Source organism: Paenibacillus spiritus (assembly GCF_008710135.1).
Classification (GTDB): domain Bacteria; phylum Bacillota; class Bacilli; order Paenibacillales; family Paenibacillaceae; genus Paenibacillus_AQ; species Paenibacillus_AQ glufosinatiresistens.
The window spans coordinates 1-57,671 of record NZ_VYKK01000027.1 but is presented as its reverse complement, the minus strand read 5'-3'; the positions used below and the strand labels follow the sequence as shown (position 1 = coordinate 57,671).

The following is a 57,671-nucleotide window of genomic DNA, read 5'->3' as shown; positions in this document are numbered from 1 at the left end:
GTGGTCGATTGCCCGCGCCTCCTCCTCATCTCCGGAGCGGAAAGAGTTCACGACCATATGTCCGCCGAGCAGAACCAGCAGACCGCCGGCGGCCGCGCCGGCCACCCGGCCCAGAAGATGGCCCACATACTCTCCCGTGAACAGGCCCAGCAGCGGCATCACGACATGAAACACAGCGATCAGCAGACTCATCTGCAGCACATGCAGCAGCCGGATGCCCCGCATCCCGATGCCGACACCGAGCGAAAAGGCGTCGAAGCCAAGCGCCACCGCCATCATCGCTACCGTCAGCACCTGCCCCCAGCCGGCATACACTTCTCCTACGCCCATCCCGAACCCTCCATACCCCACGAGTGTCTGTCTCTCCACGATATGCAGAGGAGCGGACAAACATGACGGGCAGGGGGAGAAGGCGGGCGGGCAGCGGAACGCAGAGATGCCGGGCAGTCAGCCTCCCGGGCAAAAAGCTACCGGCCGGCCTCGATCACGCGGCCGGCCGCCGCCTTCAGCAGCCGGTTCATGACGGCTGCCCCGAGCCCTTCCTCCGGGCAGGCCTCCGCAAGGATATAGGTGGCGCCCGCTTCATCGAAGCGGCGGAGCGCGGCGTACAGCGTGCGCGCCGCCGCTTCGAGCCCGGCCAGCGGGCCGAGGGACACGGTGCAGGCGGCTGCGCCGGCGGGATAGAGCGGGACATGCTCCTCGAAGAGAAGCAGTCCCGTCGTCTCGCCGCGCGCCGCCGCCTCGGCCAAGAGGCCCGCCGCCGCCTTCGCCGCGGCCTGCGGCGAAGACGCGCGCACGATGCGCAGCTCGCCCCGCGGCGCATAGTGCGCGTACTTCATGCCCGGCGCGCGCGGCGCCGGGCCGCTGCCGCCCGCATCCGTGCGGGCGGCGTCCGGTCCGGCGGCGTCATCGCCGGACGCGGGAGGCTTCACGGCATCCGCAGGCGCCGTGAAATCCACCGGCGGCGCGGGCGGCAGCACCGCGTCCGCGCCGACGACGGCCGCGAGCTGCTCGGCCGTAATGCCGCCGGGGCGGAGCACGGCGACCTTCCCGTCATCCAGCACCTGGATGACGGTGGACTCCAGGCCGACCCCGGCCGCTCCGCCGTCCAGCACTCCGCCGACCGCTCCGGCGAGGTCGTCCAGCACATGGGCGGCCGTCGTCGGACTCGGCCGCCCGGAGCGGTTGGCGCTCGGTGCCGCCACCGGGCAGCCGGCCGCTGTCAGCAGCGCCAGCGCCACCGGATGGTCCGGCATGCGGATGCCGACCGTATCGAGCCCGGCGCTGACCCGGGGCGACACGGCGCCGCCGCGCAGCGGCAGCACCACGGTCAGCGGGCCGGGCCAGTAAGCGTCCATCAGCGCCGCGGCCGCAGGCGGCACCTCGGTTACTAAGCCTTCCAGCGCCGAGCGGTCGGCGATATGGACAATCAGCGGATTGTCCGACGGCCGGCCTTTTGCCGCAAAGATCCGCTGCACCGCCTCCGTGCTTTGCGCATTGGCTCCCAAGCCGTAGACCGTCTCTGTCGGGAAGGCCACCGTCTCTCCGCGCCGCAGCAGCTCGGCCGCTTCGGCCAGCGCCTGGCGGTCGCTCGCGCTCACCGGCGCAAGCGCCGATTCCGGGTCTTCCAGCTTCCAGCAGACCGTATGGGGTTCTCGCAGTCTCTCGTTCATGGCCTTCCATCCTCTTTCTGTTCTTCGCTCCGGCATAAGCAAAAGACCCTCGCCATGCGGGGCCTTCGCTGCCATGCGCAACTATAATTACCGGCAAAGCGCCGCCGGTTCATCCGGCCGCAGCCGTCAAGATTCTCTCCAAATACTATCACAGATCGGCTCAAAACAGTAGCTTGCTTCTACTTCCAGAGCGAGGCGATCCATTGAAACACCTTCTCCAGCAGCTCCACGATGAAGAATTTCACCTGCGGCGCTTCCGCCTTGGCGGCCGTACTCCCTCCCGTTCCGGCTTGGCCGGTCCCGTCGGGGACGGCTCCCTTCACAGCGCCTTTCTGTCCGGCCGCTGCCGTCTTCCCGTTCTTCGCAGCGGAATCGGCTTGTGCTCCGTTCCCGTCCGTCGGGGCCGGCTTGGCGGCGGCATCGCCGGACCCGGCGTCGATGAAGCACAGCGGCGGGAACAGCACGCACCACCAGTTCTGTCCGCTGCCTGCGCCGAGCGTAATCCGCAGCGCTTCGTAGTCCCCGGCGGGATAGACGGTTCCGCCGTACATTTTGGTCGGGAACGGCACAATGCCCAGCTCCACCTTATGGCCGTAGGTCAAGCCGCGTTCCTTCAGCTCCCGGTCCACCAGCGCGTCCAGCTCCGGCAGGTGGCTGCGGATCAGCGTCCGGGCCTGCTCCAGACTCTGCGGATCTTCCAGACCCGCCACCCAGGTGTTCATCTGCTCCACGACCCGGTCGCGGAGCTGCCGCTTGACGAGCTGATCGCCTGCGGAATCGGAATTGGCCAGAATCCGCAGCCGGATCGACTGGGCCGGAATGGCCGCTTCTACGGCGGCGGCATCGCTTTTTTGACTTTCCCAAGCCATCATCAGAACCATAATTATCGTAATTAAAATAGCGGTATGCTTGACGGCCTTTCGCAGCCCGTCCCCGGATATCCATGGCGTATGCTTCATCATTCTTCTCGCCCCTCTCACTCTCTGAATCTCTTATGTAAGGCAGTATGTCCGAAAGAGAGAGAAACTAAACCCCGCCTTTTCAATCCTTTTATTTCAATAGAGTGCAGGTATTTCCTCGCGCATGCAGAACTCTTCCGGTACATGGCAGATGGCAGATTAGGTACGAGGTACGAGACAAAAGCTCCGCCTTGCTGCGGAATAGGGGGACACCACTCTGGATTCCATGTTGTATCTAGGCTTTCACCTGCTTTCGCACCTCCTGCTCGGAATGTCGACAGCCTGGCTTCTACTCCCGCGCCGTACCCCGAGAGAACGGCTTCTTACCTTAAGCGCGGGCGCGGTATCTGCCGTCCTTCCGGACCTGCTGGGCGGAAGGGCAACGAACTTGTGGTCTCACTCTCTTATCGCCGCTCCGCTCATCGTCCTGGTCGTAGCCATCCCCGCCTGCCGTCTGCTCGGAGACATCCGGTTCCGGCGAGTCTGGTGCGCCTGCATCCTGGCGGAATGGATCGGGCACCTCCTTTTGGATATAATGGATCACGAGGTGGTTCTGCTGTATCCGCTGAATTCGGCCGCATTCCGGGTAGGTACAATCACCCTGGGAGACCCGTTCATCTGGGTTCCGCTGCTGGCAGCAATACCGGCAGGCATCGTCATGAGATCCAGAAGGCGGCTGCCTGTGCTTCTCGGCGTGTGCGGAATTCTCTTCTATATGGCTCTGCGGATTACGGCAATGGAGCGAATTCTGCACCTTGCCGGAGAGGACATGCCGCAAGAAGAGACGGCTCATGTTACAGTAGAGCCGAATACGCATAACGAATACAAACTCTGGTCCAGAGACTGGCTGGAGTATCGGTTCAGCATTCTAAGCGCCCATCATTTAATGGGCGGATAAGCCGGGATGCAGGGCGAGGAACTGGGGCGTACGCAGTGGCACGTTTTTTATCCCGAAGGCCAACAAATCCGGTGAATTGACGGGCAGTGGCAGAGTCCGCCACGTTCGGGCAATTCTGCCGATTCCCTGTCTGTGACTGTTCTGAAAGAGTGGGAAGAAGGCGGCTATTCCTACCTAAAGGGAGAAGCGGCGGATCATCAGATCCATGTATTCAGGCACCAGGACGACGGGGATTGGGAGGAACAGCGGCAATAGGAGATCATCCTCTGCTTAAACTATGCAAAGGAGCTGAAGCGGCATGATTATTGTGACCAACCGGATCAGAGTGAAGAAAGGGATGGGCGAGGCGATGGCGCCGAGATTTGCTGCGCCGGGACCGCTCGATACCTTCGAGGGCTTCGTTAAGGTGGAGGTCTGGCTGACCCAGAACCTGACGGAGTATGACGAGCTAAACGTCAACATGTACTGGGATTCCATGGAGTCCTTTGGGGAATGGCGCAACAGCGATGCATTCAAGGCGGCCCACAAGCGTCCGGAGCCGGGCGCCGAAGCGGACCGCCAGGAATCTCCGGTTCTCGGCAGCGAACTGATCACCTACTCGGTGGCCGCGGTGAAAGAAAAGGCCTAATCTGGTTTTCACTGAACGATTGCATCAATAAAGGCTCTGCGGATATCGCAGGGCCGTTTATTTTAACCACGGAAGGTTGTTTCCAGCCCCCCCTTTCCCGCTCGGGTACCGCCTTTATTTCAGCAATCTCCCCTGCACGAGGATGTATGGCAAGGTTTGTATTGCTCCGTCAACAAGCGGGGGAGACAGCTTCCAGGTCGCTTCAACCATGCCGTCTTTTTTCACCAAGAAACGAGGCCTGGTCTTGCCCTCATATTGAACCGTCTGATTAAAGACCCAATAAGGGGTTACCCCTTCCTGTCCGGCGGGGATATCGGCTCCCGAAATTTGGTTAATTGTATTTTTTAATGCCTATAATCAAAGCGGCCGCCCAAGAAGAGTATTCTTGAACGACCGCTTGACTATAAAATCTCGATTGAGTTGTGTACACCCTCGGAACAGGCAAGACTGCGAACGCCGCCTGTCCCTCCCCCTCTCACGCCTGCTTCGCCGTCCTGGAAGTTCTGGCCGACTTACCGCCGGAGCCGCCCTTGGCAGGGCTGTTATACTCCAGTTCCGGCAAATCCTCTTCCTCTTCCCGCCCGTGCAGGCGCACGCTCATTACAAGCCCGATGCTCGCCATGTTGATCAGCAGCGAGGTGCCGCCATAGCTGATAAACGGCAGGGTGATGCCGGTCAGCGGCATGAGTCCGAGGAAAGCGCCGATATTCTCGAAGATCTGGTACAGCAGCATGGCGACGACGCCGACGATCAGCATCGGCCCGCCCCGGTCCCGGCACTCCAGCGCAATCAGAACCATCCGGTGAATCAGGATAAAATACAGCAGCAGCAGCACCGCCGAGCCGACGAAGCCGAATTCCTCGGCAATCTCGACGAAGATGGAATCGGAATACGTATACGGTACCCGCTCTGTCTGCACCGAGCTTCCCTTCATGTAGCCTTCTCCGCTCATGCCGCCCGAAGCGATGGCCAGCTTGGCATTCTTCGTATGATAGCTGGCCTTGGCCGTCGCTTTCTCGGGCGCGAGCCACGGATCGAACCGCTCGACGAGATGGGGCCGTCCCAAGGTGTCGGAGAGAAAATGCGTCACCTGGTCATGGTAATGCACATAAGAGAAAATTCCCCCGCCGATGGAACCGCCGAGGATCACGAGTCCGAGCAGCGCATGGGTGAACCGGATGTTGCCGATCCACAGCATCCCCATCAGGATCACGAGATAGCTGAGTCCGTTGCCCAGGTCGTTCTGCATAATGACAATGGCGAACGGCAGCAGCGTCACCAGCGCGAGCGGCACGACATCGCCCCAGAACCGGAGCCTCGCCCGGTTCTTGCGAAACAGCACCGCAGACAGGAACAGAATGAGAATCAGCTTGAACAGCTCTGCCGGCTGCAGGCTGAATCCGCCAAATTTGATCCAGCCCTGCGCCCCGTTCTCCACCTTGCCGATGAAGCTGACCAGCACGAGAATGCCGATGCCCAGGATGTAGATATAGAGCGCATATTTAACGAGCCAGCGGTAATCGAACAGCGACAAGCCGATGAAGGCCGCAAAGCCGAGCACATAGAATTTCAGCATCTTGATTTGGAAGCCGTCCTCGGCCCGGCCATGGGTCACGCTGTAGATCGCGAACAGGCTGATGACCATCAGCAGCAGCAGCACGACGACGATGCCGCCGTCGATTTTCTTGAATTTATGCAGCAACGCGGCTCCTCCTAAGATTGAATCTTCACGGCCAGGCCCGAACGCGGCGCAGCCGTGCTGGCCATATTGATAATAAACGATGTCACGCCCCGCTTCGTTCCCGCAGTGCGCGGATACAATCGTTCTTCCCTCATTGTACGGAGCGGGGGCAGGTATTTCAACCGCGCGCCATTCCCAATACATGGCGCGCAATGCCGGCCAGATCGTCAATGGTGACGATCTCGTCCCAATGGCCGGCCGCCCGCAGCAGATCCGCGACCGCCTCCGCCTGCCCGAGCCCGAGCTCGAAGCCGATCAGGCGCGGCGGGCGAGCGAGCAGCGGAAGCTGCTCCAGCATCCGGCGGTACGGGTCCAGCCCGTCCGTCCCGCCGTCCAGCGCGAGGTGCGGCTCATAGTCCCGCACCTCCGCCTGCAGCCCGGCGAGATCGCCGCCGGGAATGTAGGGCGGATTGGAGACGAGGATATCCGTCTCCAGCCCCCGGAACGGCTCCAGCAGATCGCCGAGCCGCAGCTCCACCGCCGCGCCGTGCCGGGAGGCGTTGCGCGCGGCGACGGCCAGCGCCGCCGGCGAGAGATCGCCGGCCAGCACGCGCCACGCCGGCGATTCGGCCGCCAGCGTAACGGCGATTGCGCCGCTGCCGGCGCCGATGTCGAGCGCCGTCAGCGGGCGGACGGCGGGCGGCGCCGGCAGCGGCTCGCTTGGGCCGTCTTCCGTTCCGGCCCCGCCATAACTGCCTTCCCCGCCTACCGTTCCAGCTCCCCCCTGACCGCCTTCTCCGCCGGAATCGCCTCGGCCGTCTTCCGCCGTCTGCCGGTCAGGCCCGGCGCTTCCGCTCCCGGCGCCCGCGCTCCCGGCCGGCAACAGCTCCGCCGCGTACCGCAGCACCGCCTCCACCAGCAGCTCCGTCTCCGGCCGCGGGATCAACACGTCCGGCGTCACCTCAAAGGGGCGGCCGTAGAATTCCTGCTCCCCGATAATATACTGCGCCGGTTCGCCCCGGCCCCGGCGGCTGACCGCCGCCTGCCACGCTTCGGCCCGTTCCGGCGGGAACGGCTCGGGCAGCGCCAGGTAGAACCCCGCGCCCGAGACGCCCAGCACATGCTCCAGCAGCAGCCGGGCGCTGCGCTGCGGCTCGTGGGCTCCGCTTGCCGCCAAAAAAGAAGAAGCCTCCGCAAAGGCTTCCCGGATGCTTTGCACCTGCGACATAACAAATGCGCCTTGTCTCAAAGCATTATTCTCCTTTTTCCATCAGTTCCGCCTGCTCGGCAATCGAGAGTGCGGAGATGATTTCTTCAATCTCGCCGTTCATAACCTGGTCCAGCCGGTGCAGCGTCAGTCCGATCCGGTGGTCCGTCACCCGGCTCTGCGGGAAGTTGTAGGTGCGGATGCGCTCGCTCCGGTCGCCTGTGCCCACCTTGGACTTGCGCTCTCCGGCATACTTCGCTTCCTCTTCCTGGCGCATCATATCGGAGATGCGGGCGCGCAGCACCTGCAGCGCCTTCTCCTTGTTGGAGTTCTGCGATTTGCCGTCCTGGCAGGTAGCCACGATGCCGGTTGGAATGTGCGTGACGCGCACCGCCGACTTGGTCGTGTTGACGGACTGGCCGCCCGCCCCGCTGGAGCAGAACGTATCGACCCGGATGTCCTTGTCGAGAATCTCGATGTCGATCTCTTCAGCTTCCGGCATGACCGCGACCGTAGAGGTCGAGGTGTGAATGCGTCCGCCCGATTCGGTCGTCGGGATGCGCTGTACGCGGTGCGCGCCGCTCTCGTATTTCATTTTGCTGTAAGCGCCCTTGCCGTTGATCAGGAAAATGACTTCCTTGAAGCCGCCGAGATCGTTCATGTTGGCGTCCATCAGTTCCACGCGCCAGCCCTGGTTGTCGGCATAACGGGTATACATCCGGTACAGGTCGGAAGCGAACAGCGCCGCTTCGTCGCCGCCGGCCGCGCCGCGGATTTCCACGATCACGTTCTTGTCGTCGTTCGGATCTTTGGGCAGCAGCAGAATGCGGATCTTCTCCTCCAGCTCGGTCTGGCGGGAAGACAGCTCGTCAATCTCCATCTTCACCATTTCGCGCATGTCGTCGTCCAGCTTCTCACCCTGCATCTGCTTGGCGGCGTCCAGCTCTTCCATGACGGTTCTATATTCAACGTAAGCCTCGTAAGCGGGCTGCAGATCGGATTGCTCTTTGGAATAGTCCCTCAGTTTCTTACTGTCGCTTGCAACATCCGGATCGCAAAGCAGTTCACTGAGTTTCTCATAGCGGTCCGCCAGAGATTGCAATCGGTCCAACAAGGGAATTCACCTCTCCTGATTCCATTCGGATAATTTGAAAAAAAGCGTCTACGCCCTTGCAAATAAACATGGCATACACGACTTTATATTATATCACGAAGAGCGGCGGTTGGCTACACCGCCGGTTACGGCCCTTCCCGCGCACCGGAACCGGTCCACCTCTCTTCGGAAGTTAATGGTCCGCTAACAAATCCGGTTTAGACTGGAAGAAAATACGATTCGGATGGCATGCACGATGCCAAGCCCGGAGGAAGGAAGATCCGCGATGGGAATCCACGCCTATTTTCAATCATTAACCGATCTGGAACGCATCATCCGCTGTCCCGGCCGGTTCAAATTCGAGGAGCACAGCGTATCGGCCCACTCGTGGAAGGTGGTGCAGTACGCCAAAACGCTCGCCGACATCGAGGAGACCCACGGCGTCGCCGTGGATTGGAAGAAGCTGTACGAGGTTACCAGCAGCCATGACTACGGGGAAATCTTTATCGGGGACATCAAAACGCCCGTGAAGCACTATTCGCTGGAGCTGCGCGCCATGCTGCAAAAGGTCGAAGAGGGCATGGTCGCCCATTTCATCGACGAGCATATTCCCGAGGAATTCAAGCCGATCTTCCGCAGGCAGCTGCGGGAAGGCAAGGATGACTCCCTGGAGGGCCGCATCCTCGAAGTGGCGGACAAGCTCGACCAGGTCTACGAGGCCTTCGGCGAACTCCAGCGCGGCAATACAGAGCCCGAATTTGTGGTCATGTACCGTCTGGCGCTCATCGCGATCAAGAAAGTTCCGCTGCATTGCGTCGATTATTTCCTGACCCATATTCTCCCCGACATGGTGGCAGAGGGCTCCCGCTGCCCGATCGACATCGAGCAGATTACGAAGGAGGCGCTGGCTTCCTAATGGGACCCGGTGGCGGTTCAGACAGGCTTATAAGGCTATGGCGGCGGCTATGGAGCAAAAAATAGCATCAAACGCATAAGAAACAAAATTTCCGCCAGATTGATTCCTGTCCCTATTAGCGCGACCTCCGCATCATACAAATAAGCCATAATATTTTGAACAGGTGTGAAGAGGTGCAATACAGCAGACGCCCATTTGAATCGAATGCCGAGTTATCCGACTCGGTCATCGGGTCCATTCGCAGATCTGCCAGAGCGCCGGATGTTCGCATAATCCCGGATTTCGGACCACAGAGTCCTTATTTGCTCTGTAAGCAGCCTTTTTTCGTTCTTCGCGGACCTAGGAGCTCTTATTGGGGTGATTCAGGCCATGATTAACGCTTACATTTCGATATAAGGTCTCTGGTGTCCGTTAATTCCGGACAATCAGAAGAATGAGCCAAATAAGGTCTTCTGGGTCCGAACCGGGCGGCGCTTGGAAGCGTATGCGAGTAGGGCGGCAGGCGGATATAGCGGGCAGGACAGCCGAAGGCCTATGAGCGGACAGCGATATGAGCAGACCGTGCAAGAGCCAGTGCTTCCCGGAGACGTGTACAAAAAACGCCCCGAACGGCGCAGCTCTGCGGTTCGGGGCGTTATGGTTCTGTTGCCGCCTGCGGACGGCTAACCCAGTAGACAGCTTCGCGCCGCCGGGAGACAGCGCGCATCCGGTTCTTCCGGTTACACGTTGAACCGGAAATGCATCACGTCGCCGTCCTGCACGACGTACTCCTTGCCTTCCAGCCGGAGCTGGCCGCGCTCCTTGGCCGCGTTCATTGAGCCGGCGGCGATCAGGTCGTCGTAGGCGACGACTTCCGCACGGATGAAGCCGCGCTCGAAGTCGGAGTGGATGACGCCGGCTGCGCCGGGCGCCTTCGTGCCCTTGCGGATCGTCCAGGCGCGCACTTCCTGCACGCCGGCCGTGAAGTAGGTGTACAGGCCGAGCAGCCGGTAAGCGGCCTTAATCAGCCGGTTGAGGCCTGATTCCGCCAGTCCCAGTTCCTCCAGGAACATGGCTTTGTCTTCGCCTTCCAGCTCGGCGATCTCGGCTTCCACCTTCGCGCTGATCGGCACGACTTCGGCGTTCTCGGCCGCCGCGAATTCCCGGACCTGCTTCACGTACGGATTCTCTTCGGCGCTGGCTACCTCGTCTTCGCCGACGTTGGCGGCGTACAGCACCGGCTTCATCGTCAGGAGGTGCAGATCGCGCACAATCTGCTTCTCCTCGTCCGACAGCTCCACACTTCGGGCCGGCATATCGTTGTAGAGCGCGTCCTTGATGCGCTCCAGCACTTCCACTTCCTGAGCGTATTGTTTGTTGCCGCCCTTCATGTTTTTGCGGGAACGGTCGATCCGTTTCTCTACGCTCTCCACATCGGCCAGGATCAGCTCCAGGTTGATCGTCTGGATGTCGCTGATCGGATTCACCTTGCCGTCAACATGCGTTACGTTCTCGTCCTCAAAGCAGCGCACGACATGCACAATGGCGTCCACTTCGCGGATATGCGCCAGGAACTTGTTCCCAAGACCCTCGCCCTTGCTCGCACCGCGCACCAGCCCCGCGATATCGACGAACTCGAACGCCGTCGGCACCGTCTTGTTCGGAACCACCAGCTCGGTCAGCTTGTCCAGCCGCTCGTCCGGGACCTCCACTACGCCCACATTGGGGTCGATGGTGCAGAAAGGATAATTGGCCGACTCCGCGCCCGCCTGCGTAATTGCGTTAAACAGCGTCGACTTGCCGACGTTCGGCAGTCCAACGATACCCGCTTTCAAAGCCATTTATATGACAACTCCCATTTATCGTGAAATTGATCTCATCCCGCTCTCGATCTCACCTATTATATATGAGAACAAAATGCGCGGCAACACCGCGAAAGATGCCGCTCTATACGCGGACCAGCCGCTTATGTCCCCGCAGCTTCCCGGCCGAAGAGACGCCGATTCCGAACATCGCCGTCTTCAGCTCCAGCTCAACCCGGGCCAGCGCCTCGTCCAGCGCCGCTTCCGATTCCACCGCCGGGCCGAGCAGCCCCCGGCCGAAGCCGGCCAGGTCCGCGCCCAAGGCCAGCGCCTTGGCGGCATCGACGCCGCCGGCAAGTCCGCCGCTGCCGATCAGCGGCGTCTCCGGCAGGGCGGCCCGCACCTCGGCGATGCAGTCCGCCGTCGGTATGCCCCAGTCGGCAAAAGCCTCCGCTGCGGCCCGGTGGACAGGCGAAGAGCTGCGCAGCTTCTCCACCTGGCTCCACGAGGTGCCCCCGGCCCCGGCGACATCAATAAAGGCCACGCCGGCCCGGCGGAGGCGGACCGCCGTCTCCCCGTCGATGCCCCAGCCGACTTCCTTGACGCCGACCGGCACCTCGAGGCTTCGGCACAGCGCCTCGATGCGCGGCAGCAGTCCCGCAAAGGCCGTCTGGCCTTCGGGCTGGAACACCTCTTGCAGCGTGTTCAGATGCAGGACCAGCCAGTCCGCCCCGGCAATGTCCACCGCCCGCCGGCATTCATCCGGCCCGAAGCCGAGCGCTAGCTGGACTGCGCCGAGATTCGCGATGACGGGAATGTCCGGCGCGCGGTCCCGGACGCGGAACGTCTCCGCCAGCTCCGCGCGTTCCACTGCGGCCCGGACGGAGCCGACGCCGAGCGCCCAGCCCCGCCGCTGCGCGGCTTCCGCGAGCCGGGCGTTGATCCGGCCGGTGGCTGCGCTGCCGCCCGTCATCGACGAGATCAGCAGCGGGGTGCGCAGCTCGCAGCCGAGAAAGGAGGCCTTCAATGAAATATCCGCGAAGTTGATCTCCGGGAGCGCATTATGCCGGAACCGGTAGCGCTCGAAGCCGGCGGTGACGCCGCGGGCGGCGACATCGCCGTTCAGGCAGAGCCGGACATGCTCGATTTTGCGCTCGCCCGTCCGGTGCTCGGGCAGCAGCGAGCCGGAAGCGGCGTCCGCCGTGCCGTTATTCCGGTTCGCATCCGGCGCGGCGTCTGCCGGTCCGTCCTGTGCGCCCGCTTCGTCAGCAGCGCCCGCCGGCCCGCTATTTTTGCACGCCTCTATAGCAGCGTCTCCCGGTCCGTCATTCCGGCCCGCTTCCGCCGGTCTGTTGTTCCTGCTCGCATCCATCGCGGCTTCCTCCTGCCGTACTGTAAGTTAGACGCGCCCTCATCGCGCGCCGATATCAGTGTCCTATTATACCATGTCCGAAGACGGGATGCCGCGCGGCATCCCGTCCCTTCAGCGGAGCGCCTCCTGCGCAATCCGTTCTCCCACCAGACGGCCCGAGAGCGAGACGATCGGCGTGCCGCCGCCGGGATGCACCGTTCCTCCGACATACCACAGATTCGGAAGCTCGGCCGAGCGGTTGCCCGGGCGGAAGAACGTCTGCCGCGCCGTATTGGATGAGATGCCGTAGATGGCTCCCTTGTGGGCCAGCGTGTCGCGCTCGATATCCTGCGGCGTCCAGCGGCGCAGCACTTCAGCGCCGTGCAGGCCGCCGATGCCCCGCGCTTCCAGCGTATCCAGCACGCGGCGGCCGTAGGCCTCCGCCTCGTGTTCCCAGTCGCAGGCCGGGCTGAGCGCGGGCGCATTGGCCAGGATGAACAGATTGCTGCCCCCTTCGGGCGCAAGTCCCGGCTCCGAATGTCCCGAGTGGCAGACATAGACGGCGGGATTGGCCGGAGGCGTGCGGGTATCGAACAGCGCCTCGAATTCAGGCCGGTAGTCCGCCGGAAAAAACACCGTGTGATGCAGCAGCTCTTCATAGGTGCGCCTCACCCCCGCCAGAATCGCCATGCCGGACAGCGACGGCTCCAGCGCCCCGATCTTCCGGTCGCTCAGCGACGGGCGGCTGCGTTCGGGCAGCAGCATTCTGCTGACGCTGAGCGCGTCCCCGCCGCAGATGACGGCGTCGGCCCCGTGGAAGCCTCCCGCGGTCTCGACGCCCGTGACCCGTCCGCCGCGCACGGCAAGCGACGACGCTTCCGTTCCGGTCAGCAGGGTCACGCCGAGGCGCTCCGCCAGGCCGGTCAGCGCCTCGATCAAGCGGTAAGTGCCGCCTCGGACCCCGAATACCCCCTCCCCCGCCTCGGTATAACCGAGCATGGCGAAGATGGAGGGCGCCCGGTAAGGAGAGGAACCGACATAGGTGGCATACCGCCCGAACATCGCCAGCGTATTCGGATGGCTGAAGTAGCGGCGGAGCAGTGTGTCCAGCCGCACCAGCGGGCGCACGCGCACCAGATCCCGGATCATTCCCGGCGACAGCTTGTCCCGAAGGCTGAGCGGCCCTCTGTTCAGGAAGCGCCGCTGGCTGAGCCGGGACAGCTTCTCCGCTTCCCGAAGAAAAGCGGGATAGCGCAGCGCATCCTGCGGGCTGTAGAGCGCAATCTGCGCCGCCGTCCGCTCCGGGTCGCGGCTGAGATCGACGACCGAGCCGTCCGCAAAGCAGTTGCGGGTGCGGGGCTCCAGCTCATACAGCTCCACATGGTCCTCCATCCGCTCGCCCGCCAGCTCATAGAGGGCGGCAAAAGCCTGCGGCATCGTAATGGTGCTCGGTCCCCGGTCGAACCGGTAGCCGTTCTCCTCCACGCGCCGCAGCTTCCCGCCCGGAGCGTCCTGGCGCTCCAGAACCGTCACGCGCCACCCCCGGGCGGCGAGCGTGACCGCGCAGGACAGGCCTCCGAAGCCCGCCCCGATCACCACCGCTGTCCGCTGTCTCATAAGTATCGCCTTCCTTTCCACCAATATCCGCGGCCGGCTCCCCGCCAGGAGGCGGCCGCGATGAACGCAAGGGCCAGCATTCCGGCCGGCAGCAGCAGCGCGTATCCCCCGGATTTCCGCCCTGCCGCATCGGCGACCCGCTTGATCGCCGCGCCGAGAAGCATGCAGGCACAAGCCCAGGCCGCTGGCCCGGGATCGCCGGCGAAGCCTGCTCCGAGAAGCACGGCCGGCGGAAGGACGTACCCGGTCAGGTACACCGCCATGACGCCCAGCAGCAGGAGCGGACGGCGGCCGAGGCCGTCGTACAGGTTTTTGCGGTAGCCCCGCCAGACTTCCCCCGCGTTCTCATACATGCGCATCCGGACATGGTCGGACAGATTTGCCAGGGTCACCGGCATTCCCGCCGATTTGACCGCCCGGGCCAGCGCCATGTCATCCACCAGCGCCGAAGCGACGGCCCTGTGTCCGCCGCAGGCGTCGTAGGCGTCACGGCGGATCAGCATGAAGCCGCCGTGCGCCGCCACGAACCGGGGATCGGCGGAGCCCCGGACCAGCGGGACCGGCAGGTGGCAGACTACGGTAAACAGCATAAGCGGCACGACCAGCCGCTCCAGCCACGTCCCCGTCTCCTGCCGGGGAAAGCCGGTAACGAGCCCGCCGACGGCCGCTTCTCCCGTTGCCAGCGCCGCCGCCAGCGCATCTGGCGCCAGCCGGACATCGGCGTCGAGAAAGAGCAGCCACTTGCCCCGGGCCGCTTCCGCGAGCTGGGCGCAGGCATGCGGCTTGCCGGCCCAGCCCTCCGGCAGCGGGCGGCCGGCCAGCACCGTCACCGCCGGGCCTCCGGCGCGCCTCGCGGCCTCTGCCGTCCCGTCCTCCGAGCCGTCGTCCAGAACGAGAATCTCGGCCGCCTCCGCCTCGCGGCAGGCGAGAACCGAGGCCAGACAGCCGCCGATCCGGTCCGCTTCATCGCGGGCCGGAATCAGAATCGACAGGACCGGCCGGGCCCCGGACGCCTCACCGCAGCTTTTCCGAGGGAAGCTTCCCGGCTTCGGGTTGACCGCCGTCTTATGCATCGTTCCTCCAGCCTCTTCAGCCCCGTCCTCCGGTTCAGTCCGCTCATTCGCTTCCGCTCCCGCTTCCCGGCTTCGTTCTCTCCCGGCCCGGCGGCCAGGGGCAGATCCTCCGCTCCCGAGCAGCGGCAGATGAACCGTATTCCAGCAGGCGAACAGCAGCTGAATCACCAGAGCTGCGGCAATCGCCTTCAAGAGCAGCGTCATGTCCGTCCCCTCCCGAATACGCCGTCGAAATGCTCCTGCACCGATTTCCTGCCCCGTACCAGCGGAACACAGCCCGGCGGCAGACGGCCGTCTCCGGCGATGGCCCGCTCCCGGTGCTCCTCCAGCTGGGCAGTCAGCGCAGCGGCCAGCCGGTTCCCGATCTCGCTGCGCTCCATGCCGCTCCAATCATCCAGCAGCGGCGGACCGGCGAGCAGCGTCGCTTCCGGCTTGGAATGGCGGAACAGGCCGTGGTAGAGGGTAACCGGAACGACGGCCGCCTCCGGACAGAGCCGGAGCAGCCCCGCAGCGCCGGGCTTCAGGCGGATCGGCCGCTGCTCCAGCGGGACGATCTCTCCCTGCGGATACATCCAGACGCTGCCGCCTCCCCGGAGGAGACGGACTGTATAGCGGAGCGAGACAGCGGCTGAAGCGGGGTCCCCGGGAGATACCGAGAACGCCCCCAGCTTGCGAAAGAAGCGGTACCGGCGAAGCTGCGCCTCTTCCATCATGAAGTAATGGTCGCCCCGGGTCAGAGTGCGGGCGGCGTGATAGGCCAACAGACCGTCCCACCAGGAGCTGTGATTCATGATATAGAGCAGCGGCCGCTGCCCGGCCGAAGCCGGCGCAAGCTCTCCGGCGGCGGCAAATCCGCGGAAATGCCGGGAGATCAGATATCCCTTGTTGTACCGGTAGAACAACCAGTCAAACCCGGGCCGCTTGTCGGCGCGAAGCATGGCGTACCCTCCCTTCGGCTAAGAGAATGCCCGCGGCGGCGATCAGCGCGCAGAGCGGCAGGCCGTCGCGAAGCGAGATCAGACCGAACATCAGCAGCATCGCCTGATAGAGCCGAACGCCCCGCCGAATGCCGGCGGGAGAGAAGCGGATTCGGCCCGGTGCGAAGGAGAGCAGCGCGGCGGCGGCGAACCAGCCGGCAAAATTGCTCCACGGCACGCCGTAGAACCCGGCGTCCGTCCCCCAATCCCAATAGCCCCGGGCCTGGGCCACCGGGTCCAGCACCAGATCCAGCAGCACCGCCCAGCACCCGGTCAGAACGGCCCGGAAGAGCAGCGGACGCCAGCCGAAGGCGGCTCCCTTCTTCCCGGAAGCCGCCGCCGCTCCCGGCGCCAGCAGCAGCGCGTTCAGCACAACGGCGATCCAGGCAAAGCCAAGGGTAACGGGCACGCCGAACATGAGCGGTCCAAGGGCGGAGGAATACCGGTAATCCCCGAACAGCAGTCCGGTATGAACGCCGATCCACTCGACCCCCATACCTGCCAGCCAGATGAGCGCAGCCGTCAGAACAGTCCGGGGAAGGCCATCTTTCCGGCCGGTTTGGCCGGTTTGGCCGGTTTGGCCGGTTTGGCTGACTTGGCTGACTTGGCTGGTTTGGCTGGTTTGGCCGAAATGACCGGTTCGGCGTACACGCCCCAATCTGCCCGGAGGGACGGCATAGGCGTCCGGCGGTGTTTTTTTAATGACTAACGAGTCATTTCCGGTTGTGCCGAGTCTCTCCCGAAGATGGAGCGAGCAGGCGTACAGCGCATAGAAGACCAGGAACAGACCGTTGGCAAATTCCAGGCTCTCCGGCAGACGCAGCAGCACCAGAAGCACCGTTCCCGCCGCATACCAGAACCAGAACAGCCGCGCCATCAGCCGGTGACCGGCCATCGTCCGGCTTCGCTGGCGGCATAGCGTCCCGCAATCTTGCGGAACATCCGCAGCTTCGCCTCATCCCCGACAATGGCTCTTCCGGCGAACACATCGTAACCGGCATCTTCAATGACATCCAGGATCGCTGCATAGAACGCCCCTGCCAGCTCAACGGCCATAGCGCTCTCGGGCGGGTAGGAGTCCACTTCGGCCAGACCGAGCCGGAACCAGCGGTGCGCATGGCTGCGCAGTTCCCGCATCAGGGCAATGAAGCGTTCATCCACAACGCCGCGCTCCAGCTCCTCCGCTCCGTAACCGTATTTCTCCAGCAGTTCAAGCGGCAGATAGCGGCGGCCCCGCTCCAGATCTTCGCCGACATCGCGCATGATGTTGACAATCTGCATGCCTATGCCCAGCGAAATTCCCGCGGATACGGCAGCTTCGCTGCGGTCGTCCCGAAGTACCGGCAGCAGCATCTCGCCCACCGTGCCCGCCACCAGGTAGCAGTAGGATTCCAGTTCATCCAGCGTCCGGTAATGGGTGAAGGTAAGGTCGCGCAGCTGTCCTTCCATCTGCAGCAGGAACGGATCACGGCCGATCTGCGGGAACGAATTGAACAGCCAGCGGAGCGCCGGCCAGATGAAATGGCCCTCGGCGGTATCGAGATCCGTGAACAGCCGCCGCAGCTCCCCAATGGTATACGGGGCATTCTCGGGTTCGTCCACGCTGTCGTCGATCAGCCGGCAGAACGCATAGATGACATGGACCGCCTCCCGGCGCGGACTCGGCAGTCCGGCAAATGCCCGGTAGAACGAAGACGAGCCCCTCTTCATCATTTCCTCACACTGTCGAATAATCTCGCCGTTCATTGGCTCTCAGCTCCTCTGCAATTTGGTGGGCGGCCATCCGGGCCCCCTGCATGACAATCGGCACGCCGCCGCCGGGATGCACCGAAGCCCCGGCGGCGTACAATCCTGCAATTCCTCCGGGCTTCGGCTGCGGCCGGAAGACGCCCGACTGGGAGAGCACCGGCGCAATGCCGAAGCTTCCTCCCCCGTACAGACCTTCCCGCTCGGCATCCGCGGGCGTCCGTATCCGCTTCCACCGGATATGGGCGGCAAGTCCCGGGAAACCCCGCGTCTCCGCATCGGCCAGCACCCGCTCGGCCAGCGGTCCGGCCGCTTCCTCCCAGTCCATTCCGTTTCCCGAGGGAACCGGCACCAGGAAATACAGCACGCTCTCCCCCTCGGGAGCCGCCGCACTGTCCAGCGCGACCGGATTGAAGACATAATAGGACGGGTCTGCGGGGACGACGCCCCGCCCGAACAGCTCGCGAAGGCTTGCATCCAGCGAGGCGGGCAGGAAGAATTGATGCACTTCCGTCTCCGCCCAGCGCTTCGCCACGCCCAGATAGATCAGCAGACAGCCCGAGGAAGGCTGATACCGGGAATCCGCTCTTTCATCCGGCTCCGGCCCGTGCGGCCGAGATCCGCCGCCCTGCGGCAGACGGCCTTCCTCTTCCCGAATCCGGGCGGCGCGGGCATGAATTCCCTGCGGTCCGTCTGCGGCCGCGCTGGCTTCGGCCCGGACTGCGCCCGCCTTGCCGCGCCGCTTCCCTCCGGGCAGAAGCCGGACCGCTTCCGGCGGAAGAAGACCGCGCAGATACGGGAACTCGCCGTTGAACAGCACGGCGTCGAAGGAGAAAGCTGCGCCTTCGGCAACTACGCCGGTGCAGACGCCGTCTTCTACCGTCAGCTCTGTGACTTCGGCGTTCATCCGAAAATGCACGCCGCGCCGCCGCAGCTCGGAGGCGATCAGACCCGGAAGCGCGCCGTAGCCGCCGCGCAGCATCCAGACGCCGAAGGCATGCTCCGCATAGGGAAGCATCGTGTACAGACCCGGCGTCCGGAACGGAGCGCCTCCGATATAGAGGCTCTGCAGCGAGAAGGCGTCCCGCAGCTCCTCGCTGCGGAAATAGCGGCCGACCGCTGCCCGGAGACTCTGATAGGCGCGAAGGCGCGCCATCAGCTTCAGATTGCCTGCGCTGAAGAACGAGCGCCGGTTCGGGAAGCTCCGTTCCAGAAAAGCCGCTTGCCCCAGAGGGAACAGCGGGGCCATCTCGGACATGAAGCGGAGAAAGCCCGCGCCTTCTCCGGGGTACAGCCGCTCGATCTCCGCCATCTGGGCGGCCGGGTTGTCATAGCGGCGCAGCGTTCGGCCTCCGCGCACATGAACCGCGCACATCGGGTCGCAGCGCAGCAGCTCCAGACGCTCAACCGGAAAGCCGCCCTCCTCCAGAATGCCGCGCAGCATATCCGGCAGAAGGACAATCGTCGGCCCCTTGTCGATCCGGTAGGGGCCTTCGGCTTCCCAGGCCACTCTTCCGCCGGGTTCGGAGCCGCGCTCGAACACCGTAACTTCATGCCCCTGCCGGCTCAGCAGCAGCGCCGCCGTCAGGCCGCCGATTCCCGAGCCGACGATACCGATCCGGCTCATCCCGTCACCTCCCGGCCCGCGCCGGCCGCAGCAGTGCGTCTGCGGGAAGCGCCGTGGCGCTCCAGCAGCAGCCGGGCGCTGATCTTCGCCGATTCGAAGATGGTCGGCAGTCCGCTTCCGGGGTGGGTACCTCCGCCCACCAGCCAGATTCCGTCGACCTCGGCGAAGGCATTATGCGGGCGGAGCGCCATCATCTGGCCCAGATTGTGGGCCAGATTGAAGGTCGCCCCGGCATAGACGTCCAGCCGGTCCTGCCAGTCCAGCGGCGAGAAGAAGAGCTGCTCCTCGGTCCGCTCCGGGAGGTCCTCAAGACCGGGAATCCGTGTCAGGCGCTCCAGCATCGAGGCCTGGACCCTTTCCCGCTCCGCTTCCCAGTCGATGTCCGCCTTCAGGTTCGGCACCGGCATCAGCACATAGAGCGAGGATTTGCCGGGCGGGGCCAGCGTCGGATCAAGCGCAGAAGGGTTGTGCACATACAGGGAAGGGTCGGCCGACAGCCGGCCGGCTGCCGTAATCTCTTCCACATTCAGCCGGTAGTCCGCCGCGAAATGAACGGCATGGTGCGGAAGGTCCAGCTTCCCGTCCACACCGAGATACAGCATGGCGGTGGAGCAGGAGAAGCGTTTCCGGGCGATTCGGTCCGGCGTATAGCGCTTCAGCGTACCCGGCTCGAACAGGGTCGTCATGGCCGACCCGAAGTCCGCCCCCAGAATCACGTAATCGCATTCCACCTCCTCGCCGTTCTCCAGCGCAAGCCCCGTTGCCCGGCCGTTCTTCACCCGGATTCGGCGGACGCCCGCAGAAGTCCGGATAACGCCGCCGTGTTCTTCGGTCACCTCGGCCATCGCCTCAAGCACGCGGTGCACGCCCCCGACCGGATGCATCAGCCCGTACGCATGCTCCAGATAGGAGAGAATCGTGAAGGTTCCCGGGCAATCCCAAGGCGACATTCCGAGATACTTGGCCTGAAAAGTAAACGCGAAGCGCAGCCGCTCATCGCGGAAATACCGGGACAGCCGGCCGTATACCGTATCGGCGGCATGCAGTTTCGGCAGTGCGCGCAGCACATCCTTCCGGGCATAGTCGGCCAACGAACCGAACGGCCGCTGCAAGAGCGGCATAATCCGCGCGAATTTATCCTCCTCGTCGGCCATGAACCGGCGGTACCCCGCGCCGTCGCCGGGGAAGAGCCGTTCAATCTCCGCCTCGGTCCGGTCCCGGTCGGTTCCCGGCGAGAACACCGTATCGCCGAAATGCAGGCTGTACAACGGGTCCAGCTTCAGCAGCGTTACATAATCCTCAAGCTTCCGTCCTGCCATTTCGAAGAGTTCCTCCAGCAGATGCGGCATCATGAGGAAGGTGGCCCCCCTGTCGAACCGGTAGGCTCCCAGTTCCAGCCGGGCAGACCGCCCGCCGACCACCGCCTGCTTCTCATACACGGTGACTTCGCATCCCTCCGCCGCCAGCAGCATGCCCGCGGCCAGCCCGCCCGGTCCCGCTCCGATGACCGCAACCCGCGCGGCCGTTCTATCCTGTGTCACATGCGTTCCTCCGCCCTGGCCCTTCGGCCAATTGTGCAAACATTATACAATAACTGTACAAATACTATACAATCTATATACAACATCATAACGGCTTTTCATCCGTCTGTAAACGTCACCGATTGGCCACAACTAAAAAAATGTCGATTTTGCCGGTTTATGGCCTTGGCCGCCTCTGAAGCCCACGCCAAAAAGCCCCGGCAACCGGGGCTTCTGCAAGGCAATCCGCCGGTTCGGACCCACCGGCTTCTTACGGATATGAAATTCTACGTCATTCTGCCCGGCAGGCGGCTCCGGCCTGCGAATACGGCGCTGAACCAGCTCTGCCACCGGGCCGGATTCTCTCCGGACCTATGCAGCCGGACCGGGAAGCCCTCGGGACTCTGCCAGTCGGAGAATGCGCTCCCGCCCGCAATGAACAGCGCCCCTTCCGCCAGTCCGGCCAGCCGCGCAATCACTTCTTCCGCATAGGGAAGCAGCGCCCGGTCGGTCAGGGACAGGCAGACGGCTCCGATTCCGTCTTTCTCCCGTAGGAGCGCGGAGACTCCCTCCTCCGGCGTATCCGCTCCCAGATAGATGACCTCCACCCCGTTGCGGCGCAGGAACAGCGAGAACAGCAGAAGACCGACTTCGTGCCGTTCTCCGGCGGGACAGAAGCAGACCGCTTTCGGCAGGGAAGCATTGACGGGGAACACATGGAACAGCGCATGGAACCGGTTCGCGACAAAATGGGTCATGTAATGCTCCTGGGCCACGGTGGCCTCTCCGTTCTCCCAGGCATCGCCCACCAGGACAAGCACCGGGGCCAGCACCTCGTGGAACATGGTCTCGTAGCCGTAGACCGAGAATCCGAAATCGGTCAATCCTGCCGCCCGTTCTCCCTGAAATTCCAGCAGCGCCTCGTAGATCTGCCGCCGCAGCTGGAGGTAGGCCTGTTCCGGCGTACCGGGAGCCGCCGCAACGGGCTTCTCGGACGGGGCCGCCTCCCGGCCGGCCTTCAGCAGCCGGACGGCGTGCGAAATGCCGATTCCCCGGGCTTCTGTCTGCTCCTTCAGCCACCTAAGATCGTCGACATCGCGCTGGCTGTACAGCCGGTATCCCGACTCCGTCCGCTGCGGAATCACCGCTTGGTAGCGGCTCTCCCAGGCCCGAAGGGTAACCGAAGGAATGTCGAGCATCGCTGCGACCTCTTTAATTGTATACATGCCGCCGTTCACTCCAGTTAAGGTTTATACAAATCCTGTACAACCATTATACATACCGTGCAGAGGACTGTCACCCGAAGCTTCCCCGAGGCCGGCCGTTCAGGAACCTCCGCCCCTAACGGCAAGAGGACACCTCTAGGGTGTCCTCTTGGTTCTCTTTCCCTATCGACGATACATCCACCCGCCCCAATTCCGCGTCCGGACGCATCTGCCTGCCGGACAGGCCGAGCCAAGGCCCGGCGCTCCCGCTACAGCAGCGGCGACATCAGCCGGGCGCCCGACTCGAGCAGACGCTCCAGCAGACGCTTCTGCATGAATTCCTCATGCACAATCAGCCGGGTCGAGAGCAGATCGCGCTCGAAGTCGGAGACAATGCGCTTGACGCTCTCGGACTGAAGCAGCAGCGCATTGACCTCGAAATTGAGATGGAAGCTGCGCATGTCCATGTTGGCCGTGCCGATGGTTGCGACTTCGCCGTCGATTATCAGGATCTTCGAGTGGATGAATCCTTTCTCGTATTCGTAGATCTTGACCCCCGCGTCGAGCATCAGCGGGAAGTAAGAATGCGAAGCGAAGAACGGAATCCGCTTGTCCGGCTTGGCCGGGAACAGCAGGCGCACATCCAGTCCCGACATGGCGGCAACGCGGATCGCCGTGTAGATATCCTCATCCGGGATGAAATACGGAGAGGCAATCCAGACCGATTTCCGGGCGGAGGTGATCATCGCGAAGAAAATATTTTTGAGCGCCCGGCGTTCATTGTCGGGTCCGCTCGGAATAATCTGAACCGCGCCGTCGCCCGCGGTGTAGCGAAGCTGCGGCGACAGGTAATCCTGCTCCAGAATCCGCTCGCCGGTCGTATGCATCCAGTCCTGAAGGAAGATAATCTGCATGGTCCGGACAGCCTCGCCGCGCACCAGCATGTGGGTATCGCGCCAGAATCCGTAGGTCTTGCTGCGGCTCAGGTATTCATCGCCGACGTTGAGGCCGCCCATGAAGGCGACGTCGCCGTCGATCACGACGATTTTGCGGTGATTGCGGTAATTGACCCGGCTGGAGAAGAAGGAACGCGACTTTCCGTAGGCCGCCACCTCCACGCCGGCTTCCGACAGCTCGTCCAGAAATGCGCGCGGCAGCTGCATGCTTCCGACCGCATCCACCATGAACCGGACCTTCACGCCCGCCTTGGCCTTCTCGATCAGAATCGACTTGATCCGGGTTCCGATCTCATCCGCCCGGAAGATGTAATACTCCATATGAATATGGTGCTGGGCCTGCCTGAGCTCCATCAGCAGCGTGCCGAAGGTCTCCTCGCCGTTGGTTAGCACCCGGGTCTCGCTGGTAAAAGAAATCGGCGTCCGCGCGAGCCGCTGGGACAGACCGAGCAGCTTCTGCTGCGCCGGATTGAAGATGGACCAGTCCTGGTGCATGCGCAGCGCGTCGTTGTCGATCCGCTCGTAGGCCGTCTGCGTGCGGACGGCTTTCTTGTCGTACTTGCGGCGTTTGAATACGTTCTGTCCGAACAGGAAGTAGAACACGAGCCCGACCACCGGAATAAGAACGAGCAGCAGAATCCAGGCCAGCGTGGCTGTGGGATTCCGGTTCTCCATGAAGATCGCCAGACAGATCGAGACGACCGCAAGCGTCGAGAAGACGCTGATGATGGTTGCGGCCGTGCTGCCGAAGAGGCCGACTCCGAAATAATAGAAGGCGAGAAAAGCGCCTATGATAATGATCGCCTGAATACCTCTTCTCATGATTACCTACCTTTACATAAAAGTCGCTGTGGGCCCACTCTACATTGTACATGATCCTGTCCATTCTTCCCATTGATTTCTGAAAGGAACCGCTGAATTTGTATTCTCCGGCCATCTGTACTATAATCGGTTTGACCAATCAGTCAATCAGAGAACCGGATAGTCAGACTGCCGGATTACCGTGCAGGGAAAGGAGTCTTAAGCGTATTGGCCGACCGAACCGCCGACAAAAAAACACAGATTATCAAGGCCGCCATGGAGCTGTATGCCGACAAGGGACCCGGATCGACCTCCATGCAGGATATCGCCGAGCGCTGCGGCATCTCCAAGGGAAGCCTGTATCTGTCCTTTAAATCAAAGGAAGAGCTTGAAGAGAGCATCTTCCTCTACTGCTTCCGGCTGATCAGCAGACCTCTGCTGGCTGCGGACCACGCGCCCGGCCGGACGCCGAGAGAGAAGCTGCGCGAGCAGATCGAGATTCTGCTTCACCACCTGTACGAGCTGCGGGAGTTCCTGCTCCGCCAGGTGCAGGAATGGGTTGGGAGCACACGGGACAAGAAGCCCGCCGAATGGATGCGCCACTTGCAGCCGACGCTGATTGCCTGGTTCGGGAAGCGGCTTAGCGAGATCTACGGACCGGGAATTGCCCCCTACTCGGGCGATCTCTGGCTGTTCGCCGACGGCATGGTCGGCGCCTATGTGCGGGCGCTGTTCCACCCCTTCTCTCCGCTGAAAGTACCCGCCATTGCCGACCATTTCATCCGGCTGCTGGATATGGTGGCGGCCGGTCTGATCGAGGGAAAGGCCGAGCCGCTGCTGTCGGCTTCCCGCCTGGCCGAACTGATCTCCTGCGGAGAGCCCCCGTTCCGGCATCCGCTTCAGCTCATCCGCCGGCTTCGGGAACTCGCCGCTGCGAGCGACAGTTTTCAGGCGGGCGAGCGCGAGGACATCGAGGTGTCGCTGTCCGTGCTGGAGGAAGAGGTTCGCCTTCCCCTGCCGAGAAGAGCCGTCATTAACGGCATGCTGTCCAACCTGACGGGGCACCCGGCGCTTGCCGAAGCCTGCGGAGAGCTGGAGGCGCTGTTGACCGCTTATCTCGAACACCTGAACCGAAATTAGAGAGAAGGAGAGACTACCTTACTTTATGAAGAGCCTGATCCAGTTTTCCCTGAAGAACAAGTTCGCCGTCTGGCTCCTGACGATCATCGTCGTATTCGGGGGCATGTACAGCGCCCTGACGATGAAGCAGGAGACGCTGCCGAACATCAGCATTCCCTTTCTGAACGTCACCACCGTCTACCCGGGGGCCGCGCCCGAGGGCGTCGTCAACGACATCAGCAAGCCGATGGAGCAGCGGCTGCGCAATGTGGACGGCATCAAGAACATCAACTCCACTTCGATGGAGAATGCCTCCAATGTCACCATTGAATTCGACTACGGCGCGAACCTGGACAACGCCACCGCCGCCGTACGCGAGGCGATCAACGATGTGAAGCTGCCGGACGGCGCCCAGAAGCCAACCATCACCCGGTTCAGCCTGAGCTCGCTGCCGGTCATCTCCCTGAGCCTGTCGTCCAACGGATCGCAGAATCTGGAGAGCCTGACGCGAATCGCCGAGAACGACATTGGCCCGGCGCTGGAAGACCTGGGCGGCGTTGCTTCTGTGCAGATCTCGGGCCAGTACGTCAAGGAAGTCAACCTGAAGTTCCATCCCGACAAGCTGAAGCAGTACGGCCTGACCGAAGATACGGTCAAGGGCATCATCCAGGGCTCGTCGGTTCATGCACCGCTCGGCCTGTTCACCCTGGACGAGTCGCAGAAGGCGGTCGTGATCGACGGCAACATTGTCACCGTCGATGACCTCAAGAATGTCGCCATTCCGATTATCCCGCAGGGCGCGGGATCGGGTGCCGCTGCCGGTTCGGGCGCGGGTTCTGCCGCCGGAGCTGCCAGCGCTTCCGGCAATGCCGGAGCCGCCGCCGGGGCCGCCAATGCCGGAGCCGGTTCTGCCGCCGGACAGACGCCTGCCGGCTTCAGCCTGCCCACGGTCAAGCTGGGCGACCTCGCCGACATTCAGGTTATCGGCCAGTCCGAATCCGTCTCCCGCACCAACGGCAAGGAATCCATCGGCATCCAGATCGTGAAGGATAACGACGCCAATACGGTCGAAGTCGTCAACGACGTCAAGTCGGAGATCGACAAGCTGAAAGGCCAATTCAAGGATATTAACCTGGATATTCTGCTCGACCAGGGCAAGCCAATCCAGGATTCGGTCAACACCATGCTGTCCAAGGCCGCCTTCGGCGCCCTGTTCGCCGTCATCATCATTCTGATCTTCCTGCGCAATCTGCGCTCGACGCTGATCTCGATCATCTCGATTCCGCTGTCGCTGCTGATCGCCATGCTCTGTCTGCGCCAGATGGACATCACCCTGAACATGATGACGCTCGGCGCCATGACCGTTGCCATCGGCCGCGTCGTCGACGACTCGATTGTCGTCATCGAGAACATCTACCGCCGCCTCACGCTCTCCGGCGAGAAGCTCCGCGGCCGCGAGCTCATCAGCGCAGCCACGCGGGAAATGTTCGTGCCGATTATGTCTTCGACGATCGTCACCATCGCGGTCTTCCTGCCGCTCGCCTTTGTCAGCGGCATGGTCGGCGAACTGTTCCTGCCGTTCGCGCTGACGATGGTCTTCTCGCTGCTGGCGTCGCTGCTGGTTGCCATCACGCTCGTGCCGGCGATGGCCCACTCGCTGTTCCGCAAGGGTCTGAAGAACAAGCGGAACCATGAAGAGAAGCCGGGCCGTCTGGCCGGCGGCTACAGCAAGATTCTGAACTGGACGCTGAACCACAAGCTGATTACCTTCGGCGCAGCCGTGCTGCTGCTGGTGGGGAGCCTCTTCCTTATCAAGCCGATCGGCGTCAGCTTCCTGCCCTCCCAGGAAGAGAAGAACGTGATCCTGACCTTCTCTCCGAAGGCCGGACAGACGCTGGAGGACGTCAAGGAAGAAGGGCTGAAGGCCGAGAAGTACATTCTGGCCCAGGACCATGTCAGCCAGATGCAGTATTCCATCGGCGGAGGCGGCATGTTCGGCTTCGGCGGAGGGAACAGCGGATTGTTCTACATCGAATATGACAGCAATACGCCTGATTTTGACAAGGTGAAGGAGAAGCTGGTCGAAGGCCTGACCGAGAGCGTGCCGGACGGCACCTGGGGCGACATGTCCGGCATGTCCGGAGGCGGTCTGGGCGGCTCGTCGCTGACCGTCAACATCTTCGGCGATTCGCTGGAGGACATCAAGCCGGTGGCCGACCAGATTCTCGGCATCGTCCAGAAAGACACGAAGAACTTCAAGGACGCCGAGACGAGCCTGTCCGAGTCCTACGGGCAGTACACCATCGTCGCCGACCAGCAGAAGCTCAGCTCGCTCGGTCTGACGGCCGGACAGATTGCGATGAAGCTCGCTCCTGCGGGCACCCGTCCGGTCCTGACGGAAGTGAAGGTGGACGGCAAGAACTACAACGTCTATATCGACACCGACGCCACCACCTACACCAGCATCGACCAGATGGAAGATGCTACGCTGACGTCCCCGCTGGGCATTCCGGTCCGGATCGGCGACGTAGCCAAGGTGGAGGAAGGCACTTCCCCGGACTCCATCACCCGTCTGAACGGCAAGATGACGGTCAGCGTCACGGCCGATATCCTGTCCAGCGACGTCAACAGCGCCTCCGGCAAGGTACAGGATGAGATCGACAAGCTGGAGCTTCCGGACGGCGTTACCGTCACTTACGGCGGCGTGACCGAACAGATCAACGAGACGTTCGGCCAGCTCGGCATTGCCATGCTGGCAGCCATCGCCATCGTGTACTTCGTCCTCGTGGTCACCTTCGGCGGGGCGCTGGCGCCGTTCGCCATCCTGTTCTCGCTGCCGTTCACGGTCATCGGCGCGCTCGTGGCGCTGCTGATCGCAGGCGAGACGCTGAACGTCTCGGCGCTCATGGGCGCACTGATGCTGATCGGGATTGTCGTCACGAACGCCATCGTGCTCATTGACCGCGTCATCCACAAGGAGCGCGAAGGTCTGTCGACCCGCGAAGCGCTTCTGGAAGCCGGCGGCACCCGTCTGCGGCCGATTCTGATGACGGCGCTTGCGACCATCGGCGCGCTGCTGCCGCTGGTTACCGGGCTTGAGAACAGCGCAGGCATCATCTCCAAGGGTCTCGGCGTAACGGTTATCGGCGGCCTCGTCAGCTCGACGCTGCTGACGCTGGTGATCGTCCCGATCGTCTACGAGTTCCTGATGAAGTTCCGCCGCAAGACTACAGAAGAATAATTACCGCCCGGCCGCCGGTTCTGAACCTTCGGCCGGAGAACCGGAACTCAAAAAGCCAACCCCTTATCATTCGGGGTTGGCTTTTTTGAACTCTATCCGCGTGCCGGACGCTGCGCATCCGGCGCCGTCTGCAGCGCGGCCAGCTCCGGAAAGACGGGCTCCAGCCGGTCATACAGCCGGCGGAACACCGGCTTGACCCGCTCATAGACAGCCCGTCTCCGTTCATCGGGCAGATGGCTGCGCAATATCGGCAGTTCGCCACCCAGCTCGTCCAACGAGGTGATCGCGCCCATGCCCAGCATCGCCAGAATGGCCGCGCCCCGGGCGGAAGCTTCATAGGTGTCCGGCACATCAATGCGGACACCGGAAATATCGGCCAGCAGGCCGGTCCAGCCCGGCGAAGCCGCGAAGCCGCCCGAAGCCAGCAGCCGCTCCGGCGGCCCTGCCAGCTCGGCGAGCGCCGAGGTGACGCTGTCGACGGCCAGCAGGACGCCTTCCAGCACCGCCCGGGCAAAATGCCGGCGCTCATGGTGCAGCCCCGCTCCGGCGAACACGCCGCGGGCGCTGGGGTCCCAGTGCGGCGCGCGCTCGCCGCTCAGGTACGGCAGGAAGAGCAGCCCCTCCGCACCGGGAGGAACGCTCAGCGCCTGCTCGATCAGCTCATCGAACGAGCCGCGGCTGACCGACGGCGCAGCCTGGGTTCGCACCGGACCGCTCCGCTGCCGTCCCCGGTGCTGTCTGCGGTCCTGGGCCGGAAGTCCGGCGCCCGATCCGGCGCCTGCCGGCGGTTCCGGCGGCATGAACTGCTCCTTGAACCACCGCAGCGCAATTCCGCCGTTGTTCGTCGGTCCGCCGATCAGCCAGCGGTCCTGGCCGAAGGCGTAGCAGAAGGTGCGTCCCTGCGGGTCCGTTACCGGCTTCGGGGCGAAGCGCCGCACGGCTCCGCTGGTCCCGATCGTGACCGCCGTGCTGCGGTAATCCGCCGCGCCGGAGCCGATATTGGCCAGCGCGCCGTCGCTGCCTCCCACAATCCACGGCGTCTCCGGCAGCAGGCCGCAGCGCTCCGCGGCTTCCGGGCGCATTCCCCTAAGCACTTGGGTGACCGGCATCAATTCGCCGAGCCGCTCCCGGCCGACGCCCGCAATCTCCAGCGCTTCCTCGCACCAGTCGTCGCCTTCCACCCGCAGCAGCCCCGTGGCCGCAGCGAGCGAGATATCGAGCGCATACGTGCCGAAGAAGCGATGGAATACGTATTCTTTAATGGAGATGAATTTGGCCGCCTTCGCGAACATCTCCGGCTGGTTCTCCCGCCACCACAGCAGCTTCCCGAGCGGAGACATCGGATGCACCGGCGTTCCCGTCAGCTCATACAGCCGCTGGTCCAGCCCCCGGCGCTTCAGCTCCCCGATCTGGGGGGCGCTGCGGTTATCCGCCCAGGTCACAAGCGGCGTCAGGGGATGGCCGTCGCCGTCGACCGCCATCAAGGAGTGCATGGCGGTGCTGACCCCAACGGCCGCGATGTCGCCGGCCTTGGCGCCAGAGGCGATTTTGGCCAACCGGAACGCTTCGGTCACCGCCCGGACGATATCGTCCGGACGCTGCTCCGCTCTCCCGGGCTCAGGCACCAGCAGCGAATACCCGGACTGTCCGCTTCCGCGTATATTCCCTTGTTCATCGTAAGCAAAAACCTTGGTGCTGGTCGTCCCAATATCCAGACCGACATACAGTCCCATTCTCATCCCCCTCTCCCCTATTCCCTCCATTATAGACCCGAAAGCCGAACGCAAACAAACGGCAGAGCCTCCAAGGGCCCTGCCGTTATCGTTCGTTCCCGGATACGCGGCGGGACAGCCGTCAGACCAGAGCGGCCGAACCCGCTTCCAGCGCCGCTCTCCAGGAGCGCAGCATTTCCAGATCATAAGGCAGAAATTCTTCCAGCAGACGGGCCAGGCCCCGGTACAGCGGACTCTCCGTTGCAGCGGTCAGCTTGGCGCAGAAGCCGGGCGCCCACAGCAGCAGGTGCTCCTCCAGGAACTTCTCCTGGGTCTCCAGCCGTTCCAGAGCGCTTCGTACCGAGAAGCTGTTAAACATCATTTCTTCATGGAGAATACTCATGAATTCCAGCTCAATCGCAATATGGTCATCGGCTTCAGCGCCGCATTTCTTGAATACAATGCCCGATTCGGCATAGATGCCGGAGAGCACATTGCAGAAATCCTCTTTCTCGCCGCGCAGCTCCGATTCCCGGGCCGCCGCCAGTCCGGCTGCCCGGAGGCTAGTCAGACGGTCGTACTCCTGGGCCTCGCGCTCCCAAATGCCGGGCAGATCGCCCGCATTCCGGGTGTACAGGCAGCTTCTCAGCTCCCGGCCGCTGTCCAATCCGTCCAGAAGCGCTCCGATCCGCCGGTCGAGGCTCCATTCGGCGATCATGGAGAGCTTCGGTCTCCGGCCGAGAAATTCCGCATACAGCTGATACAGGGAACCTCTGCCTTCCAGCCAGCGTTCGCAGGCATCCGGCACAACAAGTGAAGGGGCATTCCGTGAAGTCATGATTGGTTTCCTCCTTGTGTGTACCCGGCGGTTGCGGGAGGCCCGCGAGCTTCCGTACCCCATTCCATATCGCTTGCCGGACCTTAAGCCCGCCGGTCATCTGTACGAAACAGCGCGGAATTAGGGAACCGCCTGTTCCTGTTTTCATTATAAACGGTAATGTAAGCGCTTTTCATGGCTATTCTATGGCAAAACGCTTTCATTTGTCGCAGGACTGTCAAATTCTCCTTCTTCCAGCCTCCAACGCCCGTATTGTGCATGACGATGAAAAACGGCGCTCCGCATTGACGGCCCTGCGCGAAGAGATTAAAATTTGTACCAACCAACCGGGATGGCAGACAACGCCCGGCAGCAGACGAGGGAGGACCTGACATGGACGCGCTGACAGATTCATTCGGCCGGGTACACGACTATATGCGCATCTCTGTGACTGACCGCTGCAACCTTCGCTGCATATATTGTATGCCCGCCGAGGGCATGACATTCCAGCCCTCCGAGCAGATCATGAACGATGACGAGATCGCCGCCGTCGTGCGCGCCCTCGTACCGGCCGGCCTCCGCAAAATCCGCCTCACCGGCGGCGAGCCGCTTGTGCGGCCCGGACTGGAGCGGCTGGTCGCCATGCTGGCCGGCATAGACAGCGGCCTGGAGCTGTCGCTGACGACGAACGGCCTGCTGCTCCCCGGCAAGGCGGCCGCACTGAAGGAAGCCGGGCTCGCCCGCGTCAATATCAGCCTGGATTCGCTCCGGCCCGACCGCTTCGCCCGGATTACCCGGGGCGGCGATGTCGCCCGGGTGCTGAAGGGGATTGAAGCGGCCCAGGCCGCCGGCCTTGCCCCGATCAAGCTGAACGTCGTGCTGATGAAGGGCATCAACGATGACGAGATCGCCGACTTCATCTCGCTGACGCTGGACCGCCCGCTGCATGTGCGGTTCATCGAATATATGCCGATCGGCGAAGCCTCCGATGCCTGGCGGCAGACTTATCTTCCGCTGGAGCGCGTCGCCCAGGCCTGCCGGGATGCCGGCTGGGCGGCCGAAGCGGCCGAAGCTCCCGCCGGGGGCGGCCCCTCGCAGGATCTCCGCGTCCCGGGTGCGGCCGGAACCTTCGGCCTGATTCACCCGGTCAGCGAGCACTTCTGCGAGGGCTGCAACCGGCTGCGCCTTACCGCCGACGGCCATATCAAGGCCTGTCTGTACTGGTCGGACGAATACCACGTCCGCCCGCTCGCCTCCGATCCGGAAGCGGTCCGCGCCCTGTTCCGCACCGCGCTGGCCGGCAAGCCGCTCAGCCATGAAATGGCGCTGGCCCTGGCCGGCAAGGATCAGAGCCGCACGCCGACCGCGCGGCGGATGTCGCAAATCGGCGGATAGGGGAGGCCTGCAGCCTCTCCGGCCGCACCGCCTTCCCTCCCCGTTATGACATACGCCCCGAAGCCCTGCGCCCGGGGCGCGCTTGTCCCCGCTTCCTCCTCCGGTGATTGTGGCAAGAATGCGTCCTTGTTATCCAGCCAAGCACAAATTTAGATAATTGTTGGTTTGTATCCCCTTTCAACTAATGATACAGTGATAGCATCGGCTGTCCGTCTGCGGGAGACGCAGCGGGATTTCAGATGCCGAAACCGCATGTGAAAGGAGCATTACGTGGTGCGGGAAGAACCGGATAAATCCTCTTCGCCCTTTGTTCTGAAAGGGTTCACTTTCTTTGTCTACGGCGCTATGGTGCTGTTCGCCACTTATTTTCCGCTGTACCTCCAAGACAGGGGCTTGAACAAGCTGGAGATCGGCCTGCTGCTGGCCTTCGGCCCGCTGGTCTCGATCTTCGCCAATCCGTTCTGGGGACTGTCGAGCGACCGCTACCCCCATGTCCGGCGAATCGTTCTGATGATGCTGACCGGCACGCTTCTGTTCGCAGAGCTGGCCTTCGGCGCCCATACATATGAAACGCTCTATACGGCCATGCTGCTGTTCTATTTCTGCCAGACGCCGCTGCTGGCCCAGACCCATACGCTGACGCTGAGCTACATCAGCGATACCGGACGCCCCTTCGGCTCCTTCCGCTTGTGGGGCTCGGTCGGCTGGGCGCTGACGGCGCTGCTGGCCGGTCCCGTTCTGGAGCGGGCGGGAATCTCGTCGCTGGCGTTCCTCTTCGCCGCTCTCCTGGGGGCGGCGATGCTGTCGCTCGCCGCGCTGCCCCCCCTGAGCCGGGGCAGCGGCGGATTCGCCGTGGCCCCCAATCCGTTCCGGGGAATCGGCAGAGTGATCCGCAATCCGTATTTCCTGTCGTTCCTGATCTTCGGACTGCTCGTCTCCATCCCGAACACGATGAACACGACTTTCCTGTCGCTGTATATCACCGACATGGGCGGCTCCCGTTCCATTGTCGGACTGGCCGTCTTCCTGTCCGCCTTTCTGGAGATCGGCGTGCTGAAGCTGTGTGAACGCTATCTGCGGCGCTCGGTGCCGGCGCTGCTCGGATGGCTCGCGCTCGTCAGCCTGCTGTTCGTCTTCCGCTGGTGGCTCACCGCCCAGGCGACGACGCCGCGTGAAGTTGCCCTGATCCAGATTATGCACAGCACTACGTTCGGCGGCTTCTTCTATGTCGGCGCGCAGCTGACCCGGCTGCTGCTCCCGCGCCCCTTCCGCTCGTCGGGCCATGCCTTCTTCACGCTGGGCTGGAGCGGCATTGCCGGGGTAGCCGGCGGTGTGCTGGGCGGGTGGCTGTTCCAGAACTTCGGCGCCCAGAACATGTACGAGTTCGGCGGCTTCCTAACCTTGATCGGTGCTGTAGGCTTTGGCGTGATGTGGTTCTTCGTATTCCAGTCCGGCTACGCTCCCGGCAGCCACAACGGGGAGCACGGCGGCAGCGGCGGCCAGTAGACGCTTCAATCCGTCCCGGCTGAACACGTCTCTCTCCGGCAAGCGTGACCTGCAACACAAAGACCCGCGTCTCTACGGACGCGGGTCTTTCGTATGCGGCTTGATTTTCTAAGGAATGGAGCGATTGCCTCTCCCTGTTCGCCCGGCTTCAGCCGACTACCCGCTGCTCCGCCATCCGTTCCAGCGCCAGCAGCTGCTCCCGCACCCGGACCGTCTCGCCGATCACGATCAGCGCCGGATTGCGCAGCTGTACGGAAGCGGCCAGCTTCTCCATGCCGCCGAGCGTGCCGACAAAGGTGCGCTCGGCCGAAGTCGTGCCGTTCTCGATCAGCGCGACCGGCGTGGATGCGCTCTTCCCGTGGGCCAGCAGCTCCCGGCGAATCTCGCCGATCTGCGCCGTGCCCATGTAGATGACAAGCGTATCTACGCCGTGGGCCAGGCAGTCCCACCGGGTCTTGGGGGACGACTCCTCCGCCCGGGTCCCCGTTACGACGGCGAACGAACCGGACAACCCCCGGTGGGTCAGCGGCACACCGGCCGAAGCCGCCGCGCCGATGGACGACGTAATGCCGGGAATCACCTCATACGGAATGCCCTGCTGCGCCGCTGCGATCGCTTCCTCGCCGCCTCTGCCGAAGACGTAAGGATCGCCGCCTTTCAGGCGGACGACCCGGCTTCCGGCCAAGGCATGCTCCAGCATGACCCGCTGAATGTTCTCCTGGGTCATCGCGTGCCGTCCGGGAGCCTTGCCGCAGTAGATGCGCAGCGCTCCTTCACGGGCGTAATCCAGCAGTTCGCCGCTGACCAGCCGGTCGTACAGAATGACATCGGCCGCCTCAATCCGGCGAAGCGCCTTGAGCGTAATCAGTTCGGGATCTCCGGGGCCGGCGCCGACGATGGCAATCGCCCCGCCTCTCATGCTTCCGTACCGGTTTTGGCGGGAGCCATTCCAGCAGGCGCTGCCGCTCTTGCTGCCGTCCGGGAGGCTTCATAAGCCTTCCGTCCGTCGCGCAGACGCTGCTGCGAGAAGTAGAACAGCAGGCCTGTCAGCAGGACGCCGCCGACGAAGTTGCCGAGCAGCACCGGAATCCCGTTCCAGATCCACCAGTCGCCGAAGCTGACGTTCGCGCCCAGCATCATGCCGGCCGGGATGACGAAGAAGTTGACGACGGTGTGCTCGAAGCCCTGGGCGAAGAAGGTCAGGATCGGAAGCCACATGGCCATGATTTTGCCGGCGGTGGACTTGGAGGTCATCGACAGCAGCACGCCCAGCGTAACCATCCAGTTGCACAGGATTGCCTTGATGAACGCCAGCGTCCAGCCGTCCCCGCCCATGGCCTTGTAGGCGGTCGTCTTGGCTTCGGCAGCCGAGATGACGGTCTGAATGAGCGGATTCGACATGTCGTTGCCCATCTTCGAGATCGTCAGGCTGTACAGCGCCGCGTAGGCGGCGCAGCCGATCAGATGGCCGACAATTACCCAGAAGAAATTGCCCAGCATCTTGGCTGCCGTTGTGCGGCGCTCGAGCGCCGCCATCGGAATCAGGGCAAAGTTGCCGGTAACGAGATCCTGCCCGAGCAGCACGATCATGACGAAGCCGACCGGGAACAGCAGGGCGCCGACCAGCGGAATCCCGGTCTGCCCGGCTGCCGTATAAGCGAGCGTTGTTGCGCAGGCCAGGATAAGGCCGGCAACCAGCCCCCGGATCAACTGCCGGCTCCAGGACATTTCAGCCTTCGTCTGGCCGGCTTCCAGCATGGAAGCCAGCACCTCACCCGGTTTTACATAATCCATCACGAACTCCTCCTATACCCAGATAAAGACTTCTCCGTCCTCGACGGTCGTTGCATAAGTGGGCACGCTGCCCTCGTCCGGCTCCTGCACCCGGCCGTCAATCAGGGATACCCGGCAGTCGCGGACCGGGCAGAACACATACTCTCCCGACACGGTGCCTTCCGCCAGCGGCCCCAGCTTGTTGGGGCCCTTGTTGCCGACGGCCTTAATGGTTCCGTCGGAGAGACGGAATACCGCGATCTCTTCATCCTTGATCCGGAAAGAGCGGCCAATGCGGGGCAGCAGCTGCTCCATCCGAACGACACGAATCTTCTCCTGCACTGCGCTTGCTTGTTCCAGTCCCATCGCTTACACCCTTTCTACTGTGTACAGTTCGTTGCGAACCGCTTCACTGCGGACGACTTCATTCCAAGGATTGCGGCGTTTGCCTTCCGTCGAACGGTCCAGCTCTTCCAGCAGCGTTTTGCGCTGCTCGGGGTCCAGCAGAACCGATTTCACCTGCTCGAAGCCCAGGCGTTCCAGCCACGGAGCCGTCCGCTCGGCGTAAATGCCGGTCTTGCGGTAGTATTGCAGCATGGCGCCGCAGATATCAATTACTTCCTGCTCCGTCTCCACCGTCGTCAGCAGCTTGCCTTCCTTGACTTCCGTACCGCCGTTGCCGCCGATATAGATCTGGAAGCCGTTCTCGACGCCGATGACGCCGAAATCCTTCACGCCCGTCTCCACGCAGCTCCGCGGGCAGGCCGATACGCCCATCTTGAACTTGTGCGGCGTGTCGATGTATTCATAACGCTCTTCCAGCTTGATGCCGAGCCCCATCGAGTCCTGGGTGCCGAAGCGGCAGAAGTTCGCGCCGACGCAGGTCTTGACCGAACGGACCGCCTTGGCGTATGCCGATGCGGAATCCATGTCGAGTTCTTCCCACATTTCCGGCAGATCCTCTTTCTTCACGCCGTAGAGGCCGATGCGCTGGCTGCCCGTGATTTTGACGAGCGGCACATCGTATTTCGCCGCAACTTCCGCAATTTTCTTAAGCTGCTCCGGAGTTGTCTTGCCGCCGCGCATTCTCGGAATGACCGAGAACGTGCCGTCGTTCTGAATGTTGCCGTGCATCCGTTCGTTGACGAAGCGGGATTCCTTCTCGTCCAGATGTTCATCCGGGAAGGCGACGTTCAGATAGAAGTTGATCGCCGGGCGGCACTTCGAGCAGCCTTCCGGATTGCGGAACTGGAGCTTCTCATACACTTCGCGCGTAGTCATCAGGCCCATTTCATGAATCTTCAGAACGATCTCATCCCGGCTCAAATCCGTGCAGCCGCAGATGCCGTTCTTCGCTACCACCTTATCCTTGCCAATCACGGCTGTAAGCAGCTCGTCAATCATGCCCTTGCACTTGCCGCAGGAGCCGCCGGCCTTGGTCGCCTTGGTTACTTCGGCTACCGAAGTCAGCCCTTTGGTCTGGATGGCGTTCACGATGGTTCCCTTGGTGACCCCGTTGCAGCCGCAGACCGTCTCTTCATCCGCCCAGTCCACAACGCTGTCAGCAGATGCCCCGCCGCAGCAGCCGCCGGCCGAGAGAAGCGATACGGAAGTGAGTCCCGAGATGTCCTGCTTCTGGGTCAGCATCTTGAGGTAGCGGTTCTCTTCGCTGGTATCTCCGTAGAGAACAATGCCCACAACCTGGTTATCCTTGACAAAAATCTTCTTGTAGCTTCCGGCCAATCCGTCCAGCGCTTCAATCGCCTGCACGTCCTCTTCCTCGCGGATGATGCCCGCCGAGAACAGGTCACAGCCCGATACCTTCAGCGACGTGTACGTCGTGCTGCCCTGGTAAGGCGCTCCCTTGCCCATCGTCAGCGCGTCCGCAAGCACGCGCCCTTGCTCGAACAGCGGAGCGACGAGGCCATAGACCCGGCTGCGGTGCTGCGCGCATTCGCCGACGGCGTAGACGCTAGGCGCGCTCGTGGCGAGGTAGTCGTCCACAACGATGCCGCGTTCTACTTCCAGACCCGCCTTGCGCGCCAGCGCTGTCTCCGGCCGGATGCCGGCCGCCATGACGACGAGATCCGCTTCGAGCGTGGTGCCGTCGCTGAATTCCAAGCCGGTTACGCGCGTGTCGCCGGTAATGCGGACGGTCTTCTTCTGCATCAGGAACTTCAGGCCCTGCTTCTCCAGATCGCGCTTGAGCAGGTTGCCGGCCGGTTCGTTGAGCTGTACTTCCATCAGCCATTTCTCCAGGTGAATAACGGTAACGTCCATACCCTGATCGACCAGCCCCTTGGCCGCTTCCAGACCGAGCAGACCGCCGCCGATCACCGCGGCCTTCTTGTACTGCTTCGCCATCTCCAGCATCGCCACCGTATCGTCGATGGTGCGGAAGCCGAGGACGCCCGGCAGATTCGATCCTTCAATCGGCAGAATGAACGAACGCGAGCCTGTCGCCAGAATGCACAGATCATAAGGAACGGTGCGGCCGCTTGCCGTCACAACGGTCTTGTCCGCGGTATTCATATCGACCGCCGGATCATGGTGGATCAGTTCGATTCCATGCTCTTCATACCATTCGCGGGGATGCGTGATAATCTCCTCGACCGTCATTTTGTTCTGGAGCACATTGGAGAGCATAATCCGGTTGTAGTTCGTGTAAGCTTCTTCACCAATCACTGTCAATTTATATTTCGCGGGATCTCGATCGAGGATCTCTTCCAGGGTTCTAACCCCTGCCATACCATTTCCGACGAGTACCAGACGTTCTTTTTCCACTTTGTTCCCCTCCTGCTTGTTAGCTAACATATCATGTAAGGTTGTGAACTTTTTCACTTTCTTCTCTTGTTTTCAAGGTACCACTTTCCGGCAGCCGATCCTATTAGGGAAACTTCTATTTGTCGGGGCAAAAAACCCTTAAGGGTTCCTATCCCCCTCTAAGCTGACGCCAAAAAGCGCCTGTTCCGCACAACAGGCGCTTGGTTCGGGCGGTTGAAGTCCTTCATCCGCCGCACAATATCCATAAATTTGTTGCAGAATGTACAAATCCGTTCTCCGTCAGCGGTCCAGCAGCTTCTTCTTGAGCGCATACTCGACGAGCTCCGGACGGCTTTTGAGATTCAGCTTGCCCATGATCTTGGCTTTGTGGGCCTCTACCGTCTTGACGGAAATGAACAGCTTCTCGGCGATCTCCTTGTTGCCGTAGCCCTTGGCAATCAGCGGCAGAACCTCCAGCTCCCGCACCGACAGCTGCTCGAACGTATCATCCCCGGCGCTTCCGGAAGTCTCGGTCCGGCTGAACAGCTCGCGCACCAGTGAATTGGCCATCTTCGGATGGATGTAGGTGCCGCCTTCGTAGATGGTCCGGATCGCGAGCAGCAACTCCTCGTCGGGCGCACTCTTGAGCACATAGCCGGACGCTCCGTTCTTGAGCACATGGAACAGGTATTCCTCATCATCGTGCATGGTGAGTATCAGAATCCGGGTCTCGGGAAAATCGGCCTTGATCTTCCCTGTCGCCACCAGCCCGCTCTCGCCGGGCGGCATGCTGACATCCATTACCAGGATGTCGGGGCGCAGCTTCGCCACAGCCGCATAGGCTTCGGCTCCGTCCGCCGCCGTCCCGATCACTTCCATATCGGGCTGAAAGTTCAGAATCATTGTAAATCCGCTCCGCACAATGGCGTGGTCATCCGCGATTACAATCTTCATAGGCAATCTCCGGCGGCCGGAACTTCGGCTGTAATCGTCGTTCCGCCCCCTTGGCGCGAATCCAGGGTGAAGCTGCCGCCGACCAGCTCCGTCCGCTCGCGCATGCCGTACAGGCCAAGCCCCGTCCCCGACGGCTCCGCGCCGGGAGTCATGCCCGCCCCGTCATCGGAGACCGTGAGCCGAAGACGTCCTTCGTTCTCGGTCAGCGTGACGCGCACCTCGTCGACCTGCGCATACTTCATCGCGTTCAGCACCGCTTCCTGGCAGACGCGGTAGATCACGGTCTCGATCTCGCTCGGGTACCGGCGGCAAGGCAGCTCGGAGACGAATTCGACGCCGAAGCCGTAATTCTCTTCCAGACGCTTGAAGTGCGAGCGGAAGGCCGCCTCCAGGCCGAAGTCATCCAGCGTTGCGGGGCGAAGCTCCACCGACAAGTTCCGGATATCTCCGAGCAGACGGGTGAGGACGGCCTTCGTCTGCTGCATTTTGCCGATCAGACTCTGGTCCTGGGTCATATATTTCAGCACACGCAGATCGACCATCGCGCTCATCAGTTCCTGGGCGACGCTGTCGTGCAGCTCCCGGGAAATCCGGCGGCGCTCGTTCTCCTGGGCCTCCAGCACATGCTTGATCATTTTGTTCCGGTAATACGTCTCCTGCGCCTGATACTGCCGGGTCTGGTTGCGCAGCATGAAGGCCCGGATGCCCCGTTCAGGATCTATCAGCTGAAAGGAAGCCGTATACGGCTCGGGACCTTTCCCCCCGGTCTCCAGGAACACCTGGAAAGAACTGAAGTTCGACGTATCCGGCGCGTTCAGGTAGCAATCGGCGCAGGTGCGCAGCTCGGTCTCGCTCGTATAGCCCCGGCAAGCTTCGCAGATGGCCCGCTCCTGAAGCCGGTGAAGCTCCTGCGTTACCGCAGGTCCCATGATTTCCTCCGCGGCCCGGTTCATCGCCACAATTCCGCCCGAGCCGTCAACCAGTATGATCGCTTCCCGGCTGTTCGCGAACAGCAGGCCCGTCAGCCGGTTCAGCGTATCCGCATCCACCTTGGCCGTCAATTGGACATCCATTCCTTTCCGTTGAAGTCTCCGATACCTTTCTTGGCCCATTTCAGCATTTCCTCCAGATGGCTCTCGGTGACCCGCTCAGGTTCGCGGAAGCCGCCCAGCAGGACGCCCGCCACGCGGGCGTCGTTCCACAGCGGGACGGCCGCCAGGCTCTTGAGCTTCTCCAGATTGATGATGGGATAGTGGAACAGGTTCTCGTCGCTGATCGCCTCCTGCACGGACGGCAGCCACATCGGCTTGCCCGTCTTGAAGACGATGCCCGCCACTCCCTTGCCGGTCTGCAGTACGATTCGCCGATAGCGTTCATTGAGATTGCCGGCGGCATATCTCCATTTAATGACGAACTGCTCCTCGGCGGGCTCCGGAAGCGCAATCGCCATGAAATCATATCCGAGCGCGCCCCGCAGATGCTCAAGCTCGCGCTGTAAATCCGCCTCTTTATCCATTTCCATAGTCTCCCTGTCCATTAACGTTCTTGTCTTCAAGGATATAACGTACGGGAAATCATTTCAATGAACGAAGACCTCCAGATGTATTTCCCTCTATACAAATATACCCCCTGTCCGCCTGATGAGCCGTTGCCGGCTCGGCTTCCAAGGGGTATCCTTATCGCTTTTGGTTCCACCGAATATTTCGTTTATCCGGTTACTCCGGCCGCTCCGGGACAATTGTCACCTCGACCGCTTCCTCCGTAGCCGCTCCGGCCTTTAGGCCGCTGTCCATCCGCCAGCCCGGAGAGAGAACCTCCTCCAGCCGCTGCGCCTGGGCGGCGGTCAGCCGGGCCCGGACCGCTTCCTTGCCTTCTTCAAGCTCCAGTTCCGGCTCCCGGCCGAGCGCTACCTGAATCCAGCTGCGGATGCCCCGGATCGTGTTGTACTTGATGCGGTAGCCCGAGACGACCGCCCGGCGGTACGCCTCCGGATTCTCGGCTTCCAGCTCCGTCAGCCGCCGGTAGTCGAACTCGAACTCGCTGTCGTCTGCGGGAAGATTTCCTTCGCGCACCCGCGCAATCAGCTCTTCGCTGCTCCAGCCCCGGCTGCGCAACGACTCCAGCAGCAGCGCGTCCCACTGCGACAGCTTGACCGGGCCCTCCGTCCCGGCAGCCGCTCCGCTTCTTCCGTTCCCGATGCTCTCCGTCATTCTCTTCTCCTCCTTCGCGGCAGGCCGCCGCCGATTCTCTTGCCTTATTGGCGGTAGTCCGCCACCCAATGGCCCGGCGCAACCTCGCGAAGCTCGCCGCCCTCTCCCGCCTCGAACCGCAGCGCGCGGCGGTCGAACAGCACCCGCTCGCCGCTGCCGGTCGGATCGGGCTCCAGCATGGACGACAGCAGCGCCCGCGTATACGGATGCTGCGGATTGTCGTACAGCTCATCGCTGTCCGCCACCTCGACCAGCCGGCCCGCATACATGACGCCGATCCGGTCCGAAATATGCCGGACCATCGACAGATCATGCGCGATGAACAGGTAGGTCAGGCCAAGCTCTTGCTGGAGATCCTCCAGCATGTTGACGACCTGGGCCTGCACGGATACGTCGAGCGCCGAGATCGGCTCGTCGCAGACGACGAACTCCGGCCGCACCGACAGGGCGCGGGCAATCGAGATGCGCTGCCGCTGGCCGCCGCTGAATTCATGCGGATACCGGTACAGATGCTCGCTCTTGAGGCCGACCTTCTCCAGCAGCGCCACCACTTCCTCCCGGCTCTTGCCGGGCCGGTACAGGCCGTGAATCTTCATCGGCTCCGCGATCAGCTCCAGCACATTCAGCCCGGGGTTCAGCGACGAATACGGATCCTGAAAAATCGACTGAATCCGCCGCCGGAACGGCTTCAGCGCCTTCTCTCCCAGCCCGCCGATGGGCTGGCCGCCGAACCGCACCTCGCCTGCGGTGTAATCGTACAGCCGCAGCAGGCAGCGGCCGACCGTTGACTTGCCGCTCCCCGACTCTCCGACCAGCCCGAACGTCTCGCCGCGCCGGATCTGGAAGCTGACGCCGTCGACCGCCTTCAGCACGCTCTCCCGGCGGCCGAAGAGTCCGCGCTCGGCAACAAAATGCTTCTTCAACCCGCTGACGTCCACCAGCACTTCTTTATTCCCGGTTGCCATCGGCCGCACGCTCCTTATCTGTCGTAGCCGCCGTCCCGCTCTTCGCTTGGACACCGGCGGCCATCTCCTCGGCCAGCCAGCAGGCGGAGCGGTGTCCCTCGCCCAGCTCAAACGCCGGCGGACGCTCCACGCAGCGCGCGAACGCATGCGGACAGCGGTCCCGGAACGGACAGCCCGGCGGCGGGTTCAGCAGCTCGGGCGGCGAGCCTTCAATCGGCGTCAGCCGCTCCCGCCCTTCCGCCCCCCGCTTGGGCAGCGAACGCAGCAGTCCGAGCGTATACGGATGCTGCGGGCGGCGGAAGATATCCTCTACGCTGCCTTCTTCCATAATCAGTCCGCCGTACATCACGATCACGCGCGTGCACACCTGCGCCACCACGCCGAGATCATGGGTAATGAGCGCAACGGCGGTTCGGGAATTCTCCCGGAGATCCTTGAACAGCTCCAGAATCTGCGCCTGAATCGTCACATCGAGCGCGGTCGTCGGTTCATCGGCAATCAGCAGCTCCGGCGAACAGGATAGGGCCATCGCAATCACGACCCGCTGGCGCATGCCGCCGCTGAATTCATGCGGATACTGGCGCAGCCGTTCGCGCGGGTTCGTAATGCCGACATCGGCCAGCAGCCGGACCGCTTCCTCGGCCGCCTCCGCCTTCGACAAGCCGCGGTGGCGCCGGATCACTTCCGTGATCTGGTCCCCGATCCGGCGAAGCGGATTGAGCGAAGTCATCGGGTCCTGAAAAATCATGGCGATCCGGTTCCCCCGAATCCGCCGCCATTCCCTCTCCGGCAGCTCCAGCAGATTGCGGCCGCGGTACTTTACCGTGCCGGAGGCAATCCGGCCGGGAGGCTGGATCAGCGCCATAATCGACTTGGCGGTCACGCTTTTGCCGCTGCCGGATTCGCCGACGATGCCGAGAGTCTCGCCTTCTTCCATATGAAAGCTGACTCCCCGCACCGCCTCGTTCTCTCCATCCCGCGTCCGGAAGGAGACCTTCAGATCGTCTACGGACAGCAAAGGCTCAGTCATCTTGCGTCTCCTCCTTATCGCTTCAGCAGCTTCGGCTCGAAGCCGACCCGCAGAATATCGCCCAGCACATTGAAGCAGAGCACCGTCAACAGAATCAGCAGCCCCGGGAACACCGCCAGATACGGCGCCTGGGCCATCGAGCCCTGCGCGCTGTTGAGCATGCTGCCCCAGGTCGCATTCGGCGGCTGGATGCCGAAGCCCAGGAAGCTGAGCGACGACTCCATCAGAATCGCCGAGGCGATGCTGTTGGTCGCGCCGACAATGATCGTCGGGATCAGTCCGGGAAGAATATGCTTCACTATGATGCCCGGCGTGTTCTGGCCGGAGGCCTTGGCGTAGAGCGCATATTCGCGCTCCTTCAGCGTCATCGTCTCGGCGCGGACGACCCGGGCGATGTTCATCCACATCAGAAAAGCAATAATCAGAATCAGGCTGATTACGTTCGGCTTCAGAAAGACGCTGAGCAGCAGCAGAATCAGGAACGACGGGATAGACAGAATAATATCCAGCATCCGCATCAGCACCGAATCCACCCAGCCTCCGAAATAGCCGCTGATCACCCCGACCGTCACGCCGATCAGCGAGGCGACCAGCATGGCGGAGAAGCCGACGAGCAGCGAGATTCGTCCGCCGTACAGCGCCCGGGCAAGATAATCGCGCCCGTATTCATCCGTTCCGAACCAATGGTCCGCTCCCGGCGGCTGCAGCCGGTCCATCACATTCATTTGATTGGGGTCATACGGCGAGAGAAAGGCCAGCAGCGCGCCCAGCACCAGCACGCCGAGCAGCGCAAGGGCCGCAATGCCCCAGCGGCTCTCCCGCAGCTCCCGTCCGATATTTGTCCAGATTCTTCGGTTCATACAGGGGTCACCTCGATCCTTTAATGCGCGGGTCCACGATGGTATAGAGAATATCCGCAGCCAGGTTGCCCAGAATCAGGAGCAGCGAGGACAGCAGGGTAATTCCCATAATCAGCGGGTAATCCATGCCCTTCACCGCCGTCATTCCGAGCGAGCCGATGCCCGGCCAGGAGAAGACCGTCTCGGTGACGATTGCGCCGGCGACCAGATCCCCCATCGACATGCCGAGCAGCGTAATGATCGGCAGCATCACATGCTTCAATACATGCCGGAACAGCACGATGCGCCGGGCGGAGCCGAACGCATACTGAAGCTGCACATAGTCTTCCCGAAGCTGCCCGATGGTGCTGGAGCGGATGTAGCGGACATAGACCGCGAAGAAACCGAAAGCCAGCGTCAGGCAGGGCAGCAGACCGTGCTTCAGCACATCCGCCGCCGAGCTGACGCCGATTGTCCGCATGCCCATGCTGGGCAGCCAGTGCAGATGGATGGCGAACAGATAGATCATCAGAATCGCCAGCCAAAAGACGGGAATGGAGATTCCCACATAGGCGACCGCATTGACCGCCCGGTCCAGCCAGCGCCCCCGGTTCGCACCTGCAAGCAGGCCGAACGGGAGGGCAAGCAGCACGCCGATCCCGATGGCGCTCCCCATCAGGCCCGCGGTAGCCGGCAGCCGGTCCAGAATCTGATCCAGCACCGGCTGATGGTTAACCAGCGAATAGCCGAAGTTGCCCTGGACGACTTCCTTCAGCCAATTGAAATATTGAATATAGGCAGGTTGATCGAGGCCCAGGTTGTGGCGGATGCGCTCAATATCCTCGGCATGCATGTTCGGCGTCACAAACGACAGCACCGGGTCGCCCGGTCCGAGCTTGATCATCGCAAAACATACCACCGAGACAAAGAACAGCATCGGCACGGTCTGCAGCAGTCTTCCCACGATTCTTCGTCCCATGTCTAGATTCCGTCCCCTCCGGGCCCATACGGCCAAAAAAATAAACCGGGCTCACCGGCTGAGCCGGGAACCCGCTTATTCTTGGACGCGTAGGGATACGCGTTATTTCTGATAGATTTTCGACAGATCCTCGAAGATGACAACCGGCTTCAGCACGGCTTCGTCGATGCCGCCGAACTGCTTCGATACCGCTACGATCGTCTTCGTGTAGGCAATCGGATAGATCGGCGCGTCTTCGGCAATCTGCACCTGGGCTTTCTTGTAGATCTCGCCGCGCTTGGCCGGGTCTACTTCGCCTGCACCCTGCTCGAACAGCTGATCGACTGCCGGGTTGTTGTAGTGCGAGTAGTTCGAGCTTCCGCCTGAAGCGAACAGAATGCGGTACGGGTCCGGATCGTATCCCATAATATACCCGGTCAGCACGAGTTCGTAATCAGCGGCCTTCAGATCGTTGAACTTCTGGACGAAGGCGCTGGAATCCATGCTCTGGAGTTCCACCTCGATGCCTACAGCCTTCAGCTTCTGCTGCACATACAGAGAGACGGCTTCCTGCACCTTGTTGCCGCTCTGTACGATGAAGCGGAGCTTCAGATTCTTCACGCCCGCGGCATCCAGCATTTCCTTGGCCTTGGCGGTATCATTGTCGAAGGTCGGAACGTCATTGGTGAAGAACAGCGCGTCCGGCGTCAGGAACGACTTGGCCGGATCGGCGTAATCGCCGGAAGTATAGGCGGTCTGAATGATCTCATCGCGGCTCAGCGCGTAAGAGAGGGCCTGGCGGACTTCCTTCTTGCCGAGTACGCCGGTGTCGCTGTTCTCGTTGAACATCAGGTAGGACAGGCGTCCTTCGCTGTACGGCAGAATGTCGAAGTTGCCGGTCGCTTCAATCGTCGAGATATCCTGCGGGTCGAGATACTTCACATTGATCTCGCCGTTCTGCAGCGCCAGATTGGCTGCGTTCGTATCCTTGGCGATCCGGTACGTGACGGAATCCAGATGCGGTTTGCCGCCGAAGTAGTTGTCAAAACGCTCCAGCGTCAGGTACTCGCCGGTCTTGTATTCCTTGAATTTGAACGGGCCGGAGCCGACCGGAGCCGCGTTCTTGCCGCTCTTCTCAATATCCGTCTCGTTCTGGAAGATATGCTTCGGAATCGGGGAGACCTGCACCAGGGCGGCTTCGAACGCCGGACTGGCCTGCGGAAGCTTGAACTCCACGGTCAGATCGTCCACCTTAACGGCTTCGACCGGCTTGCCGCCGACGACGAAGCTCTCGCGCAGGAAGCTGTTCTGCTTCTCGTCGAGAATTTTCTCGATTGTGAAGACGACGTCGTCGGCCGTCAGCTTCTCGCCGTCATGCCAGGTCAGTCCGTCTCTGAGCTTCAGGGTATACGTCAGATTATCTGCGGAAGGCGTCAGGCTCTCCGCCAGATAGAACGTCTTCTTGCCGTTATTGACTTGGAACAGCGGCGCGAACAGCGCCTGGTCAATCGTCAGGCTGACGCGGTCCCCGGCATAGTTGGGATTGAGGATCACCGGGTCGGCCGCTACGCCGATAATCAGGCTGCCGCCGTCTTTGGGTGTGCCTTCGCCGGACGGAGCCGCCGAGGAGGCCGGAGCCTGGCTGGAGGAAGCGTCGCCCTTCGAAGACGAAGCGTTGTTGTTGCCGTTCGAGCAGGCTGTAACCAGCAGCACCAACAGCAGCATGCCGATAAAGCCGATACGATAGTTCTTCAAATGATTTCGCCCCTTCTGTCTATAGTCCTGATCTAAAGTCCTGATCTAATATTCTTAATTATATATAAGATTACTTGGTATTTCAACACTTTCGACAAAACGACCGTCTTTCACCTGTCGAAAGACGGCGAAAGACGGTCCTATAGTCCCACGGCTGCTCCGAAGGAAGAATCGGCAAGCCCTGCCCGAAGCAGGGGACTTGCCTACCCTTCCTTCGGCGGCTGGTAGGAGCTCTTCAGTCTCACAATCAGGTTGAACACCGGCTCGCCCGGCTTGGAGTAGCGGCTGTCTACATTAAAGTAGCCGTGGCGGAAGAATTGGAACTTGTCCTGCGGCGCGCTGTCCTTGAGTCCCGGCTCGACGAAGCCGTGCAGAATCTCCAGCGAATTCGGATTCAGCTTGTCCAGGAAAGTCTTCTCCGGCTTGTCTTCCCCTTCCGCTTCCGCCGCTTCGCCCTCTAGCTCTTCGTCCAGAATCAGCGGCTCGTACAGGCGGAACTCGGCAGGGGCGGCGTGGGAGGCTTCGACCCAATGCAGCGTGCCTTTTACCTTCCGGGTGCTCGTCTTCGTGTCCGGATCATAGGTGCAGCGCAGCTCCACCACTTCGCCGTTCTCATCCTTGATAACCTCGTTGCAGGTAATGAAGTACGCATACTTCAGCCGCACCTCGTTGCCCGGGAACAGGCGGAAGAATTTCTTCGGCGGGTTCTCCATGAAGTCGTCCCGTTCAATATAGATCTCCCGGGAGAATGGAATCTTCCGCACGCCCATCTCTTCATTCTCGATATTGTTCTCGGCTTCCAGCCACTCGGTCTGGCCCTCCGGGTAGTTGGTGATGACCACCTTCAGCGGCCGGAGAACGGCCATCGTGCGCGGCGCCTTCAGCTTCAGATCCTCGCGGATAAAATGCTCCAGCATCCCGAGGTCCACAAGCCCCTGGCTCTTGGAAATCCCGGTCTCGTAGACGAAGCTGCGGATCGCCTCCGGCGTATAGCCCCGGCGGCGCAGACCCGAGATCGTCGGCATCCGCGGGTCGTCCCAGCCGTCCACATGCCCTTCGTCCACCAGCAGCTTCAGCTTGCGCTTGCTGGTGACGGTCTGGGCCAAGTTCAGACGGCCGAATTCATATTGGCGCGGCTCGGCCTCCATCTCGCATTCCGCCACCACCCAGTCATAGAACGGCCGCTGGTCCTCGAACTCCAGCGAACAGAGGGAGTGGGTCACATGCTCGATCGCATCCTCCAGCGGATGGGCGAAGGCATACATCGGGTAGATGCACCAGGCGTCGCCGGTATTATGATGATGGGCATGGGCAATCCGGTAGATCACCGGGTCGCGCAGATTGATGTTCGGCGAAGCCATGTCGATCTTGGCGCGCAGCACCTTCTCCCCGTCGCCGAATTCTCCGGCCCGCATACGGCGGAACAGGTCGAGATTCTCTTCTACGCTGCGGTTCCGGTACGGGCTATCCTTGCCCGGCTCGGTCAGCGTGCCGCGCAGGGCGCGGATCTCGTCCGGAGTCGAATCATCGACGTAGGCTTTGCCCTTCTGGATCAACAATTCCGCCCGTTGGTACATCTCCTCAAAATAGTCCGAAGCGAACCGCAGATTCTTCCACTCGTAGCCCAGCCATTTCACGTCTTCCTGGATGGACTGCACGTATTCCGTATCTTCCTTGAGCGGATTCGTATCGTCAAAGCGCAGATTGGTCTCGCCGCCGAACTCGTCGGCCAGGGTGAAGTTAATCCAGATCGCCTTGGCATGGCCGATATGAAGATAGCCGTTGGGCTCCGGCGGAAAACGGGTGACGACGCCGTTCACTTTTCCCGACTTCAAGTCCTCGGAAATAATCGTTTTGATGAAATTGGAGGGGGTCGTACGGTTCTCCACTGCAATCAACCTTTCACTCGGTAATGTATCTTTTTAATATACCCGTTAAGACCCGATTGTTCAATAAAACGCCGCGGGAGCTGCGGAATCCGGCTTTCCGGCTGCCGCCCCTTCTGCGCTTCCCCTTTGACGAATCCGCCGCCTTGCGTTAGCATACGGTGAAGACAATGATTTCTATTCATCATCACGGGAGCGGAGGATTTCTTCTATGAAAGCAATGAAATTGCCGAAAGAGCGGCGCGAAGCCCTCGTATCGGAATTCCAGGCCTATTTCGAGCTGGAACGCGGGGAGGCCATCGGCGAGCTGGCCGCAAGCAATCTGCTGGACTTCTGCCTGGAGCATCTTGGCCCGGTCGTCTACAACCAGGCGCTGGCCGACTGCCGTCTGCTGGCCGCCCAGCGGATGCAGGGGTTAGAGGAAGACATTTACGCGCTGGAGTGGAGAGCTCGGCGCAAATAAGGAGAGTGGCGCATGTTTCAGTACAACATTGACGACGAGCTGGTGCTGAAGCCGCTGGCCCCCGAGCATGTCCGCCCCATGTTTCTTCAGGTGGAGCGCTCCCGGGCCCGGCTTCGCCGGTGGCTGCCCTGGGTCGATGATGTGACCGAGCAGAGCCATCTGGCCTCTTTTATCAGCAAGTCGGTGAAGCAGGCGGCGGACAACGGCGCTTTTACGGCCGGACTGTGGGTACGGGAGGAGTTCGCCGGCGTCATCGGCTTCCACGGGGTCGACTGGCATAACCGCTCGGTCGGCATCGGCTACTGGCTCGGAGAAGGCTATGAGGGCCGGGGCTATATGACCGCCGCCTGCCGGGTGTTCGTGGATTACGCCTTGCTGGAGATGGAGCTGAACCGGGTTGAGATCCGGTGCGCCACCGGGAACCGGAGCAGCCGGGCGATCCCGGAACGGCTCGGATTTGTGCTGGAAGGTGTGATCCGGGAAGCGGAGAAGCTGCCGGACGGCTATGTGCACCATGCCGTCTACGGCCTGCTGCGCAGCGAATGGAAGCTGCTCGGCTAACCGCAAGAGCAGCAGCAAGAGCCGCCGGGCTGGCCCGGGCGGCTATTCGCGGTTGAGGATACGCCGGGAGAAGGCGCCGCGGAATTCGGACGGCGTGAGTCCGGCGTTTTTTTTGAACGCCTTCATGAAATGATGGGCGTCGCTGTAATGCAGCCGGGCCGCAATCTCGCCGATGCTCGCGTTGGTGTCGGTCAGCAGATGCTTCGCGGCTTCCATCCGCTGCTGGATAATGTACCGCTTGAGCGGCACGCCGGCCAGCCCGGCGAACAGCTCCGACAAATATTTGCTGTTGTACCCGAAGTGGCGGGCCACCTCGGATACGCGGATATTCTCCGTCCGGCGGTAGCTGATATAATCCTGAATATCATAGAAGAGCTGCTCCTGCCGCGGCCTCGGCCGGGCCCCGCCCGGCTCGCTTCGCGTCTGGTTGTACAGCTCGCACAGAATCGCCGACGCCATATAATTGTTGAGATGCTTCTCATTATAAGAGCGGACCGAGTCCTGAAGCTGCTTCATCATGACCGTGAGCTTGTCGGGGCTGACCAGCAGCTTCTTCTCAGGGATGGCGATGCGTTCCCCGGAATCGCCCGCCTGTTCCCCCTCCAGAAAATGAAGCCAGTAGAAGGCGCACTTGGAGGTCCGCCAGCCATACTGCTCCGTCTTCGGCGGCAGCAGCAGATACTCCCCTCTCTCAACCGTATGCCGTTCCCCGTCCGCCCCGATATAAAGCGTTCCTTCCGTCACCACAATCAGCTCGTAGTCGGTCATTACCCGGCTAAGATGCATCCAGTCCTCCGAAGAAGCTTCGAACTTGCCTGTCATCACGAGCCGGACGGGACCATGAACCGGGATCGTATATCCTTTCATCACGCACCGCCATTCCAACGGTTGTCCACCTTAAGGGGACGAACCTTCCTGTCCTTCAAATTAGCACAGAGGCGGGGGAAAGTCCAAGGCTTCGGGGGAGCGGGGGCAGCCGGGCGGGCGCGGGTTGCCAAGGGCCGCGCGGGAGCCGGGCTGGGTTATAGCCCGGGCGGCTGACGCAGGCGAGACAGGCGATACGGCCAGGTAGCCGCGCGGGAGCCGGGCGGCGCGGACAATCGGGCGAGGCGGCAATGCGGGCAATCAAGGCGAGTCGGGCGACACTGCTGGGCCGCGCGGAGATAGCGGAACGAGGCCAGGTATAGCCGAACGGTCCGCCTTCCGGACCCAGGAGCCCTTATTGGCCGCAAATCCCCGAATTATTTTAGCAAAACGGACCTAGGGGCCCTTATTACACAGTTCCATCCCCGTAGAAAGCGCTTCCAGATAAGAATAAGGTCTCTAGTGTCCGATAGACCGGACAAATCCAGTGAAATCTCTATAATAGAGTCATCTGAGTCCGCCCCATCGCCGCGATGATTGAAGTCTAGTATCCGTTATGTTGTTCCCCGCCATCATTACCGTTTACTACTCTCTGTGCCTCTGTCGTACCTCTGCCTATGTAGAGATGTCGATATTCCAATGTATAAAATAAGTCTCTCTTCCCTTGTTCCTTTATTTCCCAAATAGTAGAATGAATCCATTCATATAAATACATATTTGGAAGAAGGATGCAAATGCGTACTCAGCTGTTATACTCGCGTCTCCTGCTGTCTGCCCTCATGCTCGGCGGGCTGCTCTCCGGCTGCTCAGATGAAGAAGATTCTGCACCAGCCGTTACCTCCGGGGCCCAAGCCCAGGCGGAGGCTCATCCGGTTCACTGGTCCTATGAAGGAGATACTTCACCGCAGCATTGGGGCGAGCTTGAAGAAGACTTCAAGACCTGTGAACTGGGCAAAGAGCAATCGCCTATCAACATCAAGCCCAGCGAAGCTACAATAAACAAGAAGCTCCATCCCGTTGAGGTGAAGTACTCGCCTTCGGAGGTCTCCCTGGTTAACAACGGCCACACGGTTCAAGTAAGCGTGAAGGGAACCGGCAACACCCTGACTCTGGAGGGGAAGACTTACACGTTGAAGCAGTTCCACTTCCATCTGCCCAGTGAGCATGAAGTGGATGGGAAGCACGCAGAGATGGAGCTGCACTTCGTTCATCAGAGCGAAGACGGTAAGCTGGCCGTTCTTGGCGTTCTGATTAAAGGGGGGGCCGAGAACAAGGAACTGAACAAGCTCTGGTCCCGTCTTCCCCAGAAAGAGAGCAAGGACCCCACCGTGATCGACGGAACATTTGATCTAAAAGCGCTGCTGCCGGCAGACCTTCACTCCTACCGCTATCACGGTTCCCTGACCACACCTCCATGCAGCGAAGGCGTCCAATGGACCGTCCTGCAGCAGCCCATCACCTGGTCCGAAGAACAGATCGGCGCTTTTCGCCATCTATTTCCCCATGACAACCGTCCGGTACAGCCGCTGGAGAGCCGAACCCTGGAGAAGGAAGGCTAATTCCGTTGGCTTGCCTGTAAAAAGATAGGGAGCAAACTCTCCAACCTCTACACCGGAAGCAGCAGAAAGGTTGGAGAGAACACCCGGAACTTTGTGACAAACACTTTGCGGAAACTTTTACAGGTAATAGTTAGGTTCTCTGGACTAACCCTTGATTGAAAAATCAGGTATGCAGAAAGGCTCGTTGCAGAATACTAGGCAGGCCAAAACTCTACCTTGCTCGTTCACGTTCTCTGCGAGATTGATAAAAGGCAATCCCCCACACGACAACTAATAAGGGTATAAAAACATACCCGGGCAGACTCACACGGTCTCCGGTAATTAGAGAAACAATCAGCATGACCACAAAAATCCCAATTGTATATAACATTCCCCAACCAAAAGTTCTCATGTTACCCCATCCCTTCGTTTTAATTGATCCCTACTCAGTTGATAACTTTGAAAATAGAGCGAAATATCTTCCACCCCCAGCCTCTGTACCCTACGAGTTAAGATAAAAATCCGGTATTCCAAAGACTAGAATGTACGCGCCCATTAGGATCAAGACAACACCAATTATTCGCCCTACGGTTAACGAAAATTTCTCACTGTATGTTTTCTTTTCAACTCCAGTAAACTTTTTAAAGATGAACGTGATCTCCCTTTTTCTCAAAAACCAAACGCCGTTGGCGATAAAAAAGGCGCCAACTATTAACCGCAAAATGATAAAAATAAAAATCACCCCTTTACGGTACGTGGATCACCACCAGTCAAGTTAGAGCGTATAAGATCCTTCCCTGGTTATAATCCACATCTCTTTTTCCATAAAAGCAACCATATTGGAATACAAAATGACCTTTTCCTTATTAAAAGATTTATACTGGGTTGCTTGCCAATACACCAATACCAGGTTCCCGATTACCAAGAGATAAATCCAAGTAGCTATTTTAAAATGATTTTACTTGTGCAGACATGCCGATTAATTCTCCTTTCGCTGTCATGCTGGTCATTTTATCAAGCCCCCTCCGGCTTGTCCGGTTAGCAAAAAACCTTGAGGGGCACGAAGCCAATCAAGGTTATATAAAATTGTTCGGAAGATATAAAAGAGATGTATAAGTTAAACAATCATGTAATATCAATAGGGAATTCACCAGCATACTTCCACAATTTATATATTGTGAATTCCTCTGCTTCGAACCTACTTGCCTCGTCCTTAATAATAAGTTCATTTCTCCTTTCAATAAAATTAGTTAACTCTTCCTCAGAATTAATCAATCCATACGCATTTAAATCAATATCTCGTAATTCAGGTATCCTTTTTGTATATAAATCACTAAATACACACGAATAAAAACTTCCTCCCGAATAAGCGTAATCAAAACCAATAAAAATTAAGTTGCCATTTGCCCGACTCTCTATATCCATGTGAAAAGTTGGTATCGTTTTGTTTGTTTTACAAAGTAAAACCAAAGGCTGAAGATTGGCTTGTAAATATGCATTTACATACCTATTCGCAAAATTAATATCGGCACTCGCTTCTACAATATCATCACCAGACCATGAAATATTAATATTTTTAGAACAAAAATTATTAAGAAACTTTCCCTCATTAGGATCTATTCCTTCTGTATCTTCATCAATGTTCCAACAGTCACCCTCCACGCCCAAATACTTTTCATGTATTTTATCAATAGTCCTAATTATTAATCCATTTGAATATAGCTCGATTTTACTCAAAGCATACCCTCCTAAAGTTTGTATGGTACATGTTCATTGTAAATATGGGTATGATCTTGATAATTTCCACCAGGGAAGTGTTTTCCGCTTCCCGAATAAGCTTGATGATGTTGAGGAACACCATATTCGTTAGCCCATTCATCAAGAACTTTCGCTTCTTGCTCGGAGATTGGGTTTCCTTTTTTGCTTCTTTAACAGATTCTTTAGCTAAATCATGTAAAGCCTGTTGATCTCCTGTTCTTCGTAGAGGATTATTACCCGTCCCCTCAGCCGCCTTAGCAGCGCTGCTCGCAATATCCGTGCCATCATCCGCCTTGCTAAGCGCTTTGCCTGCCCGGACTGCCGAGCTTGCACTGGGCACAAATGGCACCAATGCCGAGGCCGCATCCAGGGCAACGTATCCTGCATTTCCCCAGCTTGGGTCTTTTGCTAATTTATAGGTGTCATAGATTAAAGAACCAACGTCCAGAAGCGTGTCCAAAATATGCCCACTCGGGTCCACATAAATCAGCGGGTTATTCATCACATAGATATACGGGTTCTGGCTGTCCGGGTGATTAATCCGGCCTTCCCATGTATCTTCGGTAATGAACCGACCGATACTCGGATCGTACCACCGGGCCCGCAGGTTCTGCAAGTTGGTGTCTTTGTCCCAGTATTCGCCTGAGTAGCGGAAAATGTTCCCGAACGACTCCGCTTCCTCCGTCACCTTCGGGTTGCCCCAGATGTCGTAATCGTACGTGTTCAGCAGGGTCCCGTCCAGCTTGTAAAGGTTCACCACATCGCCGTGGCCGTTCAGCAAGTAATAACCGACCGTGCCCGCCTGGTTCTTCATGTTGATGAGCTGGTAGCCCCGGACATAGCGGTCCTTGAACGTTACAGTGCTGCCGGAGACGCCCGCGTCGGCGATGATGTTCTGACCGTCGTAGTAGTAGCGCGTCGTCTGCCCTCCGCTGGTCTTCTCCCGCATCAGGCCGTCGCCATCGTACTTGTAGCTGGTCACAGCGCCGTTGCGCATAACGGTCTGCAGCTGGTTGGCCTTGTCGTATGTGTAATCTACCGTATACGTGTATTGGTTCAGCACCGCAGTGCCCTTCATGTGCTTGATCCCGGTGAGTCGCCCGAACCCGTCATCGTACTGATAGTCGGTGACCAGATCGTTGCCGTAAGTGACCTTGTCCAGCATTTCGCCCGGGTGGTAGGTGTGCTGGGCCTCGACGACTTCAGAGGCGGTGCTACCTTGCGCAGCGTCGAATCCCGGTTGTACTATAATGATGGTACCCGTCTCCTCATAGTTTATTGTTAATAAAAAAGCCCTGCTAATATAGAGCAGGACCCCGGATTAGTATTTTTAACTACTTTGATCGATCACTTTCTTTAGGATATTTCTCTTACCGCAATTAATCCTCCAGCTCATCCTCTTGTATATACAGGTAATCTTTGGCCTTTAAATTTCGTTGATCCTTTATAGAAGAATCTGCTCCACGATCAAGAAGATAATGATACAGCTCCAAATATTTATGGAAAGCTGCTATATGTAAAGAAGTCCTGCCATCACTGCCTTGGTCATTTATATTTGCTCCATTGTCCAGAAGAAGTTGTACCGCACCGAATTGATCATACGCTGTAGCTATCAGTAAAGAGGTAGAATTAGACGATGCTTCACAAATCATATGAATATTAGCTTTATAGAGTAGTAAGAGCTTAATCATATCTAAATATCCATTACTCGAGGCCATGTACAATGCAAAAAATCCCTCAGAATCCTTTATATTAGGGTCAGCCCCGTATTTTAATAACAGTTCTACGGTTTTAGTGTGATTTTGTTGGACAGCCCAGTGAAGTGGCGTAAACCCATTTCCTTCATCGTCTTTTTCGTTAACGCATAACCCCATGGAGACCAATAACTCTACAAGCTCGTTATTCCCATGAGCTGCCGCTGCATGAAGATAGGTATAACCGTGTCGATTGCTTTTTACATTTGTTCCAGGAGATATAAGGAGCAGCTTTGCTATTTCAGTATTGTTTTTATGAATGGCTCTTTCTATAGCTGTATACTCTTCGTTATCACGTAGATTTGTATCTATGTTCTCATGAATAAGCCACCTCACCATAGAGAATTTCTCTTCTAAAACAGCAACATGCAGCAAGGTTCTATTTTTAGAATCTCTTTCTTTCATACTCCCTTCGTGTAAATGAACAAAATTTATCAAATCAGATAAATCTCCGTTTTTTATAAGATTAAATGGATTCATTATTCTCACCCTTTTAGAAGGTTAAAAGAGCAAAGAACAAGCATAGTTGTTCTTTGCTCACTTAGGTCTTAAATTTTATCTTCTACTCTTTGGATAGGCAAATCTTCAAAGACCTTTTTCTTACTGAACACGGTGTCCAACCTCACTTATTCGATTTCTTCCTGTTTTCCTTTCAAGAGAGGACGTGTGCATTTGAATTGCTGTTACTGCCACCTTTATTTTTGGGGTTAATGTGGTCTATTTGCACTTCATTAGGTGATGACTTAACACCCTTTTGAGTTTGGGTGTAGGACGTTGTTTTTTTAATCTATGACACCTGTAAATTTGCAAAATTAAAAATTGTATAGAAGCGCCGATAGCATAAGTACAGCGGTAGCACCACCCAATATTCGTACGATAATAACTCCACTTTTATCTAAATTATTTCCTAAAAGCCCTTTTCTAGATGGATATATTAAACTCTTCAACCCAATTAAAAGAATAATAATTTCAATTAAAACTAACCAAATATCATTCATTTCCTCACCTTACTTTCAACTATTATTCATATTAGATTGAATAAGTTCTCGAAGATGCTTTTGATTTTTTAGCAATGTTGGAAGTCTAACTTCTGTTCCCTCCCTAGTTATAATATTCATTTCTTCTTCTCTAAAAGAAGCTATATGTGAATATAAAATAACCTCTTTCTTTCTATAAGATTTGTACTCTAACCTATCGTTATAAACTTTAATTTCGATGGTTTTTTGCCAGAAAACAAGTAAACTGGCTAGCCCTAGTGGCATTATCATTAGTACTTTCATTAAAAGCGGAGACTCCGTTTGATTAGAGAAAAAAAGTAAGATTAGCGCTAATAGAAAGTTGCCAATTACCAGAACATAAATCCACCTAGTTATTTTAAAAGACATTTAAGCATCACACTCTTCTTTTATAAAATATATACAAATACGTACAGATCATGAATTTTAAAGTTTCTCTACCGCTATATATTGCGGTCTAATGCTTTATCAAAGAGTTTTTAATCAGAAAAAGAAATATGATAATCCGTACTGGGACGATGGCTATACTATATAGGAACTTAAGTAGCTTCAAATAGACAATTAAACTTTGCCTAAATATTTAAAAAATGCCCAAGTATACTAGTAAATCTTTACTCGGGCATTTCTCGACTTACTTTTTAATTGTATGTTTCATATAGATCTTTTAAAAGCCCAAAGGTGTCGCCTAGGCCTGCTGTTGCTCCCCCACTGGCACCTTCGAGTAAGGCCTCTTTTTGACTAACCTTTCCTGATGAAAGATATTGTTCTGTTACACTTCCTAAGTATCCTCCAAGTGCTCCCCCTTCTACCGGCCTTCCAAGGCCAGCCCCTAATCCAGATATTGCACCATCAACCATCCCTCCTGCTATTGCTGCCCCAACATTCTCACCTTTTATCGCTGCTTTAACTCCATTAACAACAGCTCCATATAGCGCTCCTCCGGCAGCTGCAGCCAAAGCAGCAGGATTTTGTCCACTAGAATCGATATACCTCAGCGGATTATTCACCACATACACATACGGATTCTGACTATCCGGATGGTTTATCCGGCCTTCCCAGGTATCTTCCGTAATAAACCGTCCTGT

The 57,671-nt window shown here is 59.9% G+C and carries 49 protein-coding genes (1 of these 49 running past the window's edge); 10 read left to right on the top strand and 39 right to left on the bottom strand.

The features are described 5' to 3' along the window. The 3 genes from F4V43_RS16770 to spoIIR all read right to left on the bottom strand — a co-directional run. Nucleotides 1-330, bottom strand: partial view of a manganese efflux pump MntP family protein gene (locus F4V43_RS16770; RefSeq protein ID WP_150459405.1) — the 5' portion only. The gene continues 246 nt to the left of window position 1, outside the view; the window shows 330 of its 576 coding nt (coding positions 1-330); its start codon is at nt 328-330; its stop codon lies off the left edge, out of view. A gap of 137 nt (nt 331-467) precedes the next feature. Further along, complete coding sequence (locus tag F4V43_RS16765; RefSeq protein WP_223879940.1) at nt 468-1,709, bottom strand: L-threonylcarbamoyladenylate synthase; 1,242 nt, start codon at nt 1,707-1,709, stop codon at nt 468-470. Between the two features lie 143 nt (nt 1,710-1,852). Next, nucleotides 1,853-2,599, bottom strand: coding sequence for a stage II sporulation protein R (gene spoIIR, locus F4V43_RS16760; RefSeq protein WP_150459413.1), 747 nt, complete (start codon nt 2,597-2,599; stop codon nt 1,853-1,855). Nucleotides 2,600-2,858: 259 nt separating this feature from the next. Here spoIIR and F4V43_RS16755 point away from each other — a divergent pair, with 259 nt between their 5' ends. Both F4V43_RS16755 and F4V43_RS16750 read left to right on the top strand, forming a co-directional pair. Further along, nucleotides 2,859-3,530 (top strand): metal-dependent hydrolase, encoded by a 672-nt coding sequence (locus F4V43_RS16755; RefSeq protein WP_411898471.1) that lies wholly within the window; start codon nt 2,859-2,861, stop codon nt 3,528-3,530. Between the two features lie 298 nt (nt 3,531-3,828). After that, the gene (locus F4V43_RS16750) at nt 3,829-4,158 is read left to right on the top strand and encodes a heme oxygenase (RefSeq protein WP_150459402.1); all 330 of its coding nucleotides are present in this window, start codon (nt 3,829-3,831) and stop codon (nt 4,156-4,158) included. Between the two features lie 475 nt (nt 4,159-4,633). Here the strand turns inward: F4V43_RS16750 and F4V43_RS16745 are convergent, their stop codons facing one another. The 3 genes from F4V43_RS16745 to prfA all read right to left on the bottom strand — a co-directional run bounded on the left by F4V43_RS16745 (nt 4,634) and on the right by prfA (nt 8,160). Beyond that, nucleotides 4,634-5,860, bottom strand: a complete 1,227-nt coding sequence (locus tag F4V43_RS16745) for an FtsW/RodA/SpoVE family cell cycle protein (RefSeq protein WP_150459401.1) — start codon at nt 5,858-5,860, stop codon at nt 4,634-4,636. Nucleotides 5,861-6,017: 157 nt separating this feature from the next. Next, nucleotides 6,018-7,067 (bottom strand): N5-glutamine methyltransferase family protein, encoded by a 1,050-nt coding sequence (locus tag F4V43_RS16740; protein ID WP_150459400.1) that lies wholly within the window; start codon nt 7,065-7,067, stop codon nt 6,018-6,020. A gap of 25 nt (nt 7,068-7,092) precedes the next feature. Then, complete coding sequence (gene prfA / locus F4V43_RS16735) at nt 7,093-8,160, bottom strand: peptide chain release factor 1 (protein ID WP_150459399.1); 1,068 nt, start codon at nt 8,158-8,160, stop codon at nt 7,093-7,095. A 265-nt stretch (nt 8,161-8,425) separates the two neighbouring features. Between prfA and F4V43_RS16730 the strand changes: the two genes are divergently transcribed. Beyond that, entirely contained in the window at nt 8,426-9,055 is a 630-nt protein-coding gene (locus F4V43_RS16730) for a YfbR-like 5'-deoxynucleotidase (protein WP_150459398.1), read from the top strand. 719 nt (nt 9,056-9,774) lie between these two features. Here F4V43_RS16730 and ychF read toward each other — a convergent pair. The 11 genes from ychF to cls all read right to left on the bottom strand — a co-directional run bounded on the left by ychF (nt 9,775) and on the right by cls (nt 23,730). Then, nucleotides 9,775-10,875 (bottom strand): redox-regulated ATPase YchF, encoded by a 1,101-nt coding sequence (gene ychF, locus F4V43_RS16725; RefSeq protein ID WP_150459397.1) that lies wholly within the window; start codon nt 10,873-10,875, stop codon nt 9,775-9,777. A 106-nt stretch (nt 10,876-10,981) separates the two neighbouring features. Continuing rightward, entirely contained in the window at nt 10,982-12,208 is a 1,227-nt protein-coding gene (gene fni / locus F4V43_RS16720; protein ID WP_223879939.1) for a type 2 isopentenyl-diphosphate Delta-isomerase, read from the bottom strand. Between the two features lie 111 nt (nt 12,209-12,319). Then, nucleotides 12,320-13,804 (bottom strand): phytoene desaturase family protein, encoded by a 1,485-nt coding sequence (locus F4V43_RS16715; RefSeq protein ID WP_150459396.1) that lies wholly within the window; start codon nt 13,802-13,804, stop codon nt 12,320-12,322. Then, nucleotides 13,801-15,081, bottom strand: coding sequence for a glycosyltransferase (locus tag F4V43_RS16710; RefSeq protein ID WP_223879938.1), 1,281 nt, complete (start codon nt 15,079-15,081; stop codon nt 13,801-13,803). Before F4V43_RS16710 ends, F4V43_RS16715 begins: the two co-directional genes overlap by 4 nt. Further along, nucleotides 15,078-15,815: a lysophospholipid acyltransferase family protein gene (locus tag F4V43_RS16705; RefSeq protein ID WP_150459395.1), complete on the bottom strand. Its 738-nt coding sequence runs from the start codon at nt 15,813-15,815 to the stop codon at nt 15,078-15,080. Before F4V43_RS16705 ends, F4V43_RS16710 begins: the two co-directional genes overlap by 4 nt. Further along, entirely contained in the window at nt 15,784-16,749 is a 966-nt protein-coding gene (locus tag F4V43_RS16700) for a carotenoid biosynthesis protein (RefSeq protein ID WP_150459394.1), read from the bottom strand. Before F4V43_RS16700 ends, F4V43_RS16705 begins: the two co-directional genes overlap by 32 nt. Further along, nucleotides 16,731-17,600 carry a phytoene/squalene synthase family protein gene (locus F4V43_RS16695; RefSeq protein WP_150459393.1) on the bottom strand — a complete coding sequence of 290 codons (870 nt, stop codon included), beginning with the start codon at nt 17,598-17,600 and terminating at the stop codon, nt 16,731-16,733. Before F4V43_RS16695 ends, F4V43_RS16700 begins: the two co-directional genes overlap by 19 nt. Then, complete coding sequence (locus F4V43_RS19915; RefSeq protein WP_223879937.1) at nt 17,572-19,227, bottom strand: phytoene desaturase family protein; 1,656 nt, start codon at nt 19,225-19,227, stop codon at nt 17,572-17,574. Before F4V43_RS19915 ends, F4V43_RS16695 begins: the two co-directional genes overlap by 29 nt. After that, complete coding sequence (locus F4V43_RS16685) at nt 19,224-20,768, bottom strand: phytoene desaturase family protein (protein WP_223879936.1); 1,545 nt, start codon at nt 20,766-20,768, stop codon at nt 19,224-19,226. Before F4V43_RS16685 ends, F4V43_RS19915 begins: the two co-directional genes overlap by 4 nt. 266 nt (nt 20,769-21,034) lie before the next feature. Beyond that, nucleotides 21,035-21,973: a MerR family transcriptional regulator gene (locus tag F4V43_RS16680; RefSeq protein ID WP_150459392.1), complete on the bottom strand. Its 939-nt coding sequence runs from the start codon at nt 21,971-21,973 to the stop codon at nt 21,035-21,037. A 248-nt stretch (nt 21,974-22,221) separates the two neighbouring features. Continuing rightward, on the bottom strand, nt 22,222-23,730 hold the full coding sequence (gene cls / locus F4V43_RS16675) for a cardiolipin synthase (protein ID WP_150459391.1): 1,509 nt from the start codon (nt 23,728-23,730) through the stop codon (nt 22,222-22,224). Between the two features lie 207 nt (nt 23,731-23,937). On the opposite strand from cls, the gene F4V43_RS16670 reads away from it, so the two are divergent. Continuing rightward, nucleotides 23,938-24,849: a TetR/AcrR family transcriptional regulator gene (locus tag F4V43_RS16670; protein ID WP_150459390.1), complete on the top strand. Its 912-nt coding sequence runs from the start codon at nt 23,938-23,940 to the stop codon at nt 24,847-24,849. A 25-nt stretch (nt 24,850-24,874) separates the two neighbouring features. Next, entirely contained in the window at nt 24,875-28,069 is a 3,195-nt protein-coding gene (locus F4V43_RS16665) for an efflux RND transporter permease subunit (RefSeq protein ID WP_150459389.1), read from the top strand. A 92-nt stretch (nt 28,070-28,161) separates the two neighbouring features. Here F4V43_RS16665 and F4V43_RS16660 read toward each other — a convergent pair whose 3' ends face one another. Both F4V43_RS16660 and F4V43_RS16655 read right to left on the bottom strand, forming a co-directional pair. Beyond that, nucleotides 28,162-29,808, bottom strand: coding sequence for a gluconokinase (locus tag F4V43_RS16660; RefSeq protein WP_150459388.1), 1,647 nt, complete (start codon nt 29,806-29,808; stop codon nt 28,162-28,164). A gap of 115 nt (nt 29,809-29,923) precedes the next feature. Further along, entirely contained in the window at nt 29,924-30,619 is a 696-nt protein-coding gene (locus F4V43_RS16655) for a molecular chaperone (protein ID WP_191089622.1), read from the bottom strand. 372 nt (nt 30,620-30,991) lie between these two features. On the opposite strand from F4V43_RS16655, the gene moaA reads away from it, so the two are divergent. Both moaA and F4V43_RS16645 read left to right on the top strand, forming a co-directional pair. Then, nucleotides 30,992-31,993 (top strand): GTP 3',8-cyclase MoaA, encoded by a 1,002-nt coding sequence (gene moaA, locus F4V43_RS16650; protein WP_150459386.1) that lies wholly within the window; start codon nt 30,992-30,994, stop codon nt 31,991-31,993. Nucleotides 31,994-32,266: 273 nt separating this feature from the next. Then, nucleotides 32,267-33,499 (top strand): MFS transporter, encoded by a 1,233-nt coding sequence (locus F4V43_RS16645; protein WP_150459385.1) that lies wholly within the window; start codon nt 32,267-32,269, stop codon nt 33,497-33,499. A gap of 148 nt (nt 33,500-33,647) precedes the next feature. Here the strand turns inward: F4V43_RS16645 and cobA are convergent, their stop codons facing one another. From cobA to F4V43_RS16575, 14 genes are all read right to left on the bottom strand, one after another. Continuing rightward, nucleotides 33,648-34,418, bottom strand: a complete 771-nt coding sequence (cobA, locus tag F4V43_RS16640; protein WP_150459384.1) for a uroporphyrinogen-III C-methyltransferase — start codon at nt 34,416-34,418, stop codon at nt 33,648-33,650. After that, nucleotides 34,415-35,293 (bottom strand): formate/nitrite transporter family protein, encoded by an 879-nt coding sequence (locus tag F4V43_RS16635; RefSeq protein WP_150459383.1) that lies wholly within the window; start codon nt 35,291-35,293, stop codon nt 34,415-34,417. Before F4V43_RS16635 ends, cobA begins: the two co-directional genes overlap by 4 nt. 12 nt (nt 35,294-35,305) lie before the next feature. Beyond that, nucleotides 35,306-35,638: a nitrite reductase (NAD(P)H) small subunit gene (locus F4V43_RS16630; protein ID WP_150459382.1), complete on the bottom strand. Its 333-nt coding sequence runs from the start codon at nt 35,636-35,638 to the stop codon at nt 35,306-35,308. A gap of 3 nt (nt 35,639-35,641) precedes the next feature. Further along, nucleotides 35,642-38,056 carry a nitrite reductase large subunit NirB gene (nirB, locus tag F4V43_RS16625; protein ID WP_150459381.1) on the bottom strand — a complete coding sequence of 805 codons (2,415 nt, stop codon included), beginning with the start codon at nt 38,054-38,056 and terminating at the stop codon, nt 35,642-35,644. Nucleotides 38,057-38,335: 279 nt separating this feature from the next. Beyond that, on the bottom strand, nt 38,336-38,989 hold the full coding sequence (locus F4V43_RS16620) for a response regulator (RefSeq protein ID WP_150459380.1): 654 nt from the start codon (nt 38,987-38,989) through the stop codon (nt 38,336-38,338). Then, entirely contained in the window at nt 38,986-40,050 is a 1,065-nt protein-coding gene (locus F4V43_RS16615; protein ID WP_223879935.1) for an ATP-binding protein, read from the bottom strand. Before F4V43_RS16615 ends, F4V43_RS16620 begins: the two co-directional genes overlap by 4 nt. Further along, complete coding sequence (locus F4V43_RS16610) at nt 40,047-40,505, bottom strand: GAF domain-containing protein (RefSeq protein WP_150459378.1); 459 nt, start codon at nt 40,503-40,505, stop codon at nt 40,047-40,049. Before F4V43_RS16610 ends, F4V43_RS16615 begins: the two co-directional genes overlap by 4 nt. Before the next feature lie 199 nt (nt 40,506-40,704). After that, nucleotides 40,705-41,199, bottom strand: coding sequence for a hypothetical protein (locus F4V43_RS16605; protein WP_191089621.1), 495 nt, complete (start codon nt 41,197-41,199; stop codon nt 40,705-40,707). A 44-nt stretch (nt 41,200-41,243) separates the two neighbouring features. Further along, entirely contained in the window at nt 41,244-42,164 is a 921-nt protein-coding gene (locus F4V43_RS16600; RefSeq protein ID WP_150459377.1) for an ABC transporter ATP-binding protein, read from the bottom strand. Next, a complete protein-coding gene (locus tag F4V43_RS16595) occupies nt 42,148-43,194 on the bottom strand; it encodes an ABC transporter ATP-binding protein (protein WP_150459376.1) in 1,047 nt (348 codons plus the stop codon). The genes F4V43_RS16600 and F4V43_RS16595 overlap by 17 nt, the downstream gene beginning before the upstream one ends. Before the next feature lie 14 nt (nt 43,195-43,208). Beyond that, nucleotides 43,209-44,054 (bottom strand): ABC transporter permease, encoded by an 846-nt coding sequence (locus tag F4V43_RS16590; RefSeq protein WP_150459375.1) that lies wholly within the window; start codon nt 44,052-44,054, stop codon nt 43,209-43,211. A 7-nt stretch (nt 44,055-44,061) separates the two neighbouring features. Next, complete coding sequence (locus tag F4V43_RS16585; RefSeq protein ID WP_150459374.1) at nt 44,062-45,012, bottom strand: ABC transporter permease; 951 nt, start codon at nt 45,010-45,012, stop codon at nt 44,062-44,064. A 102-nt stretch (nt 45,013-45,114) separates the two neighbouring features. After that, nucleotides 45,115-46,716, bottom strand: coding sequence for an ABC transporter substrate-binding protein (locus tag F4V43_RS16580; protein WP_150459409.1), 1,602 nt, complete (start codon nt 46,714-46,716; stop codon nt 45,115-45,117). A 233-nt stretch (nt 46,717-46,949) separates the two neighbouring features. Then, nucleotides 46,950-48,644 (bottom strand): glutamine--tRNA ligase/YqeY domain fusion protein, encoded by a 1,695-nt coding sequence (locus F4V43_RS16575; protein ID WP_150459373.1) that lies wholly within the window; start codon nt 48,642-48,644, stop codon nt 46,950-46,952. A gap of 199 nt (nt 48,645-48,843) precedes the next feature. On the opposite strand from F4V43_RS16575, the gene F4V43_RS16570 reads away from it, so the two are divergent. Both F4V43_RS16570 and F4V43_RS16565 read left to right on the top strand, forming a co-directional pair. Next, nucleotides 48,844-49,095 carry a DUF2164 domain-containing protein gene (locus F4V43_RS16570; protein WP_150459372.1) on the top strand — a complete coding sequence of 84 codons (252 nt, stop codon included), beginning with the start codon at nt 48,844-48,846 and terminating at the stop codon, nt 49,093-49,095. Nucleotides 49,096-49,107: 12 nt separating this feature from the next. Then, entirely contained in the window at nt 49,108-49,656 is a 549-nt protein-coding gene (locus F4V43_RS16565; RefSeq protein WP_150459371.1) for a GNAT family N-acetyltransferase, read from the top strand. A 42-nt stretch (nt 49,657-49,698) separates the two neighbouring features. On the opposite strand, the gene F4V43_RS16560 is transcribed toward F4V43_RS16565, so the two are convergent. Further along, a complete protein-coding gene (locus F4V43_RS16560; RefSeq protein WP_150459370.1) occupies nt 49,699-50,523 on the bottom strand; it encodes an AraC family transcriptional regulator in 825 nt (274 codons plus the stop codon). A gap of 731 nt (nt 50,524-51,254) precedes the next feature. On the opposite strand from F4V43_RS16560, the gene F4V43_RS16555 reads away from it, so the two are divergent. Then, a complete protein-coding gene (locus F4V43_RS16555) occupies nt 51,255-52,079 on the top strand; it encodes a carbonic anhydrase (RefSeq protein WP_150459369.1) in 825 nt (274 codons plus the stop codon). Between the two features lie 1,104 nt (nt 52,080-53,183). Here F4V43_RS16555 and F4V43_RS16550 read toward each other — a convergent pair. From F4V43_RS16550 to F4V43_RS19775, 5 genes are all read right to left on the bottom strand, one after another. Next, nucleotides 53,184-53,795, bottom strand: a complete 612-nt coding sequence (locus F4V43_RS16550; protein ID WP_150459368.1) for a hypothetical protein — start codon at nt 53,793-53,795, stop codon at nt 53,184-53,186. Further along, the gene (locus F4V43_RS16545) at nt 53,788-54,981 is read right to left on the bottom strand and encodes an RHS repeat domain-containing protein (RefSeq protein ID WP_150459367.1); all 1,194 of its coding nucleotides are present in this window, start codon (nt 54,979-54,981) and stop codon (nt 53,788-53,790) included. The genes F4V43_RS16550 and F4V43_RS16545 overlap by 8 nt, the downstream gene beginning before the upstream one ends. A gap of 214 nt (nt 54,982-55,195) precedes the next feature. After that, the gene (locus F4V43_RS16540; RefSeq protein ID WP_150459366.1) at nt 55,196-56,050 is read right to left on the bottom strand and encodes an ankyrin repeat domain-containing protein; all 855 of its coding nucleotides are present in this window, start codon (nt 56,048-56,050) and stop codon (nt 55,196-55,198) included. Between the two features lie 533 nt (nt 56,051-56,583). Then, nucleotides 56,584-56,850 carry a hypothetical protein gene (locus tag F4V43_RS16535; RefSeq protein WP_150459365.1) on the bottom strand — a complete coding sequence of 89 codons (267 nt, stop codon included), beginning with the start codon at nt 56,848-56,850 and terminating at the stop codon, nt 56,584-56,586. A gap of 374 nt (nt 56,851-57,224) precedes the next feature. Next, nucleotides 57,225-57,671: hypothetical protein (locus tag F4V43_RS19775; RefSeq protein ID WP_223879934.1), on the bottom strand; the 447-nt coding region annotated here is incomplete at its 5' end.

Bases quoted from the DNA above. Each gene is read 5' to 3' on its own strand.
- F4V43_RS16765 (WP_223879940.1), bottom strand. From the start codon at position 1,709: ATGCCGGAGCGAAGAACAGAAAGAGGATGGAAGGCCATGAACGAGAGA.
- F4V43_RS16755 (WP_411898471.1), top strand. From the start codon at position 2,859: ATGTTGTATCTAGGCTTTCACCTGCTTTCGCACCTCCTGCTCGGAATG.
- F4V43_RS16750 (WP_150459402.1), top strand. From the start codon at position 3,829: ATGATTATTGTGACCAACCGGATCAGAGTGAAGAAAGGGATGGGCGAG.
- F4V43_RS16740 (WP_150459400.1), bottom strand. From the start codon at position 7,067: ATGTCGCAGGTGCAAAGCATCCGGGAAGCCTTTGCGGAGGCTTCTTCT.
- F4V43_RS16730 (WP_150459398.1), top strand. From the start codon at position 8,426: ATGGGAATCCACGCCTATTTTCAATCATTAACCGATCTGGAACGCATC.
- ychF (WP_150459397.1), bottom strand. From the start codon at position 10,875: ATGGCTTTGAAAGCGGGTATCGTTGGACTGCCGAACGTCGGCAAGTCG.
- fni (WP_223879939.1), bottom strand. From the start codon at position 12,208: ATGGATGCGAGCAGGAACAACAGACCGGCGGAAGCGGGCCGGAATGAC.
- F4V43_RS16715 (WP_150459396.1), bottom strand. From the start codon at position 13,804: ATGAGACAGCGGACAGCGGTGGTGATCGGGGCGGGCTTCGGAGGCCTG.
- F4V43_RS16710 (WP_223879938.1), bottom strand. From the start codon at position 15,081: ATGACGCTGCTCTTGAAGGCGATTGCCGCAGCTCTGGTGATTCAGCTG.
- F4V43_RS16705 (WP_150459395.1), bottom strand. From the start codon at position 15,815: ATGCTTCGCGCCGACAAGCGGCCCGGGTTTGACTGGTTGTTCTACCGG.
- F4V43_RS16700 (WP_150459394.1), bottom strand. From the start codon at position 16,749: ATGGCCGGTCACCGGCTGATGGCGCGGCTGTTCTGGTTCTGGTATGCG.
- F4V43_RS16695 (WP_150459393.1), bottom strand. From the start codon at position 17,600: ATGAACGGCGAGATTATTCGACAGTGTGAGGAAATGATGAAGAGGGGC.
- F4V43_RS19915 (WP_223879937.1), bottom strand. From the start codon at position 19,227: ATGAGCCGGATCGGTATCGTCGGCTCGGGAATCGGCGGCCTGACGGCG.
- F4V43_RS16680 (WP_150459392.1), bottom strand. From the start codon at position 21,973: ATGTATACAATTAAAGAGGTCGCAGCGATGCTCGACATTCCTTCGGTT.
- cls (WP_150459391.1), bottom strand. From the start codon at position 23,730: ATGAGAAGAGGTATTCAGGCGATCATTATCATAGGCGCTTTTCTCGCC.
- F4V43_RS16665 (WP_150459389.1), top strand. From the start codon at position 24,875: ATGAAGAGCCTGATCCAGTTTTCCCTGAAGAACAAGTTCGCCGTCTGG.
- F4V43_RS16660 (WP_150459388.1), bottom strand. From the start codon at position 29,808: ATGAGAATGGGACTGTATGTCGGTCTGGATATTGGGACGACCAGCACC.
- F4V43_RS16655 (WP_191089622.1), bottom strand. From the start codon at position 30,619: ATGACTTCACGGAATGCCCCTTCACTTGTTGTGCCGGATGCCTGCGAA.
- moaA (WP_150459386.1), top strand. From the start codon at position 30,992: ATGGACGCGCTGACAGATTCATTCGGCCGGGTACACGACTATATGCGC.
- cobA (WP_150459384.1), bottom strand. From the start codon at position 34,418: ATGAGAGGCGGGGCGATTGCCATCGTCGGCGCCGGCCCCGGAGATCCC.
- F4V43_RS16635 (WP_150459383.1), bottom strand. From the start codon at position 35,293: ATGGATTATGTAAAACCGGGTGAGGTGCTGGCTTCCATGCTGGAAGCC.
- F4V43_RS16630 (WP_150459382.1), bottom strand. From the start codon at position 35,638: ATGGGACTGGAACAAGCAAGCGCAGTGCAGGAGAAGATTCGTGTCGTT.
- F4V43_RS16620 (WP_150459380.1), bottom strand. From the start codon at position 38,989: ATGAAGATTGTAATCGCGGATGACCACGCCATTGTGCGGAGCGGATTT.
- F4V43_RS16610 (WP_150459378.1), bottom strand. From the start codon at position 40,505: ATGGATAAAGAGGCGGATTTACAGCGCGAGCTTGAGCATCTGCGGGGC.
- F4V43_RS16605 (WP_191089621.1), bottom strand. From the start codon at position 41,199: ATGACGGAGAGCATCGGGAACGGAAGAAGCGGAGCGGCTGCCGGGACG.
- F4V43_RS16600 (WP_150459377.1), bottom strand. From the start codon at position 42,164: ATGGCAACCGGGAATAAAGAAGTGCTGGTGGACGTCAGCGGGTTGAAG.
- F4V43_RS16595 (WP_150459376.1), bottom strand. From the start codon at position 43,194: ATGACTGAGCCTTTGCTGTCCGTAGACGATCTGAAGGTCTCCTTCCGG.
- F4V43_RS16590 (WP_150459375.1), bottom strand. From the start codon at position 44,054: ATGAACCGAAGAATCTGGACAAATATCGGACGGGAGCTGCGGGAGAGC.
- F4V43_RS16585 (WP_150459374.1), bottom strand. From the start codon at position 45,012: ATGGGACGAAGAATCGTGGGAAGACTGCTGCAGACCGTGCCGATGCTG.
- F4V43_RS16580 (WP_150459409.1), bottom strand. From the start codon at position 46,716: ATGCTGCTGTTGGTGCTGCTGGTTACAGCCTGCTCGAACGGCAACAAC.
- F4V43_RS16570 (WP_150459372.1), top strand. From the start codon at position 48,844: ATGAAAGCAATGAAATTGCCGAAAGAGCGGCGCGAAGCCCTCGTATCG.
- F4V43_RS16565 (WP_150459371.1), top strand. From the start codon at position 49,108: ATGTTTCAGTACAACATTGACGACGAGCTGGTGCTGAAGCCGCTGGCC.
- F4V43_RS16560 (WP_150459370.1), bottom strand. From the start codon at position 50,523: ATGAAAGGATATACGATCCCGGTTCATGGTCCCGTCCGGCTCGTGATG.
- F4V43_RS16555 (WP_150459369.1), top strand. From the start codon at position 51,255: ATGCGTACTCAGCTGTTATACTCGCGTCTCCTGCTGTCTGCCCTCATG.
- F4V43_RS16545 (WP_150459367.1), bottom strand. From the start codon at position 54,981: ATGCTGGACAAGGTCACTTACGGCAACGATCTGGTCACCGACTATCAG.
- F4V43_RS16540 (WP_150459366.1), bottom strand. From the start codon at position 56,050: ATGAATCCATTTAATCTTATAAAAAACGGAGATTTATCTGATTTGATA.
- F4V43_RS16535 (WP_150459365.1), bottom strand. From the start codon at position 56,850: ATGAAAGTACTAATGATAATGCCACTAGGGCTAGCCAGTTTACTTGTT.